We start from the raw sequence: 57,288 nt of genomic DNA on the forward strand, positions 1-57,288 counted from the left end.
TTTGGTCTGTGCGCCCACTCACTGCTGATTCGCTCCGCGGTGTGTGGGCGACTGTGTTGTTGCCGCTGAACGCGGACGACTCGATCGACTTCACCCGGCTGGAGTCTCAGGCTCAGGCTTTAGGTGAGACTTCCGTTGCCGGGGTGTACGCCCATGGGACGGCGGGGGAGTTCCAGACCCTCACCGAGGACGAGTTCGACCGGGTCAACGAGATGCTGGCGAGGATCGGCAAGCCGTTCCAGATCGGGGCGAGTCATCCGTCGGCGCAGGTGCAGCTGGACCGCGTCGGGCGGGCCGCGAAACTCGCGCCTGGAGCGATCCAGGTAATCGCCCCGGACTGGTTGCCTTTGAATCCCGCCGAGCTGCTGAGCTTCCTGCGGCGGGTGGCGGAGGTGGCGGGGGAGGTTCCGCTGGTGTTGTACAACCCGCCGCATGCGAAGACGGCCGTCACGCCGCAGCAGCTACGCGAGCTGGCCGAGGCGGTGCCTAGTCTGATCGGGCTGAAGACGGCCGGCGGCGACAAGGCCTGGTTCGACGAGGCGACGCGTTCCGGGCTGGCGATCTTCGTACCGGGTCACTTCCTGGCGAGTATGTCGTTACTCGGCGCGCACGGCAGCTACTCGAACGTGGCAGCGCTCTCCCCGGACGGCGCGGTCGGCACCGCGCACGACGTCGACGTCGAACGGCGGATCGCCGAGTTCTTCGCGGCCCACGTCGTACCGCTGCAACAGGCCGGGCTGTCGAACCCGGCGCTGGACAAGTTCCTCGCCGCGGTCGGCGGCTGGGCGGACGCCGGGACCCGGGTGCGGTGGCCGATGCAGGCGGCGACCGAGGCGCAGGTCGCGGCGGCGCGGCCGGCCGCCCGGAGCCTGCTGCCCGAACTCTTCCGCGATTCCTGGTAGCCTCGACTCTGCCGTTCACAGCACTCGGGAGAGACCCGTGTCATCGGGCGCCGAAGGGGCAATTCCTCCCCGGAACCTCTCAGGCCCACGGACCGAGTGTCACAGGCGACTCTGGAGCGTGCACGCGTGACAGAGGGGGAGGCCACCGGCAGCGACAGTCAGCATCGGAGCCTCTAGTGAACGACACCCCTCAGCTTTCCGCGACGTTCGCGGACCGGCACATCGGCCCGCGTCCGGACGAGATCACCCGGATGGTCCAGCTCCTCGGGTACGACGACGTCGACGCGCTCGTGGACGCGGCCGTCCCGGCGTCGATCCGCTCCACCGAGGCGCTGCACCTGCCGGAGCCCGCGTCCGAGGTGGACGCGCTGACCGAGCTCCGCCAGCTGGCCGGCCGGAACACGATCGCCACCTCGATGATCGGCCAGGGGTACTACGGCACGTTCACGCCGTCGGTGATCGTCCGCCGCCTGGTCGAGAACCCGGCCTGGTACACCGCGTACACGCCGTACCAGCCGGAGATCTCGCAGGGCCGCCTCGAGGCCCTGCTGAACTTCCAGACCGTGGTCTCCGACCTGACCGGTCTCCCGACCGCGAACGCGTCCCTCCTCGACGAGGGCACCGCCGCCGCCGAGGCGATGACGCTGGCGCACCGCTCCAACAAGAAGAGCAAGTCCGAGCGCTTCCTCGTCGACGCGGACACCTTCGCGCAGACGATCGCCGTGGTGAAGACCCGGGCCGAGGCGCTCGGCATCGAGGTCGTCGTCGCGGACACCACCGACGGCCTGCCCGAGGGCGACTTCTTCGGCGTCCTCGTGCAGTACCCAGGCTCGAACGGCGTGGTCCGCGACCTCGAGCCGCTGATCTCGGCGGCACACGAGCGTGACACGCTGGTCGCGGTCGCGTCCGACCTGCTCGCGCTGACGGTGCTCGAGGCGCCGGGCGAGGCGGGCGCGGACATCGTCATCGGTTCCTCGCAGCGCTTCGGCGTACCGCTGTTCTACGGCGGCCCGCACGCCGGCTTCATGTCCGTCCGTTCCGGCCTCGAGCGGTCGCTGCCCGGACGCCTGGTCGGCGTGTCCGTCGACGCGGACGGCGCACCGGCCTACCGGCTGGCGCTGCAGACGCGCGAGCAGCACATCCGCCGCGAGAAGGCGACGTCGAACATCTGTACCGCGCAGGTCCTGCTCGCGGTCGTCGCGTCGATGTACGCCGTCTACCACGGCCCGGAGGGGCTGCGCGCGATCGCCGAGCGGGTGCACGGGTACGCCGGCAAGCTCGCCTCCTCGCTGCGGGCCGGCGGGGTCGAGGTCGTGCACGACGACTTCTTCGACACCGTGCTCGCCCGCGTCCCGGGCCGCGCCGCCGACGTGGTGGACGCCGCCCGGCAGAACGGGATCTGGCTGCGGCTGGTCGACGCGGACCACGTCGGCATCTCCTGCGACGAGAAGACCGACGCCGCCACGCTGACCCGGGTCTGCCAGTCCTTCGGCGTGCAGTACGACGACACGCTCGGTGCGGCCGCCCTCGCCGTACCGCGGACCACCGGGTACCTGACGCATCCGGTCTTCAACACGCACCGGTCCGAGACCGCGATGCTGCGGTACCTGCGCAAGCTGTCCGACTACGACTACGCGCTGGACCGCGGGATGATCCCGCTCGGGTCCTGCACGATGAAGCTGAACGCGACCACCGAGATGGAGCCGGTCACCTGGCCGGAGTTCGCGGACCTGCACCCGTTCGCGCCGGTCGAGGACGCGGCCGGGTACGTGACGCTGATCGGGCAGCTGGAGCGCTGGCTGGCCGAGGTGACCGGGTACGCGAAGGTCTCGATCCAGCCGAACGCGGGTTCGCAGGGTGAGCTGGCCGGTCTGCTCGCGATCCGCGGGTACCACCGCGCGCAGGGCGACACCGACCGCAACGTCTGCCTGATCCCGGCGTCCGCGCACGGCACCAACGCCGCGTCCGCGGTGATGGCCGGCATGAAGGTTGTCGTTGTCAAGGGCAACGAGGACGGCACGATCAACCTGGACGACCTGCGCGCGAAGGCGTCCGAGCACGCTTCGAAGCTCGCCGCGATCATGATCACGTACCCGTCGACGCACGGTGTGTACGAGGAGAGCGTCCGCGAGGTCTGCCAGGTCGTCCACGACCACGGCGGCCAGGTGTACGTCGACGGCGCGAACCTGAACGCGCTGCTCGGGCTCGCGAAGCCGGGCGAGTTCGGCGGCGACGTCAGCCACCTGAACCTGCACAAGACGTTCTGCATCCCGCACGGCGGCGGCGGTCCGGGGGTCGGGCCGGTCGCGGTCGCGGCGCACCTCGCGCCGTACCTGCCGAACCACCCGCTGCTCGGCCAGGCCGGTCCGGAGTCGGGCGTCGGCCCGATCAGCGCGGCGCCGTTCGGCTCCGCGGGTGTGCTGGCGATCTCCTGGGCGTACATCCGGATGATGGGCGCCGAGGGCCTGACCGCGGCGACCAAGGCCGCCGTACTGACCGCGAACTACGTGGCGAAGCGGCTCGAGGGCGCGTTTCCGGTGCTCTACACCGGCGAGAACGGGCTGGTCGCGCACGAGTGCATCCTCGACCTGCGCCCGATGACCAAGGAGACCGGCATCACCGTCGACGACGTCGCGAAGCGGCTGATCGACTACGGTTTCCACGCGCCGACGATGTCGTTCCCGGTGGCCGGCACCCTGATGGTGGAGCCGACCGAATCCGAGGACCTGGGGGAACTCGACCGCTTCTGCGACGCGATGATCGCGATCCGGCACGAGATCGACCGGGTGGCCGCGGGCGAGTGGCCGGCCGCCGACAACCCGCTGGTGAACGCCCCGCACACCGCCGAGTCGGTGATCAACGACAAGTGGGAACACGCTTACACTCGCGAGGAGGCCGCGTTCCCGCGCTCGGTGGACCGCACCTCGAAGTACTGGCCGCCGGTCCGCCGCATCGACGGCGCGTACGGCGACCGCAACCTGATCTGCTCCTGCCCAGCCCCGGAGGCCTTCGAGTAATGTCCTTGCGCTCTGACACCGCCGCTGCCCTGTACGCCGAGGTGGCGGCGGCGCAGGGGGAGACGAAGGTGCCGACGGTGAACGCCGGGGTGGTGCGGGACGGGGCGCTGGAGTGGACCGGGTCCCGGGGGCGGTTCGCGACCGCGGACGGCGGGTTGCCGGGGGCGGACGTGCAGTACCGGATCGGGTCGATCACCAAGACGTTGACGGCGGTGCTGGTGATGCAGTGCCGCGACGACGGGCTGCTGTCGCTGAACGATGCCGTCGGCAAGCATCTGCCGGGGATCGCGTTCGGGGACCGGACGGTCCGGCACCTGCTCGCGCACAGCGGCGGGATGAACGCCGAACCCGAAGGGCCGTGGTGGGAGCGGAATCCGGGGGTCTCGTTCGACGAGCTGACCGCCGCGATGAACGACACGCAGGCGGCCGGCCCGGCGGATCGGCGGCACCACTACTCGAACCTCGGGTACGGGCTGCTCGGCGAGATCGTCGCCCGGCTCCGCGGGACGCCCTGGCTGGAGCTGGTGCAGCAGCGGATCCTCGGGCCGTTGGAGATGCGGCGTACGACGTACTTCCCGGAGGCGCCGGCCGCGCAGGGGTTCTCGGTGCACCCGTTCAGCGGGCAGCTGGACGCGGAGCCGGCGTACGACTCGGGGGCAATGGCGCCGGCGGGGCAGCTGTGGAGCACGATCGAGGACCTGGCCCGGTATGCCGCGTTCTGGATCGACCCGGTGCACGAGATCCTCAGCCGGGACACGGTCGAGGAGATGGCGACGCCGGTCGCGTCGGATCCGCGCGAGGCGCTGACCGCGTCGTACGGGCTCGGGCTGCGGCTGATCGCGGACGATCCGCAGCTGCTGATCGGGCACACCGGGTCGATGCCGGGCTTCCTCGCCGGGCTGTTCGTGGACCGGGTCCGCCGGGTCGGCGCGGTCACGCTCGGCAACGGGACGTACGGCCGGGTGGCGTCGCTGGCGCCGGACCTGATCCGGATCCTGGCGAAGTACGAGCCGCCGGTCACGCAGGAGTGGGTGCCCGAGCCGGCGCTTGCCCAGGGCACCGAGCTGCTGGGCCACTGGTACTGGGGAAACACCCCGCTGACGATGTCGGTCTGCGCCGGCATCCTGCAACTGTCCGGCGGCCTCACCACCCGCCTCGCACCGCTCACCGCCGACCGCTACCAGGGCCGCGACGGCTACCTCGCCGGCGAAACCCTCCGCGTCCACCGCACCGGCGATTCCATCGACCACCTGACCATCGCCACGTTCGTCCTCACGAGAACGCCGTACGGCCGCACGTAGCTGTCAGGTGGGTGTCAGGGTGGTGTCAGCACGCTCCGTGATGGTGGATGCATGACGAACTCCATCACTCTCACCGACAACGACAAGACCACGCTCGCCGTCGCCGCGCACGGCGCGATCGCGCTCATCACCGCCGCCGGCGTGAAGTCCGCCGGGAAGATCGCCGTCGCGGGGTCGCTCGCGCTGGCCTCCGCGACCGGGGTGGTCGGGCATGCGCTCGACGAGAAGCAGAAGGGCCTGAAGCTCGAGGGCAAGTCGACGGCCCAGCTCGCCGACCAGGTGTTCCCGGCGCTGACCGCGTCGATGCGTCTGCTGAAGGAGCAGGACCAGGCCGCCGCCGACGACTTCCGCAGTACCGTCCTCACGGCCCTCGAGGCCGGCGCACGGGCCGAACGCGGCGGTACCGGACCGGCGATGACCGAGATGATCCGCAAGATCACCGACGCGCTCGACGCCTGAGGCTCGGCGTTTGTCCTTACCAGAAACCCTTACGGACGGTAGTCTGTAGCGCACCGCATGGAGTAGATCAGGGGTAGATCGCCCGGCTACTACCGGGAGGGCGCAGGTTCGAGTCCTGCCTCCATGTCTGAGCGCTGTCCGACGGACGGGGATTCGGCATGGGGTATGCGACGGATCGGTTGCATCGCGCGCTGGAACGAGCGCTCGCGGCGGAGGATCCCGCGGCACGGCGGCAGGCGGCGGTGCGGGTGGATGCGTGGCGCGGCGTGCTGGACGAGCTGGCGCGGGTGCCCGCCGACGAGCCGCGGGATCGGGAGCGGTCGAACCTCTGGTACCTCGGTGACGAGGGGCTCGCGGAGCTCGGGCAGGCGTTGCGGACCGGCTGCTACCGCATCGACGTACCGGAACAGGCCGCGATGCTGGTGGTCGCCTGGCTGCTGGAACACGACCACCACGCGGCGGCGCTCGACCTGGTCGCGGCACTCCGTCCACTGATGCACCGGTTGCGGTTCACGCCGTCGTACAGTCCGGCGCCGTCCGGGGCGGTGGTACGCCGGAACACGGTGGGCGACGTACGCGCTCAGTTGCGGCAGGCAACGGTACGGCGGCCGATCGCCGCGATGCGGGAGACGCTGCAGGTATGGAACCCGCTGTACGACCAGCTGGTCGCGCTCTGGTGCGACACGGTCGACGGCGACCTGCCCCACCTGGTCGACGGCGTGGTCGGCGGCGGCTGGCCGTGCCGGGTGTGGCCGGACGACTGGGCGGAACGGCGGCGGCGGTGGCAGGACGACTACAAGCTGGCGACCGAGCTGCACCAGCCGCGGCCGTGGAAGAGCAACTTCACCCGTCTGCGGGTGGCGCTGGACCTCTGCCCGGACGACAGCTCGGCGCTCGACGGGCGTGCGGTCGGCTGGATCCGCCGCGCGCTGGCGAACACGATCAGCGCCCACGGTACGCCGGGATCCGCCGAGCGCGAGGCCTTGCGCCAGAGACAACGCGAGGTGGCGGCGCAACCGGCGTACGCGACGCTGGCGCACGTGCTGAGCGCGCGGCTCGACGCGTTCCCGCGCGAGGGCGGGCTGCCGGCGCTCGAGCCGGTCGCGGGGCTGGTCGACTGTACGGAGGCGCCGGCGGCGGCCGGTGCGGCGATTCCCGAACACCTGCTGGCGAAGGCGGCGCGGGCCCTGGAGGCGCCGATCGGTGAGCTGGTGGCGCGCGGCGTGATCGGGTCCGGCGAGGTGCTGGCCGAGGTGGTTCCGCAGCTCGCGGCGCAGTTGCTGGCGGCAAATATCGCGGATCCGGCGCTGGCGATGGTCTACGCGCAGACCTGTGCGGCGTTCCGGCGGAGGCCGCAGTTGGTGCGGTTCGGGGAACTGCCGTGGGTCGACGCGGTCGCGCCGTACCGCGATCGGAGCGAGCAGGCTCGGCGGGCCGCCGGACAGGCGTTCCGCGAGGCGACGACCGTGGCGCTGGAGGCGTTCCCGCAGTCGGTCCTGCCGAATGCGCTGGTGCGGGAGTTCGAGGCGCTGGCGGCGCGGGCCGGGCTCGACTTGCCCCTGGTGCAGAACGGGCAGTGTCGGGAGGCGGCAGTCGTCGCGAGCCGGGTGCTGGCCGGTTCGTTGTACGCCCGGTACTACGACCTGCCGGACGGTTGGCCGACGTCGCGGATCCATTGGCGCCGGGACGACTTCGCCGCGGTCTGCCGCGCGCGCGGGGCCGCGCTCGAGCAGAGCCAGATCCTCACCACGCACAATCTCGCCGTACTGGTCGACGCCCTCGACCTGACCGACTGGCTGCGCGAGGCGGCGCCGGATCTCGCGGATCGCGCGTTCGCCTGGGCGCTCCGGCAACCTGCGTGGCGGGACGCGGCGGCCGCCTGGCGCCAGGGAATCTTCTACCTGAGCTACTGCGATCCAGACCGGACGCTGCGCGGTCTGCCGCGGCCGGCGCACTTCGAACCGGCCGTGACCGGTCTGCTCGACGTGGCCGCCGGCCGGCGCTTCGACCGCGACGGGCGCACCCCGAACGGCGGGCGCCGGCTGCTGGGAGCGTGAGGATCGCCACTCCCGCGGGTAGGTGAGTTGACACCGTCTGTACTCCCGACGAAAGTTAGGGCTGCCTTAGTAAGGGTTGCCTTACTCGACAACTTCCCGGGAGAACTGGATGTCGCAGCCCGCGCGGCTGACCGCCGTGACAGCACTTGTTCGCGATCCTTCGGCCGGCCGTTGGCCGCTGGCCTCGACGGTGGCCGACCGCGACCGTGGACCGTTGCCGCACGGCTCTCCGGGAACGGTACTGCGGCGCGCCGCCGAGGTGCTCGGTGAACCGCGTGTCCCGTCGACCGGCGTGGGGGAGTCCGCGGCCCTCGACCTGATCGCGGGCCTGCTCGACGAGCACGGCATCGACCTCAGCCACCCGCACGCGGCCGCACACCTGCAGCCGCCGGTCCTCCAGGTCGCGGTCGACGCGGACGCGTTGGCCTCCGCGTCGAACGCCTCGCTGGACACGTACGACTCCGGCCCCGCGACGCTCGCCATCGAGCAGTGGGTGGTCCGGGCGCTGGCCACGCTGGCCGGCTTCGGCCCCCAGGCCGACGGCGTACTGACGCCCGGCGGCTCGATCTCGAACCTGCTCGCGGTGCTGATCGCCCGCGACAGCGCCGCCGCCGCGGCCGGTGTCGACGTACGGCGGAACGGTCTGCGGGGGCTCGACCGTCCGGTGGTGTTCTGTTCCGAACTCGCGCACTTCTCCGTTCAGCGAGCCTGTGCCGCCCTCGGGCTCGGTGAGGAGGCCGCGATCACGATCGCCGCCGACGAGAACTTCCGGATGCGTGCCGACGTCCTGGCCGCCGAACTGGCCACGCCCGGCCGTACGCCGGTGGCCGTGATAGCGACCGCCGGAACGACGGACTTCGGCTCGGTCGATCCGATCGCGCCGATCGCTGCACTGGCGCGGGAGTACGGCGCGTGGCTGCACGTGGACGCGGCGTACGGGTTCGGCGCGCTGTTCTCCGACCGGCTCGCGCCGCTGCTCGCGGACGTGGCGCTGGCGGACTCGGTGACGCTGGACCTGCACAAGATCGGCTGGCAGCCGGCCGCGACCAGCGTGCTGCTGGTGGCGGACCGGGACCGGTTCGCGGCGTTCGACCGTTCGGTGGACTACCTGAACCCGGCGGACGACGTCGACTCCGGACTCGACGGGCTGCTCGGCCGGAGCCTGCAGACCACGCGCCGGCCGGATGCGGTGAAGGTCGCGACCACGCTGACGGCGTACGGGCGAGCCGGGCTGGGTGCGATGCTGGACGCCTGCCACGAGCTGGCGCACGCGGCGGCGGCGCGGATTGTTGCTGACAGCAACCTTGAGCTGCTCGCGCCGGTGACGTTGACGACCGTGCTCTTCCGGTTCGCCGGTGCGTCCGACGAGCTGCAGGGCGAGGTACGCCGTCGGCTGCTGACGTCGGGACGGGTGCTGATCGGCCGCACCAAGCTGCCCGGATCCGGTGCGGTCGCGCTGAAGCTGACGTTGCTGAACCCGAACGCCACCGCGACGGACATCGAGGACCTGCTCGACCAGGTCGTGGCCACCGGCCTCGACGTCCTGACCGGCGAAGGAGCCGCGTGAGTACTGCCGTTGCCGCACACCTGAACGCGATCCTGCGGTGCTACACGCGGGAGTCGTCCGTACCGGTCGCCGTAGGATTGTTGACAATCGACATCGGGCAGTCGACCGTGACGGCGCGCGTCGAGCACGCGTCGCGGACCGGGCTGCACCAGTTCACCGACGTACTGCTGGACGGCGTACCGCCGGCGCCCGAGGAACTGGTGCGGGTGCTGTCGGCGGACGCGGATCCAGCGGAGGTCGACGACCTGGCGGCGCGTACGGCGGAGTCGGTGCGGAACGTCGCGCTGTTCGTGGACCAGGCCGACGGCGAACGCGGGCCGGGACGCTTCCTCGAGACCGAGCAGGCGTTGCTGTTCGGGCACCTGAACCACCCGGCGCCGAAGAGCCGGGACGGACTGAGCGGCGACGAGCTGGCGGCGTACTCGCCGGAGCTCGGTGGCCGTTTCGCAGTGCACTGGTTCGAAGCCGACGCCGAGCTGGTGTCGTCGGACCAGGTGGCCGGCGCGCCCTCGCTGCAGGGACTGGACGCTGTGCAGCTGATGGGCGCGCTGGCCGGTATCACCCCGTCGCCCGGCCGAGTCTTGATCCCAGCGCACCCGTGGCAGGCGGCCGCGGTGCTGGAGCGGCCTCGGGTTGCTTCATTGATCAGCGCGGGCCGGGTGAAACCGTTGGGCCCGCACGGCGCGCAGTGGTACCCGACGTCGAGTCTGCGGACCGTCTTCCACCCGGATCTGCCGGTGATGCTCAAACTGTCGCTCGGGCTGCGGATCACGAACTCGCGGCGCGAGTCGACGCCGACCGAGCTGCGCCGCGGCCTCGAGGTCAACCGGCTGCTGGACGCGGCGTACGACGCGGGGACGGCGACCGCGCACCCGCGGTTCAGCATCGTCCGCGACCCGGCGTGGGTCGCGCTCGACGAAGGCGGACCGACGCTCACCGGTCTCGACGTCGCGGTCCGGGAGGTGCCCGCGGACGTCAACAGCTACGCCTGCCTCGCGGGCCTGGTCGCGCCGCGCCCGGGGGGCGTCAGCCGGCTGAGCGCCTTCGCCGCCGAGGACCCGGCGGGCTGGACGGCGTCGTACATCGACAACGTGCTGGTGCCGATGCTGCACCTGTACGCCGAGACCGGCATCGGGCTGGAGGCGCACCAGCAGAACACGCTGGTCCGGCTGGACGGCGCCGGGCGGATCAAGGGCGGCGCATATCGCGACAACCAGGGCTACTACCTGGCCTCGTCGTACCTGCGTGGTCTGCTCGCAGTGACCGGGCTGCGGGACTCGACGCTGGCGGTTGTCGACGATCCGATTGTCGACGATCGACTGACCTACTACCTGCTGCACAACCAGGCGCTCGCCGTCGTCGGGTGCCTGGCCGCCGACAGGATCGCCGACGAGGCTTCGCTTTTGTCTGTTGTCCGCGATCGGCTGACGTACGCGCTGCCGCTGCTGAAGTCCGCCGGCCCGGACGGTGACCGCCTCGCGCGCCGATGGCTCGAAGCGGAAACCCTTCCGTGCAAGGCGAACATGCTGACCCGGCTGCGCGGTATCGACGAGGTCGTCGCCCCGCTCGACGCGCAGTCGGTGTACCTCGACATCCCGAACCCGCTGCGGTGACGTCGTTCGAACTGCGCCCGGCTGACCCGTCCGACGCCCCACGGATCGCCCTGTGGATGGCGCAGCCGCACGTGCGGCGCTGGTGGCACCAGGGCTGGTCCGTGGAGCGTTGGGCGCAGGAGATCGAGCAACAGGCCGCGGGGGAGCACTCCCGGCCGTGTGTGGTGACGCTGGACGCGGAGGAGTTCGCGTACGTCGAGCTGTACCGCGTCCGGCACGACCGGCTGGCCGACTATTACCCGCACGACGTCGAGGACTGGGGCGTCCATGTCGCGATCGGCGACGGCACGCGGGTCGGACGCGGTCTCGGACGGCTGCTGCTCCGGGAGGTTGCGGACACGGTGCTGCGGTCCGAGCCGTCGTGCCCGCGGGTCGTCGCCGAGCCGGACATCGAGAACACGCCCTCCGTCCGCGCGTTCGCGGCCGCGGGGTTCGTCCAGTCAGGGGAGCTACAGCTGCCCGAGAAGACCGCAGTACTGATGGTCCGGACCCGGGCCGTGCAGGAGGCATGAGATGTACGACGTGATCGCGATCGGCTGCGGGCCGTTCAACCTCGGGCTCGCCGCGCTGGCGGACGGCGTGGACGACGTACGGCTGGCTGTCCTGGACAGTCGGCCGGAGTTCACCTGGCACCGGGGGCTGATGTTCGAGGACGCGATGCTTCAGGTGTCGTTCCTGGCGGACCTGGTCAGCCTGGTGGAGCCGGCGCACCACCTGTCGTTCCTGTCCTATTTGAAGGACAACGACCGGCTGTACCAGTTCTACGTGCGGGAGAAGTTCCATCCGACGCGGCGCGAGTACGAGGCGTACCTGCGGTGGTGTGCGGCGCAGCTGGACTCGTTGCACTTCGGCCACCACGTACGGTCGGCGGAGTGGAACGGGCAGGCCTTTGAGCTCACCGTTGAGCGTGGTGATGCTTTAGAGCACTACGAAGCGCGTCACCTCGTGGTTGGCGTCGGAACGGAGCCCTTCGTACCCGCAGCGCTGGCAGGGCTTCCTGCTGAGCGGTTCTTGCACTCTGCGGACTACCTGTTCCGTCGGGAGGACCTACTGCGTGCAGGACGCGTAACGGTCGTCGGCTCCGGCCAGTCGGGTGCTGAGTGCGCCCTGGACCTCCTGCGCGCTGACGGTCCTGCCGTGGCGTGGCTGACCCGTACGCCGTCGTTCGCGCCGCTGGACTACTCCAAGCTGGTGCTGGAGATGACGACGCCGTCGTACGTCGACTACTTCCACGCCCTGGACGAACCCGTGCGTGACCGGCTGGTGAAGGAGCAGTGGCGGCACTACAAGGGCATCTCGTCGGAGACCCTGGACGACATCCACGACGTCTTGTACACAAGGGATCTCGGGGCAGAGCTCTTGTGTGGTGTGGCCGTCGTATCGGCCGTGGCTCGTGCGGACGGGCTGGAGCTGACCATGCTGCACGCTGACAGCGGGAAGACGTTCCAGCACACCACGGACGCTGTGGTGGCGGCTACTGGCTACCGGAACCGTCCGCTGCCGTTCATGGACTCATTGCAGGACAAGTTCGACCACGACGCTGCCGGCCGCTGGATGATCAACCGCGACCACAGCGTGCGTGGTGCGTTGGACGGGCGCGTTTTTGTGGCCAACGCGGACCTGCACAGCCACGGTGTTGCCGCACCGGACCTCGGCATCGGTGCCGTCCGTAACGCGGGCATCCTGAACAGCGTTGCCGGTCGTGAGGTGTTCCGGCTGCCCAAGTCCACCGCGTACACGACGTTTGCGATCCCTGGATGAGTACCTGGACGCAGTGCTCGTCGGAGCTGCTGGCCAAGCTCATCTCGCAGTTCTGCACGGAGGGGCTGCTGGAACCGGTCGAGAACCGCCTGTCGTTCGGTGCGGTGACGTACGCGTTCGAGGCGACCCGTGGCGGTTTCGGGAGCTGGCGGGTCGATCCGGCGTCGATCCGCCGTACCACGGCCGGCATCCTCGGGAACGACGAGAGTGAGCCGGCTACTGACCCGATCCAGTTCTTCGTCGACGCTGCCGACGTACTGGGCGTAGACGGGTCCACGGTGGCCGGGTACGTCGCTGAGCTCACCAGCACGCTCGCGGCCGACGTACGGATGGCGTCTACCGCAGTACCGGCTGCTGAGCTGCTAGAGCTGCACCACAGCCGTCTGGAAGGCCATTTGACCGGACACCCGCTCCTGGTCGCCAACAAGGGCCGGCTGGGCTTCTCCGCCGCCGACAGCGAGCAGTACGCCCCAGAGGCCCGTACTCCGCTGCACCTGGTCTGGCTGGCCGTACGACGCGGCCTGGCCGAGTTCCGCGGTACGCCGGACCTCTCGGAGCACGCCGTACTGGAACGGGAGCTGGACCCGGACACGCTGGCGGCGTTCCGTGCGCGGCTGGACGACCCGGACGCATACGTGTGGCTGCCGTGCCACCCGTGGCAGCTGGACCACGTCGTACGGACGCAGTGGGCGCGGGAGCTCGCAACGGGCGAGATCGTCGTACTAGGGGAGAGCCCTGACGACTACCTGCCCACACAGTCGATCCGCACGATGGTGAACATCAGCCGGCCTGATCGCTACCAGGTCAAGCTGCCCCTGAGGATCCTCAACACCTCGGTCTACCGCGGCATCCCCGAGCACTGCACCCTGGCCGCCCCGATGATCACCCAGTGGCTCCGCGGTCTGTGGTCCCGCGACGACGTGTTCCGCACCCTCGGCACCGAACTCCTCGGCGAGGTCGCCTCGGTCACCGTCCCGCACCCGCAACTCTCCACCCACCCCGGCATCCCGTACCAGTGGACCGAAACCCTCGGCTGCATCTGGCGCGACCCCGTCGACCCCCGCCTCCGCGACGGCGAAACCGTCTGGCCCCTGGCCGCCGTACTCCATCCCGGCTTCACCGAGGCCGCCATCACCCGCGCCGGCACCGACCCGCGGACCTGGCTCGCCCACCTGATCGCCACCCTCCTCCGCCCCCTGCTCCACCTCCTCCACCACTACGGCATCACCGTCAACCCGCACGGCGAGAACCTCGCCGTCATCTGCACCCCCGAAGGCCTCCCCACCCGCCTGGTCATCAAGGACCTCGTCGACGACATCAACCTCTCCACCACCCCCATCGTTGCCCGCGGCCCCGAACCCGACTCCCACACCCGCGTCCTCCCCAGAAAACCCTGGCCCGTCCTCCGCCAGTACGTCGTCGACGCCCTCCTCCTAGGCGTCCTCAACCCCCTCACCACCCACTCCCAACTCCCCACCGAAACCTTCTGGGGCCTCGTCCGCGGGGAGGTACACCGGTACACCGAGGAACACCCTGAATACACCGACAGGCTGTCCGCGACCGCTTTCACCGCTCCCGAATTCCTGCGCTATCCGCTGAACGGCTACCGCCTGAAACTCGGCTACACCGACCTGGACACACGTCCACCGATACCGGTGACCGGCAGCATTCCCAATCCACTGCACACTGTCGCCCCGGTGTATTTAGAAAGGATCTTGCCAAGCTAATCGAGATACGCAGACAATGCCCAATGACCTTGCTACCGCCGCGCGGGGGCGCGACGGACGAGCGCATTGGAGACCACCATGCCGCAGTTCAGCCCGGCTCCAGACGGGGTCGACGGCTCGCCGGACCTCGTCCGGTCCCCTCGATCGGGGCCGGACCACCCACAGTCATTTCGCGAAAATAGTAATTCGAGTGCAATTTGCGAATTGACATTCGATGTTGCCGGCAATTCTTCGGCGTCGATTCCGATCTATTCTGTGCCACTTGGCATCAAGGCCGTGCCAACCCGCCAAAAGAAGTTCGCCGGCAGGGTTGTGCTAATCGCTCAAGCGGCCGCTAACATCCAGTTCATGTCGACGACAACCACCGTCGAGGACACCCCTCGGGATGCTGGACAGCCGCGCCCGGATTCCCATCGCGGGGCTCTGGCCGGTGTCTTCCGGACTGGCCGGGGATCCCGGAGCCACCTGCTCCGGCTGAGTTGGCTCTGGCGCGTGGATCGGCGTGAACTCGCCGTTCGTAGCCGCTTGCACCTTCCGGCGTACGCGGCATCGGACAGGATGCCGAGCTATCGGTCGGCCGTTCGTGTCGTGATCGACAACGCTGCCCGGCTGCGCAAGGATCGGCGGTCTGTGCGCGACCTGCTGCCGCGTGGCCGATACGAGCTCGCCGACCTCGAGTTCCGGCAGATCGGCGACACCGCGGATCGAGTCTTCGGAAGTCTGCACTACCTGCGCAACGCCCGCCAAGGATCATCGAGCTTCGCCCTGGTCGACCAGCAGACTGGGAAGCCGCTGACCCTGTGCTGTGTGTCCCCGCTCGAATGGACGCGCGTGGCGGACCAGTTGACGCGGCAGTTCGGCGTTCGCCAGGCGGCGGTGCGGGACGTCTCACGGGTCTACTCGTTCGACGGTGCGCCACCGAACGCGGTGTCGTACCTCCTGGCCCGGGTGCGCAAGCACCTCCGGCAACAAGGAGGTGTCGACCTGCTGACCACCGTCGTCGACCCGAACCTGGGTTTCACGGGGTCGAGCTACCTGGCGTCGAACTGGCAGCAGTGGATGACGGTACAAGCCCGGCCGTACCTCTACTACAAGCGTGAGTACATGAGCCTGCGCCAGATGCGGGCCGAGTTTCCCGGGGTCCGGAGTATCGACGAGCTGTGCGCGCGGGAACCTGACGCGACGCGGAGCTGGATCGAGCTCGACGACTCACTGATCTTCTGCTGCCGCGTCCGAGGTGCGACGGAGCGCCTGGAACCTGAGAATCAGAGTCGAATCCTCCGATAGCGCACTGATGGGCTTGCCAACGATTCGGTCCGCACTGGTAGTCTCGCCGGGTGACTCTGGGTGATGGTTCTATTACCACGGCTTTCGTGTCCGGCGTGGGGGTGGCCGACTGGCGTGCCGAGCTCGCGTCGTACCGGCAGTTGGTCGCGAGCGGGTGGACCCCCAAGACCGTTCACCGGCGGTTCGCAGATGCCGACCAGAGTCCATCGGCCGGGCAGTGCGGCGTCACCTCGGCCTGGTTGATGGCTGTCCTGCGGTATCGCCACTCGGTCCCGGCCGTCTACTGCTACGGCGACGTGCGGGCGGTTCGGGAGTCTGCGGAGGACCTGCTGGATCACTGCTGGTTGGAGATCGGCGACGAGCACGATCCGGACAGGACGGTCGTCGACCTGACCTGCGACCAGGCGGCCGCGTTCGCCGACGACAAGGTCCTGTGTTCGTCCCACAGGAGTATCCGATCGGTCTACGGCATGTCGTACGACGCGGCACTCCGGCGGGAGCCCGCGGAACTCGAAGACGACGAGGTTCAGGATCGGCTGGGAATGCTGGTCAGGGAGCTCGGGCCTGACCAGCTTCCGGTGGTGCCTCCGCGACTCAGGAGATTCTTCTGACGCCTACTGCTGGATCCCTTCCAGCAGGTCGTCGATCCGGCGTCGCGTGGGGAGTGAATTACGCCGCGGGAAGTCGGAGGCGGCGCAGGACATGGCGGCGGTCGCCCAGCGGCCGACGTCCTCGGAGAACGTGTTCTCGGTGTCGATGAGCTGGGCCGCGAGCGCCGCGCAGAAGGCGTCGCGGGCGACCGAGGACTCCTTGTAGATCGCCGGCGGGGCAGCGATCCGCAGTACGTCGCGCATCGGGCGCGAGTACGCGTTGCAGCCGCCTCGCATCAGCAGGCACAGCGTTTTGACGCCGTACGCGAGCAGCGTGCGGGCCACGGAGTCCGGGTCGAACGGGACGTCCTGCCGCGCAAACGACTCCAGCTCCCAGGCGTGGGCGACCAGGTAGTCGATCTGCGCGAGCGTCTCCGCCGAGACCTCGTCGTCGTTGTACGGCTGCCCCGGCGTGACGATCACGACCGGCCGACGGGTCGTGCCGTCGTGGACCAGCGCGAGGGTGTCCTCCAAGGTGTCGCGAGGCACCTCGAAGGTCATCAGCAGCGCGTCACTGTCCAGCAGTTCGTCGCGATGTGGTGCGACGTCGCCCGACTCGAGGTGGATCTGCTTCTCGTTGCGCCAGTTCACTGCGATGCTGTCGCCGAGCTGCTGCTGGAAGACGCCGGTGAACGGGGTCTCCGCATGGGGAACTCGCTTCAGCAGCGACGTGTCCACGTGTTCGTTCTCGAGGTACTCGACGATCTGGTCGCCGAAACGATCGTTCGCGACCGCGGCGATCAACGAGGTCCGCAGGCCCAGCCGGGCCGCCGCCACGGCCTGCGTGAGCCCTTTGCCACCGGGGGAGAGGCTGAAACCGAGCGCCTCGATCGACGTCTCCGGCGCCGGCAGGTGCTTGGTCCGGAAGATCGCGTCCATGACGGCTCCGCCGATCACCACGACGCGGCCGGGGGACGGCTCGTCCGAGGGCGGCACGGCATCGGTCCTGGCGACGTTCTTCGCGCCGACGGAGTACGTGTCACGGCGGGTGAGTTGATAGGCGAGCTCCCGCAGTACGGCGAGTTCCGTCGTACCGCGGAGGTAGCGGTCGCTCGGGGCGGCGATCGGGTTTACGGCCAAGGCCGCATGCAGCGGGTGCCAGTGGTCCAGCAGAGTCTCGCGACGGCGGCCCAGCGCCAGGTTGTAGAGCGCCCTGGTGATGTGCGCGTCGATGCCGGCGCTGATCAGGTTCTGGCCGAGTACGCCGAGAGCGAGGACGGCGTCCGCGACGATCTGCTGGGAGGCGTAGAGGTCCTCGCGGACGCAGTCGCGGACCAGGGCGACTGCCGCGTCAGGCAGGTCGAGCTCGTGGACGTTCGCGTAGCGACGGGTCGCGGCCAGGGACAGCAGCGGTGCGGACACTCCGGTCCGGTCCGCGCGGAGACGGTCGGCGGTCAGCCCGCCGTGCGTCCGAAGCTTCTCGAGCGCGTTGGCGAGCACCCGCACCTTTTCCGACTGCTTGTCGCTTCCGTCCAGCATCGGGCCTCACCAGTCCACTCGGTGGTGCCGCGGCCGGTGACCGCGGCACCAGGTGAGGGTCAGTGTGTCAGCGTCCGTGCTGTGCAGTCGACTGCGCTGTCGGTGCTGCGGTAGCGCCGGCCTGTACGCCGGCCGGGTCCACGTCGCTGTGGACGATGTCCGCGCCGCGGACCGTTTCGACGATCGAATAGACGCCGAAGCCGGCCACGGTCATGGCCACTGCACCGAGGAACACGAGTACTTTCCTCCAGTGCTTGGCGATCGCGAATGACAAGCCGAAGATGAGCGTGAGTGCGAGTACCTGGTTGGTGGCCATGGTGTCCTCGATCCTCGATCTCGCGCGGCCGGGGAGCTCCGGGCTCGGATCTCTACCGGCTCCGCTGAAGGCGCTGGTGGAGCCTTTCTTCGATCGTGGCAGGCACGATTGAGACCGCCAGCCCGACTTTTGCCGCGTGGCTGCTCTGCGATTGGCAACGCGGTTGCCAATCGGCAGTCAGTGGCCGGCTTGCCGCATCGTGCTGAACTGGCTCTCGATCTTGTCTCGGGTCGGGTGTGCGGTGGGATCCTCGCGGTAGCTCTCGGCGAAGCTCGCCATAGAGGCCGCGGCCCACAGGTAGGTGTTGTCGGTGCGAGTGTGGTCTTCGATGAGGCGGGCCGCCAGGGCGGCGCAGAACGCGTCCCGGCTGATCGCGGCTTCCGCGATGGCGCGGTGCGGTCGGGGGAGTTGTGCCGGTGCCTTGCCCCGTTCGTAGATGCTGCCGCCGTCGGGTACGAGTAGGCACAAGGAGCGCAGGCCGCGGCTCAGGAGGTCGTCGCTGAGCAACTCCGGGTCGTACTTCGCCTCCTCGGTGAACGCGAAGCGCTCGAGCTCCCACTGGTGAGCGACGAGATAGTCCATCTGTTTGAGCAACGGGCTGACCAGCCGCGTGTCGGATTTGCCGTAGGGCTGGCCCGGAGTGACGATGACGACGGGCGGATCGTCCGCGCCGGCGATGAGGTCGAGTACGCGTTTCAGGACCGGCTGTGGCAGTTCGAAGGTCACCAGCACCACGTCGCATGCGGCCAGGGTGTCCGCGTGCTGCTCGACCGCCGCAGTGTCCAGTTCGATGCCGTCGCGCCATACGGCAGCTGAGCTGTCGCCGTACGGAAGCTCGAAGATGCCGGTCACCGGCGTTCGTGCACCGGGCCTCTCGACCCGGTGCAGCAGTGAGGTGTCGACGCCCTCGCTGTCGAGGTGTGCCACGATCTCGCGGCCGTCCTCGTCGGTCGCGACCGCGGCGATCAGCGAGACATCGAGGTCCAGATGGGCGGCCGCGACGGCCTGGCTCACGCCCTTGCCGCCGGGGGTACGGGTGAAGGTCATCGCCCTCTCCGAGGTGCCGGCGGCGGGGGTGGAGCCGATCCGCCAGGTGTGGTCGATCGCGGCGCCGCCGACCACGATCACCTTTCCGGCGGCTGCGGCGTCGACAGTCTGCGCCCTCGACCTACGGAGCGGCGGGGCGGTCGCGGCCGGCTCGGCGCCGGACCGGGGATTGACCAGAAGGGCACTCAATCGCTCGAATACCTGCCGCTCCAGCCGCGCCCGCAGGGTGTGTTCGCCAGGCGACGGACCCGCGGGCGGCTCCTCCGCCAGGGCCTCGTGCAGCTTGGTCCAGTGGTTCACGAGGGCGAGTCGCCGGGTGCCGACCTTGCTGTGGGCGAGATTGCTCACCGCGAGAGCCGGGACCCGCTTCGCCTTGTACCGGTCGAGATAGATGCCGAGCCGGAGGATGCCGTCGGCGATGATGCGGTCGGTCGGGGAGTCGAGCTCGGCGACTTGCTCGATGATCACGCTGACTGCTGCTTCGGCCGGCTTCTGCCCGGTGCGGATCGCCTTGTTCTGGACGATCGGGAGCCGCAGCAACTCCTGGGCGTCATCGAGATTGGCGACCCGCTTGGCAGTGAGCCCGTCGTTCTTACGGAGCAGGTTGAAGACCGGCACCAGATAGGAGCCGTTGGACGGCCCTTGGATGACGAGATCGGACATGCGTACCCCAACGCAGTGAGCCAACCCCTCCATTCTGCGGTGGTTGTCTCCTCGGGGCGTGGTTGTCAGCGCGTCGCCGAGCCTCGGACCTGTGTGGTTGCACCGGGCGACCAGGTCGCCAGATGAGTTCGCGTACGCGGTGTTGTGACGTAGGCTGGCGCGGTCTGTCGATCGGCCAGGTCGGTGGGACGACCACGGGGAGCACCACGATGCACAACGGGAATTCTGGGAATGTCGAGCTTGCGAGGGCTCAGCAGGAGCGGTGGGACGCGGCGTACGCGCGGACGGCGGAGTTGCACGGGGTGGAACCGTCGGCGGCGGTGCGGCGGGCGGTGGAGTTGTTCGGGGCGGCGGGGATCGTCGACGTGCTGGAGCTGGGGGCGGGGCACGGGCGGGACGCGCTCTTTCTTGCCCGGCACGGGTTCAGCGTGCATGCGACCGACTTCAGCGAGACGGCGCTCGACCAGCTGCGGCACGCGGCGCAGCGGGAGGGGCTGGACGACCGGGTGACGGCCGCGCTGCACGACGTACGGGATCCGTTGCCGCCGGCTGACGCGACCGTGAACGCGGTGTTCGCGAATCTGCTGCTGAACATGGCGTTCTCGCCGTCCGAGCTGCGGGCGCTGGTCGCAGAGATCCACCGGGTGCTCTGCCCGGGCGGGGTTTTCGTGTACGCCGTCTGGTCCGCGGACGACCCGTGCGCGCAGCACTGGCCGCGGCTGGAGGACGGGCTGTCGGGGCACGACGGGTTCGTCGGGCGGTTCTTCGACAAGGAACTGGTCGGTGAACTCGCGGAGAACTGGAGCCTCGACGAGGTCACGCCGTACGAGGAGGGGCAGCGGCTGATGCTGCGCGTGACGATGACGAAAGCCGCGCCCGAAAGCTGAAGCCGGCTCTAGGTCTCAGATTGCAGTGTGATCACCAAAGCGAAAAGCCGGATTGACGTTCCCGGCAGGTTCCGACAGGCTTCTGACCCGCGTGTCACCTTCGACCATCGGAGATAGCAATGCAGTGGTACATCGACGTCCTCAAGAAGTACACCGTGTTCGACGGGCGCGCCCGTCGCAAGGAGTACTGGATGTTCGTGCTGTTCAACGTGATCGCTTCGATCATCCTGTCGATCCTGGACCGGATCCTCGGTCTGGACTTCGGCGGCAAGGGCACCTCGTCGGGCTGGTTGTCGACGATCTACAGCCTGGCGGTCCTGCTGCCGTCGATTGCCGTGGCGATCCGGCGGATGCACGACACCGACCGTTCGGGCTGGTGGATCCTGATCAACCTGATCCCGTGTGTCGGGTTCATCTGGTTCATCGTGCTGGCCGCGGGCGAGGGCACTGCGGGACAGAACCAGTACGGACCGGACCCGAAGGCGGCCGAGCGGTTCGGCGGTCCGGGGCAGGCGGGTCCGGCGGAGCCGGGCTACCCGACGGTCTGAACGCAGCACGACAGAACGCCCCGCCGGCCGGCGGGGCGTTCGTCGTTCTAGCTGGCCTGGCTGACGCTGGACATGTTGTAGTCCGGGATCAGCAGCGGCGGTGTCGCGGTCCGGGAGAAGTAGTCGCCCCATTCGCGGGAGAACGACGGCACGGTCGCGCCGGCCGCGGTGAAGCGGGCCAGCAGGTCGACCGGGCTTTCGTTGAAGCGGAAGTTGTTGACCGCGCCGGTGACCTCGCCGTTCTCGACCAGGTAGACGCCGTCGCGGGTCAGGCCGGTGAGCAGCAGTGTCTGCGGCTCGACGACCCGGATGTACCACAGGCAGGTCAGCAGCAGGCCGTGGTCGAGGCCGGCCACCAGGTCGTCGGTGGTCCCGCTCGCGCCGTCCACCGAGAGGACGTAGTTGTCGACGCCGGGCGTGGCCGTCGGTACGTCGATCAGGTCCGCGGTGTAGCGGCTGGTCATCAGGTGCTCGAGCTTCCCGCCGCGGATCCAGTCGGTGGCGGCCAGCGTGAGGCCGTTGTCGAACACGCTCGACGAGCCGCCCGACGACCGGGCCACCGCGAACGCGAACGCCTCGAGCCCCGCGAGGGCCGGGTCCGAGTGCAGGTTCACCGGCTGCGACGACAGCGGGTCGCCGATCCGGGTCCCGCCGCCGGACTTCGAGAACACGGTCTGGCCCTCGAACGCGTCCCGGCCGTCGAGCTGCCAGTACAGGTACGTCATCAGGTCCGCGACCGCGGCCGGCGGCAGGATCGTCGGGTGCCTTCCGGCGTCCACCGACACGGTCCGGCCGGCCCAGCCGAGGCGGCGGGTCAGCTCGGTGTCCAGCGCGAGCGCGTCGACGTCGCTGAAGTCACGGGTCGCCGTACCGACCCAGGCCGAATGGGTACCGACCTTGCCGGTCGAGGACACGTACCCGCGGGGGAGGGCCTGGCGCAACCGCAGCCCGGTGGAGGATCCGACGTACAGCGTGACGACCTCGTGGTTCGCGAACCCGTACAGCCGGCGGTCCTCCGCGGCGGCCCGCTTCAGCGACTCCCCGAGCGACGGCGCGAACTTCTCGTAGACGCCGACCGTGGTCTCCTCCGGCTCGAGGTCCCAATCCGCCGACGCCGCACCGTCGACGAGCGGCCGCGCGTCCTCGGCGGGACCCGCGGCGCGGGCGGTGGCGATCGCGGCGGAGACGATCTCGCGGAGCGTGTCCTCGGTGACGGACGAGCGGCCGACGACGCCGGCCGCCGTACCTTCTCCGGAGCCGACCGTGGCGATCACGGTCACGCTCGATCCGCGCATCGCGCCGTTCGTGGTCAGGGTGTTGTTCGCCCAGCGCAGGTTGGTGCTGGAGGTCTCGGCGACGAGTACGACGCAGCCGTCGGCGCCCTCGGCCGCCGCCAGGGCCAGGCCCCGCTCGACGGTGTCCTGCGGGGTGAGCTGTACGGCGGTCACCGGCCGGCCTCCTGGGTGGTGTTGAGAATGCGGACTCCGCGGAACAGGGCGGACGGGCAGCCGTGGCTGACCGCGCCGGACTGGGAGGGCTCGGCCTTGCCGCAGTTCAGCGCGCCGCCGAGGACGTACGTCTGCGGGCCGCCGACGGCCTCCATCGAGCCCCAGAAGTCGGTCGTGGTCGCCTGGTACGCGACGTCGCGGAGCTGACCGTCGAGCTTGCCGTCGGTGATCTTGTAGAACCGCTGGCCGGTGAACTGGAAGTTGTACCGCTGCATGTCGATCGACCAGGACTTGTCGCCGACGATGTAGATCCCGTTCCGGACCCGGCTGATCAGCTCCTCGGTGGACGGGCCGTCCGCGGCGGGCTGCAGCGAGACGTTCGCCATCCGCTGGATGGGGATGTGGCCGGAGGAGTCGGCGTACGCGCAGCCGTTGGAGCGCGGCGTACCGAGGACGTCCTCGTTCTTCTTCGCCATCCGGCGGTCCACCTGGTACCCGACCAGGATGCCGTCCTTGACCAGGTCCCACTGCTGGCCGGCGACGCCCTCGTCGTCGTACCCGACGGTGGACAGGCCGTTCTCCGCGGTGCGGTCGCCGGTGACGTGCATGACCGGCGAGCCGTACTTCAGTGCGCCGAGCTGGTCGAGGGTGGCGAAGCTGGTGCCGGCGTAGTTCGCTTCGTAGCCGAGGGCGCGATCGAGCTCGGTCGCGTGGCCGATCGACTCGTGGATCGTCAGCCACAGGTTGGACGGGTCGACGACCACGTCGTACGTCCCGGCCTCGACGCTCGGCGCGGCCAGCTTCTCGGCCAGCCAGCCGGGGATCTGGGCGAGCTCGTCGTCCCAGTTCCACCCGGTGCCGGTCATGTACTCCCAGCCGCGGCCGGCCGGCGGGGCGGTCGAGGACATCGAGTCGAAGCGGTCCTCGGCGACGCCGTGCGCGGTGATGTGCGGGCCGATCCGGACCCGTTGCTGGGTGTACGACGTGCCGGCCGTGTTCGCGTAGTACTTGCACTCGTGGATCGTGGCGACGTGGACGCTGACGTGCGCGACACCGTCGGCCTTCAGCAGCCGGTCGCTGTAGTCGGTGAGCAGCGCGACCTTGTCCGCCCGCGGCACCGTGAACGGGTCGATCTCGTACGACGAGATCCAGGTGACGTCGTCGTACACCGGCTCGTCCGCGAGCTCGATCGTCTCCGCGTTGATCGGGCGCGACACCTGCGCCATGTTCACGGCCTGCTCCGCGACCACCACGGCCTCGTCGACCGTGAGCGCGACGCCCGCCGCGAACCCCCAGGTCCCGTCGTGGATCACCCGCACCGCAAGACCGAGATCCTCGTCGTCCTTGGCGCTCTCCAGCACGCTGTCGCGCAAGGAGATGGACTCCGACCGGATCCGCTCCAGCCGGAACTCGGCGAAGGACGCGCCCAGATCGCGGGCACGGTGCAGGGCGGCCGCGGCCAGCTCCTGCCGGGGAAGAGCGAGGAACGCTGCGTCGATGTCAGGCACGGAACCGACCTTATACAGGGACCCCGACAATCTCTTGCGGAGTCGGCCCGGCTAGATCTCGGCAACCAGTTCGAACCCGGCGAACAGCCGCCCACCGTGCCCAGCAAGGATCCTGTCCACCACATCCACCAACCGCGAGTCATCAGCCCGCACACCGTCCAGCAAAGCGACCGCAAAGTCGGTGCCATGCGCACTGTCGTAAGCCGCCACCTCCCGCAGCAGCCCTTTGCTGGTACCAGCCCAATGGCCTGAGCCTGTCAGCAGCAGACGGGCCGCCTCCTGCCACAGCACGGTCGCAACTGCCAGCCGCACATCACCCACCGCACCTGCGAAGTCCTCCAGCAGGTCGGTGATCGTGTAGCGCAACAGACCGAGCTCATCCGCCGACAATGGCGTCGGCCCCGCCGCAACCTCGGCCAGGTACTCCTTCTGCAGGCGCGCACCGGTCCCATCGGTGTCCACCAGTACGACGGACTCGCCGACGAGCCGCATCATCGTCGGCTGGCGGCGGCCCTGGTCCTTGTCGGCGAAGTACCGCAGCGACTTCTCGGTGTGGACGAACAGCTCGACCGGCCACCCGCCGTACTCGATCGACTTCCGCAGCACCGGGCCGTCCCGCAGGACCGTGATGTCCAGGTCGGACGTCGGGCTCGCGTCGCCTCGCACCACACTGCCGCCGAGCCAGGCGGCGCGGGCGTCGGGGTACAGTTCGAGTACGAGTTCACGCGCGATGTCCATCAGGACAGTGTCAGCCACCTGAGCAGTTCACGGTACGCATTTGCCGGCGGGATGTGGCCGCCGACGTAGCACCGGCGTTCGGCGCCAGGGATCGCGGCCATGAGGTGGTCGGCGTACTTGCCCGCCCGGTCGTCGGCCGAGCCGTGCCACACGCTCACGGGGACAGCGATGTCGCCGAGATCGAAGCCCCACGGCTTGGCGAACGCGATCAGGTCGTCCTCCCAACCGTCATGGCTGGTCACGAACGTGGCGGCCAGCCGCGCCATCGCGGCCGAGTCCTCACGAGCCGGCGGCCCGGGCTCCGCACCCGGATCCGGCGGGAGCTCAGGCCCGCCCGCCTCGACCGCATCCATGATCGAGCGAGCGGTCTCCTCCATGCCGGGCCGCAGGTCGCCGTGGAGCGCCTTCCACGAGGTGCGGTTGCGGCGCGGGTCGGCCGCTTCCTCCTCCTCGGTCGGCTCCGGACCGTCCACGAGCGGCGGCGCGATGCTTCCGGTCACCGCACACCGCGTGACCCGATCCGGTAGCAGCGCGGCACACGCCAGCGCATGCGGCCCGCCTCCAGACCCGCCGGTCACCGCGAACCGTGACCACCCGAGCTCGTCCGCCAGCGCCACCACATCCGGTACGACGGACGCGACCGTACGCCCGCGCTGCCGCGTCGACCCGCCGTACCCGGGCCGGTCCGCCTGCACCAGCCGCACACCGGAGGCATCGATGACCTCGACCGCGTCCGGCCGCTTCCACCGGGTACTCGGCGAACCGCCGAACGAGATCACGGGCAGCCCGCCCTCCGTGCCGTACAGGTTGTAGAGCACGATCCGGTCATCGACCCGCAGCATCCCGTCCACGCAGCGGAGCGTAACCGCTGGGCAGCACCTAACCGAAGCCACAGTTTCCGACTCGACATTCTCGGGATTCGAGATGCGGTGATCGTGGTGGGAGGATGCGGCCTAGGTTTTGTCGGCTGTAACTATCTGACCTGTCGGGAGTGCTTGTGAGTACCTCGGTGGCCGGGGCCGTATCGCCCACCCGGCAAGCGATGCGCCGGGCGCGGCGCGACCGGAGCGCGCGGGTCGGGTTCGCCCTGGTGCTGCTGCTGATCCTGATCGCCGCCGCCGCGCCGTTGCTGGTCCGGCTGGCCGGTCAGGACGCGACGACGTACCACATCGACCTGCTCGACCCGGCCCGTGGCAACGCGCCGCGGGGTGCGGCCGGCGGGATGAGCGGGACGCACTGGTTCGGGGTCGAGCCGCTGACCGGCCGGGACCTGTTCTCGATCGTGGTGCTCGGCCTGCGGACGTCGCTGGTGATCGCGATCACGGTCACGCTGATCACGACCGTGGCCGGCACCCTGCTCGGGATCAGCGCGGCCTACTTCGGCGGCTGGTACGACGCGATCGTGTCCCGGCTGCTGGACTTCCTGTTCGGCTTCCCGCAGCTCGTCTTCATGATTGCCCTGGGCATCATTGTGCCGGCGAAGGTGTCCCGCACCCTGCTGCTGATCGGCGTGCTCAGCGTTTTCGGCTGGGCCGGTCTGGCGCGGCTGATCCGGAACCAGGCCCGCTCGCTGGTCACCCGCGAGTTCGTCGAGGCGGCCCGCAGCGTCGGCTCGACCGGCTGGATGGTGATCACCCGCGAACTGCTGCCGAACCTGCTCGGCCCGGTGCTGGTGATCGCCACGCTGGCGATTCCCGGGTACGTCGGTGCGGAGGCGGCGCTGTCCTTCCTGGGCGTCGGCGTACCACCTCCGACACCGAGTCTCGGCCGATCGATCTCGGACTCGATCGCCTGGGTGTACACCGGCGCGGATCCGTGGTTCCTGTTGTTCCCGGGCGCGATGCTGTTCCTCGCGGTGCTCGGCTTCACGTTGCTCGGTGACGGTGTCCGGGACGCGTTCGACGTGCGGCTGCGGAGGACGAACTGATGCCCGGTCTCCTCTGGTTCGTCGTCCGTCGGCTGTTCGCGGCGCTGCTCGTGATGCTGGCGCTCAGCCTGGCCGTCTACCTGGTCTTCTACGCGATCCCGGCCGATCCGGCGCACCTCGCCTGCGGCAAGCCCTGTACGCCGGACCGCCTGGCGCAGGCGCGGCACTTCATGCAGTTCGACCAGAGCACGCTGCAGCAGTACCTGAACTTCCTGAAGGGCATCTTCGCCGGTCGTACGTTCGGTGACGGCGCGGCCGCGGTGCACTGCAGCGCGCCGTGCTTCGGGTACTCGTTCCCGCTCGGTCGTCCGGTGACGACGCTGATCCTGGACCGGCTGCCGATCACCGCCTCGATCGCGCTCGGTGCCGCCGTACTGTGGCTGCTGCTCGGCGTCTCGCTGGGCGTGGTCGCCGCGCTGAACCGGGGCCGCATCCTCGACCGGCTGTCGGTCGGGGTCGCGCTGCTCGGGGTGTCGACGCCGTCGTTCCTGCTCGGTCTGCTGGCGATCCTGGTGTTCGGGTTCTGGCTGAACATGGTCCCGGTCAGCGGGTACGTCCCGCTCACCGAGAGCCCGGTCGACTGGGCGTGGCACATGGTGACGCCGTGGATCGTGCTCGCGATCCTGAACGCCGCGTCGTACATCCGGCTGACCCGGTCGCAGATGCTCGAGGAGCTGAACCTCGACTACATCACCACGGCCCGGGCGAAGGGCGCCGGCGAGGCGCGTGTGGTGATCACGCACGGTCTGCGCGGCGTCCTGGTACCGGTGATCACGCTGTTCGGCCTCGATCTCGGCGGCCTGCTGGGCGGTGCGATCCTGACCGAGAAGGTGTTCAGCATGCAGGGTCTCGGCGACCTGCTGATCAGCGCCGTCGGCCAGCTGGACGTGGCCGTGGTCGTCGGCGTCACGTTGTTCTCGGCGTTCCTGATCATCCTCGCGAACCTGGTGGTGGACATAGTGCACGGAGTGCTCGACCCGAGGGTGAGCCATGGCTGATCCGGTTCTGGAAGTACACGACCTGCACGTCACGTTCGCGACCGAGAACGGTCCCGTCCCCGCCGTCGACGGCATCGACTTCGCCGTTGCGCCGGGCGAGACGCTGGCGATCGTGGGGGAGTCGGGCTCGGGGAAGAGCGTCAGCTCGGCCGCGGTCATGGGCTTGCTGCCGTCGAACGCCGACGTCACCGGCGAGGTGCTGCTCGACGGCCGCGAGCTGACCGGCCTGCCGAACGACGACCTGCGCAAGATCCGCGGCAACGACATCGCGATGGTCTTCCAGGACGCCCTCTCCGCCTTGAACCCGTACTACAGCGTCGGCTGGCAGGTCGCCGAGGCGTACCGGCTGCACCACGACGTCTCGAAGAAGGTCGCCCGGGTCCGGGCCGTCGAAATGCTCGACAAGGTCGGCATCCCGGACGCGGCGCGCCGGGCGGAGAGCTACCCGCACGAGTTCTCCGGGGGAATGCGGCAGCGGGTCGTGATCGCTATGGCTCTGGTGAACGACCCGAGAGTGCTGATCGCGGACGAGCCGACGACCGCACTCGACGTCACCGTGCAGGCACAGATCATGCGCCTGCTCGACGACGTCCAGGAGGAGTTCGGTACGGCGCTGGTGCTGATCTCGCACGACCTGGGCGTGGTCGCGGAGGTCGCGGACGACGTGCTCGTGATGTACGCCGGTCGCGCGGCCGAGCGCGGCACCGTCCGGGACCTGTTCTTCCGGGCGGCGCACCCGTACAGCATCGGGTTGCTCGGCGCGATGCCGCGGGTCGACGTACCGCCGAAGCCGCGGTTGACCACGATCCCCGGGAGCCCGCCGACGCCCGGGTCGATCACGACCGGCTGCCCGTTCCAGCCGCGCTGCGCGTACACGCACTTGGTGGGGGAGCGGTGCATCACCGAGCGCCCCGAGCTGACGCCCCGCCCGGGTGAGGGCGACCACGAGGCCGCGTGCCACCTGGGCCGTCGTCCCGAGGTGATCGCATGACCGAGCTGCTCAACCTCAAGGACGTCAGGAAGTACTTCGGACTCCGCGGCGTGCCGTGGCAGAAGGCGCAGGCCGTCCGCGCGGTCGACGGGGTGAACCTCGTCGTACGCAAGGGCGAGACCGTCGGCCTGGTCGGCGAGTCCGGCTCCGGCAAGTCCACGCTCGCCCGGGTCGCGACCCGGCTGCTCGACCCGACCGCCGGCCGGGTGGAGATCGGCGGCAAGGACGTCACCCGGGTCAAGGGCCGTCGGCTGCGGCCGATCCGCCGGCAGATCCAGATGGTGTTCCAGGACCCGCAGGCCTCGCTGAACCCGCGGCAGTCGGTCGGCACGATCCTCAGTACGCCGTTCCGCGCGCAGGGGATCCGCCCGTCGCGGACCCAGCTGGTCGAACTGCTCGAGCAGGTCGGGCTGTCCGAGCAGCACCTCGAGCGGTACCCGCACGAGTTCTCCGGCGGGCAACGGCAGCGGATCGGGATCGCCCGGGCGCTGTCGGTGCAGCCCGATCTGCTGGTCTGCGACGAGCCGGTGTCCGCGCTCGACGTGTCCGTACAGGCGCAGGTGCTGAACCTGCTCGCGGACCTGCGCGACGAGCTCGGCCTGTCGTACGTGCTGGTCGCCCACGACTTGGCCGTCGTACGGCAGGTGGCCGACCGGATCGCGGTCATGTACCTCGGCACGATCGTCGAGGAAGGTCCCGCGGCGGAGGTGTACCGGTCGCCGGCGCACCCGTACACGAAGGCGTTGCTGTCCGCCGTACCGGTGCCGGAGCCCGGTGTGGTGCGGGACCGGATCGTGCTGACCGGCGACGTACCGACGCCCATCGACCCGCCGTCCGGGTGTCCGTTCCGGACCCGCTGTTACAAGGCCGAGGACGTCTGCGCGACGAAACGACCGGTGCTCGAGCCAGTCGAGGGCTCCGCCGAACACCGGGCCGCCTGCTACTTCCCTGAACCCCCATCCCTTGAGAGGACCCCATGAAACGCATATCCCGTGCAGTGGCAGTAGCCGCTGTACTGGCGCTGGCGGCCGCGGCCTGCAACGCCAACAACAAGTCGGCTCCGGCCGGTGGCAGTACGGCCGCCGCGGAGCCCGGCGGCACCTTCCACATCCTCAGCACCAGCAAGGAGATCAGCTACGACCCGGCCAAGAGCCAGAACCTGGGGATCAGCGGCATCCACCTGGTGCTGCGTGGCCTGACGTCGTGGAAGACGGACCCGAACAAGGCCACCGAACTGGTGCCGGACCTGGCCACCGACACCGGTCAGGTGAGCGACGACGGCAAGACCTGGACCTACAAGCTGAAGCCCGGCCTCAAGTACTCCGACGGCTCGCCGATCGTTGCCGCCGACATCAAGTACGGCGTGGAGCGGTCGTTCGCGCCGGAGCTGTCCGGCGGCCTCGGGTACCACAAGTCGCTGCTGGTCGGCGGCGACAAGTACACCGGCCCGTACAAGGGGGGCGACCTGGCCTCCATCGAGACGCCCGACGACAGCACGATCGTCTTCAAGCTGAACAAGCCGTACGGCGACTGGCCGTGGATCGTCAGCATGCCGGCGTTCGCGCCGGTCCCGAAGAAGGCCGACACCGACCCGGCGCACTACGGCGAGAAGCCCGTCGCCAGCGGGCCCTACCAGGTGCAGTCGTACACGCCCGGCTCGAAGCTGGTGCTGACCCGGAACCCGAACTGGGACAAGTCGACCGACCAGGCGCGGACCGGTCTGCCGGACTCGATCGTCACCGACATGGGCCTGCAGCCGGACGTCGTGAACCAGCGCCTGATCGCCGACGCCGGCGACGACAAGTTCGCCGCCACCACCGGTACGTCGGTCCCGGCCGCGCTGATCCCGACGATCAACGGCAACCCCGCGGTCAAGTCTCGCGTCGCCACCTCGCCGTCCGGTGCGCTGGCGTACCTGGCGATGAACACGAAGCGCCCCGCGCTGGCGAATCCCGCCGTCCGCAAGGCGATCGAGTACGCCGTCGACAAGCAGGCCGTGCAGGTCGCTGTCGGTGGACCGGACTACGGCGGGGAGATCGCGTCGACGCTGATCACGCCGGGCATGGACGGCTACACCAAGTACGACCTGTACCAGGCGCCGCCGGCCGGTGATCCCGACAAGGCCAAGCAGATGCTGCAGGCCGCGGGCGTCAGCAACCTGAACCTCGTGCTGGCTGCCGACAACACGTCGAGCGGCGTGATCGGCGTGGGCGTCGCGCAGGCGATCCAGCAGGGGCTGAAGCGGGCCGGGATCAACGTCACGATCAAGCCGATGGACAACACCCCGCTGACCGACCTGATCACCGGGAACAAGGCCGACTTCGACCTGACTGTGTCCAGTTGGCTGCCGGACTTCCCGTCCGCGATCGGCAACATCCAGCCGCTGTTCGCCTCCTCGGAGATCGGTAACGGCGGATACAACATCTCCCGCTACTCGAACCCTGCCGTCGACTCCGCGATCGCCGCTGCTACCGCCGAGTCGGACCGGACGAAGGCAGCCGGGATGTGGAGCGCGGTCGACAAGCAGATCATGCAGGACGCACCGATCGTTCCGTTGATCTACGCTCGTAACGCGTTCCTGCACGGCTCGAAGGTGCAGAACTTCTACCTGTCGTCGTACCCGCCGTACGCGAACACCTTGATCATCGGGCTGAGCAAGTAGCTCAGGTACGTCCTTCGGACTCTTGAGCGTCGAAGAGGGTCGGCTGGGACTCGGGATCGAGTCCCCAGTCGGCCCTCAGTACTGTGTAGCCGGCCTTCTTCGCGGCCGCGATCACCTTGACGTCGTCGTCGACCAGAACCGCGACCGGGCGCTGCTCGGCCAGGCGTTTCAGCCGGCCGAGCTTCATCAGCATCGACGGACGGCGGTCGGTGTTGCCGCGCATGTAGACCTTGCCGTCCGGGAAGCCGTTGTCCTTCAGCCACTTCTCGGTGTCGCGCCGGATCCGCTCCGGGCGGCCGGTCAGGTAGACGATCACGTGGTCCGCCGCGAGCGTCGTCGCGACCGCGAGCCCTTCGTCGAGCACCGCGTCGTCCTTCGCGCGCTCGAAGAACGAGTCCCAGTCCTTCGGTTTCTGCTCGATGAAGTGGATCCGCTTGCTGGTGTCGGACAACGTCGCGTCGATGTCGAGGACGGCGTACGGGCGATCATCCATGCTGTCCAGCTTCCCAGGTCGCGCGGTCGACGGAGTACAGCACCTCGCCGAACTCGGTGCCGGGCAGCGGGTCGTCGAAGTGCACGTGGAAGATCTTCTCGAAGCGGAGACCGGAGCGGCGCATCACGTTGCGCGAGCGGTGGTTGACAGCCATCGTGTCCGCCTCGACGCGCGTCATCCCGAGGTGAGTGAACGCGTGGGCGATCAGCGCCTTCGTACCCTCGGTCGCGTACCCCTTGCCCCAGGCGGTCCGCAGCAGCCGGTACCCCACACCGACGGTGGCCGGATCCGCCGTCGGCTGCATCCCGAACCACCCGACGAACCCGTCGGCGTCCTCGGCCTCGAAGGTCCCGAGCTGCGGATGCGCGGCGTACACCTTCAGAATCTCCGGCAGTACGACGTTCTCGACCTCGTCGCGCGGCGTCGGCGCGCCGGTCAGGAACCGCATCACCTCCGGATCCGCATCGAGCTCCACCAGCAGTTCGACGTCCGCGGGCGTGAACCGCCGCAGCCGCAGCCGCTCGGTCTCCAGGTAGGCAGTCACCCCTGGATCGTAGTGTCCGGAGTGTGGGCGGTGTGGGGCGATCCTGTGTGTTGACTGTGCGACTGTCGGTGGCTCGGGTTAGCGTTCTACCCGCAATGGACTCGCTCACGTTTCTGCACAGCTCGGACTGGCAGCTCGGCATGATGCGCCGGTTCCTGGGGCCGGACGGCCAGGCCCGGTGGGGTCAGGCGCGGCTGGATGCTGTCGCACGGATCGGCGAGGTGGCTGAACGGACCGGCGCGGCGTTCGTGGTCGTCACCGGGGACGTGTTCGAGCACAACCAGGTCGAGCGCCAGACCATCCTGCGCGCCTGCGAGGCCCTCAAGCGGATCCCGGTCCCGGTCGTCCTCCTCCCGGGCAACCACGACGCCCTCGAGCCCGGCTCCCTGTGGACGTCGAGCCAGTGGCTCGCCCACGCCCCGGACCACGTCACGGTACTGACCGAAACGACGCCGTTCCCGATCCTCCCGGGCGTGGAGATCGTCGGCGCCCCGTGGCGTTCCCGCCGCCCGCTCTCCGACCCCGCCGCCCCCGCATACGCCGACCTCGCACCGGACCCCGGCACCCTCCGGATCCTGCTCGCCCACGGCCAGCTGACAAGCCTCTCCGGCGGGATGTCCGAAGTACCGCCGATCGACCAGACGGCGCTGGAAGCCGCGGTCGCCGACGGCCGCCTGCAGTACGTCGGCCTCGGCGACCGGCACTCGACGACGCGCGTGACGGACCGGATCTGGTTCTCCGGCACGCAGGAGGTCACGTCCCCGGAAGAGGACGCGCCTGGCAACGTGCTGAAGGTCACGATCGGCGACACCATCGAGGTCGAGCCGATCCGCGTCGGCGCCTGGCACATGGTCGACCACCGCGTCGAGCTGTTCGACGAGGAGTCGATCACCGCCCTCGAGGACTGGTTCGCGGAGCTGCCGGACAAGGAGCGGACGTACGTACGCCTCGCCGGCGACGGCTCGTTGTCGCTGCCGCTGCTGGCCCGGCTCGACAGCATCATCGACGCCCAGGGCGAGGTGTTCGCGAGCGTCGAGCGGTGGGTGAAGTTCTGGACGGTCCGGCCCGCGCCGGACGCCGCGGACCTGGAGTCGCTGCAGCTGAGCGGCCCGGCCCGCGCCGCGATGGAGGAGCTGCGGCAGGCCCTGGCCGGCGGTGACGAGGGCGCCGGTGCCGCGCTCTCGCTGATGCACCGATTGGCGCGGGACGCGGGATGAGATTACACAGCTTGGCGCTACGGGACTTCCGTGGCGTCAAGGACCGCCTTGTCCGGTTCCGCGCGCTCGGCACCACCGTCGTGGTCGGCGACAACGAGGTCGGGAAGTCCAGCCTGGTCGAGGCTTTCGGACTCGTCTTCGACCTGCCCGACGACTCGAAGTCGACCCGGATCCGGGACATCCAGCCCGCCGGCCAGGACGTCGGCCCGGAGGTGACCGTCGAGCTGAGCCTCGGCGGCCGCGAGCTGACGTACGCCAAGCGCTGGCTGAAGAACCGCTCCACCGAGCTCACCATGGTCGAGCCCGACGGCCGCCGCCGGTCCTGGACTGGCCGCGAGGCGCACAACGAGGCCGAGCGGCTGTTCCACGAGAACGTCGACCCGGTGCTCTGGCAGACGTTGATGGTCAGCCAGGGCCAGTCGTTGGTGCTGCCAACACCGGCCGACGCCGAGCCGCTGATCACCGCGGTGACGGCCGAATCCGGCACGCCGGTCGACGGCGCGTCGATGCCGCTGGTGTCCGCGGTCGAGCACGAGTACCTGCGCTACTGGACGCCGCGCGGCAAGCCGACCGGCGACTTCGCCCGCTCCGCGAAGGCGGTCGCGGCCGCCGAACTCGCGGCCAGGCAGGCGCTGCAGGCGATGGACGAGGTGCAGTCGGACATCCGCCGCGCCGAGCACCTCAACCTCGACCTGGAGGACGTGTCGAGCCGGCTGACCGACCACCTGACCGGCGTCGAGGCACTGCGCGAACGCAAACAGGCGACCGACGAGATCCTGCTCCGCCGCGACTCGGTCAGGTCCCGCGCCGAGACCGCGCGGGCCCGGCTGGAGAACCACACCCGCACCCGCCTCGACCGCGAGCGCCTGCTCGAAGAGGTCGAGCGGTTCACCAAGTTCGAGGCCGAGCACGCCGCGCGCCGGGCCGACGCGGAGCTGGTCGCGAAGACGGCGGCCGAGCTGGTGCAGGCCGCGGAGGCCGCCCTCGCGGACGTGGTGGAGCTCAAGGACGTACGCCGTACCGAGGTCCAGGCGGCCGAGCGCCGGGTCTCGGAGCTGATGGACCGGGCCGAGCTGGACCGGCTGATCGGGCAGCAGACCGAGCTGGTCGACGTCCGCGCGCGGATCGCCGCGGCCGGCACGATCCTGGACCGGATCAAGGTCGACGACGCGCTGGTGGCCGCGCTCGAGGACGCCCGGGCGGCGGTCGTCGAGGCGCGCGCGGCGCTCGCGGCCGGCGTCCCCGAGGTGACCGTACGGCGGCTCGGCGCGGAGCCGGTCGAGCTGTCCGGGACCGGCCTGGAGGGCGACGTACCGTCCGGCCTCGGTTTCGACGAGTCGACCGAGCTGCTGGTGTCCGGCGAGCTGGTGGTCGGTGTACCGGGGCAGGTCGAGGTGACCGTCCGGGCCGGCGGCGAGGCGGCCACGCTGCGCTCACGGGTCGATGACGCCGTACGCCGGGAGAAGGACCTGCTGAAGAAGGCCGGCGTGAAGGACGTCGCCGCGGCGCGCGAGCTGCTGCGGAAGGCGGACACGGCCGCGGCCGAGCTGCACGAGGCGCGCCGGACCGAGAAGTCGCTGACGGCGGGAGGCGACCCGGGCGAGCGGATCGCCGTACTGACGGCGCGGCTGGGGACGGACGACGAAGAGTCCGGCGGCAAGCCGCCCGCGGTCGAGGGTGTGCCCGGGCAGATGTCGCTGTTCGAGGAGTTCGCCTCGCCGCACGACACGCTGTTCGACATCGACATCGACATCGACGAGCCAGAGCCGGAGCCGGACGATCTCGCAGGTGCGCAGCGAGCGCTGGAGACCGCCCGCGACGGACTCGCCGAGGCAGAGCGCCTACTTGCCGATGCGGAGTTCGCGGCGGCCCAAGCGCGGAAGGCCGCGGACGAGGACCGCTCCGAGGCGCAGAACGCGCGTGCCCGGTCGGAGCTTGCCGCCGAGCGCCTGGCGGCAGCGCTCGAATCGCTGGAAGGCGCGAGGGCCGTGCTCGACGACGAGGCCGTCGGCACAGCGGAAACCGAGGCGACGGCCGAGGTCGAGGCAGTGCTCGAAGAACTGACCGCCGTCCAGGAGCAGGCCGACGCCGCCGGCGCCGACCAGGTAGCCGACGAGCTGGCGGCCGCACTCGACTTCGCGAAGCGGCTGCAGGACGAGCGCGACCGGCTGCGCGACGCCCTGCGTACGACGGAAGGCCGCCTGGAGCAGTCCGGCCGGGACGGGCTGGCGACCCGCCGCGACCTGGCCGAGCTGGAGCTGGCCGCCGTACGCACCGAGCACGAGAGCCTGCTCCGCCGGGCCGATGCGGCGAGCCGGGTGTACGAGACGCTGAGCCGGCACCGGGCCGCGGCGCAGACGAAGTACTCCGAGCCGCTGCAGAGCCGGATCGAGGCGCTCGGGCGGAGCGTGTACGGGCCGTCGTTCCGGGTCTGGCTGGACGACGACCTGGCGGTCGCGGAGCGCGAGCTGGACGGTGTACGGCTGCCTGTCGAGGCGTTGTCGACGGGCGCTCAGGAGCAGCTGGCGATCATCACACGGCTCGCGATCAGCCACCTGGTGAGCACCGGTGACGGCAGTGTGCCGGTGATCTTCGACGATGCGCTCGGCTGGTCCGACAAGGCCCGGCTGCGGGACATGGGCGCGCTGCTCGGCCGCGCCGGCGACCACGGCCAGGTGATCATCCTGACCTGCATGCCGGACCGCTACGAGTACGTCCCGAAGGCGACGTTCATCACGCTGGACGGATGATCCGCTCCGGGGCCGAGTAGACGACGCAGCGCTCGCCGCGGGCGAACCCGGCCAGCGTGATCCCGAACCGGCGGGCCAGGTCGACGGCCAGGCTGGACGGCGCACCGACCGCGACGATCATGCCGAGCCCGGCCGCGACCGCCTTCTGCACGATCTCGTACCCGGCGCGGCCGCTGACCGCGAGCACCAGGCCCTTGCGGGAGCGCTGGTTCAGGACGGTCCAGCCGACCACCTTGTCGACGGCGTTGTGCCGGCCGATGTCTTCCTTCACCACGACCTTCCGGCCGTCGGCGGTGAACAGGCCCGCGGCGTGCAGCCCGCCGGTCCGGTTGAACATCGGCTGTCCCTCCCGGAGCAGGTCGGGCAGCCGCCGTACGACGTCCAGCGGCACCTCGACCGGGTCGACCGGGTCGTACTCGCGTTCGGCGAGTTCGTCGAGGCTCTGCTGCCCGCACACTCCGCAGGCCGCCGACGTGACGCCGTACCGCTGCGGAGGTTCGCGGTCCGGGGGACCGTCGAAGCTGACCGTGACCGTGTTGAACTGCTGCTCGCGGGTCAGCGTGACATCGGTGCAGTAGGCAACGGTCCGGATCGCGTCCGGGCGCACCGCGAACCCCTCGCCGAGACAGAACCCGGCGGCCAGCTCGAAGTCCGACCCCGGGGTCCGCATCGTCACCACCAGCGGCTCGGGCGGCCGGCCCGGCCATTCCAGCCGCAGCTCGAGCGGCTCCTCGGTGCTGACGACGTCCTCACGGCGCGACGTACGGTCGCCGTCGAGCACTTCGACCTTGAACCTGCTGGTGGGCGCCTTGGTCATACGTCTACGGTAGGCCACCCGCGCCGGACGGCGAGCCAGTCGAGGAACGTCCACGCGTACAGCCGCTGGTGCTCGCGCAACGCCGGCGTGCACCCGGGCGGCGGCGGAGCGTCCGTGTTCTTCATCATGTACGCCGCGATGACGGCCACGAAACAGTCGAGGTGATCGTCCGGCACGCCGGCCGTGAGCGGACTGCGGGCGAGCGCGCCGAACGTGTCGATGCCCTGGTACTGCGCGACCGGCAGCAGGCCGACCCAGTCCACCCAGCGCGGGCCGAGCGTCAGCCAGTTCCAATCGATCGTCCAGCAGGTGCCGGAGTTGTCGATCAGCAGGTTGTCGGGCCGCAGGTCGGAGTGCGCCGCGGTGTCACCGACCAGCGCCTGGGGCAAGAGCTGAACCAGCTCGACCAGCTCGGGCAACACCTGAGGCAGCCACGGAGGCAATCCCGACGGCAACGCCCGCTCACCAGCCAGCACCTGCGCCGGAACGCCCACGTCGTCCCCGACCAGGTCGGCAAAACTGTCCAGCCCTGTCAACGGACTCGGCCGCATCGCCTCGGCCGTCGCCTCACAGGCAGCAGTCACCAGTTCGAAGTCGGCCTCCGTCCACGGCGCCCCAGGCATCCGCCCGTCCACCCACTCGGCTGCCACCGCGAACCACCGGTCCGCGAGAGCCGTCCCGACAACAGCCGGCGCACGCACCACAGCGGGAAGCTGCGGAACCACCTCGGCCTCGCGCTGGTAAGCGCCGTACGCATGCAATTCCTCAGGCGCCGCCTTGATGAACACCCGCCGCCCGTCCGCCAGCTGAGCCCGCGCCGCGAAGCCCCCGGTGAACCCGGACGACACCGGCGGAGCCACGTCGACGATCCGCTGCCCGAGTGTTTCGGCAAGCGCCTCGTGCAACGCCGACGGCAGCGAGCCCCACTCAGGGCGGGCAGATGTGGTGGAGTAGTCGACCTCCGGGGCACGGTTCATGTACACAGTGTGGTTTAGCGTTCGGCTCATGGTGTTGCATGTGCTCGACCTGGTCGGGATCTTCGTGTTCGGGATCACCGGCGCACTGGTCGGCGTACGGAAGAAGCTGGACGTCTTCGGCATCCAGGTCCTCGCGCTCGTCACCGGTCTGGGCGGCGGCTTCATCCGCGACGTACTGATCGGCCAGACGCCCCCCGCGGCGCTCCGCGACTGGCGGTACCTGGTCGTGCCGATCGTGGCCGGCCTGATCACGTTCTTCCTCCATCCTGGGATCGGCCGCGTCGAGCGGCTGGTGAACATCTTCGACGCGGCAGGGCTTGCCCTGTTCTGTGTCACCGGTGCGCTGAAGGCGATCGACTTCGGCCTGTCGCCGATCTCGGCCGCCCTGCTCGGCATGCTGTCCGGCATCGGCGGGGGAGTACTCCGCGACGTGCTCAGCGGCCGCGTCCCCGTCGTACTCCGGTCCGAGATCTACGCCACGCCCGCCCTGCTCGGCGCGGGCATCGTCGTCATCGCGGCGTGGCTCGAGTACCACGCGTTGTGGGTCCCGATCTTCGCCGCGCTGACCTGCTTCGGGATCCGGCTGCTCGCCATCCGCCGCGGCTGGAACGCACCGCTACCCCGTAATCCGTAACGGCGGCGCCCACTCGTTGATCACGGCAACCAACTCGATGTAGCGGTCCCAGCGCTGGTCGACGTGCCGGCGGAGCGCGATCAGGCTGCTGCGGTACTCCGGATCGGGGCGTAACGGGTCGTCGCCGGCCAGTGCGTGGTAACCGCTCGCGAGGTTGCGGATCGTCGTCCGGAAGCCCTCGTCGGCGATCAGCGCGGTCAGCTCGAGCCAGGCGGACACCTGCTCAGGAGTGGCGTCGTCCGGTAGGACGGGCGTGAGGTTCGCGTGGACGGCGGGTTCGACGCCGTGCAGCGTCGCCTCGAGGAACTCGGTGATCAGGGCGCGGCGGTCCTGCGCGGTTTGCTCGGTCATCAGGTGAAGGTCCTCCAGGTGCGGGTGCTGGGCCAGGACCGTCAGCAGTGCGTGCTGGCGTTGCAGCGTGCGGAGCTGGATCGCGAGCGCGTCCGCGTGGGTGGCGGCGACCTCGGCGATCGAGCGCTCCTGCCGGAGCACCGCGCTGATCGTCGGCAGGTCGAGGTCCAGCGCACGCAGCGTCCGGATCAGGCGCAGCCGGGCGACGGCGGTCTCGTCGTACCGCCGGTGGCCCGCCGAGGTCCGGTAGGACGCGAGCAGGCCGAGCTCGGAGTAGTGCCGCACGGTCTTCACCGAGACACCCCCGAGCCGGGCCAGCGCACCGATCGAATGGTCCATGCCCGACACTCAAACACCTCCCCTAACAGGAGATGCAAGCCTAGTTGTGGGCGAATCGTTCTTTCGGCCGGGCGAAGGTGATCGAGACGCCCGCGACGATCGCACAGGCGATGCCGACCCCGAACGGGACCCAGTACGCGTTCGACGGACCCCAGACGTCGACCGCGTGCCCGGCGGCCGCGTTGCCCGGCGCGACGCCGAGCAGGATGCCGGTGACGGTCCAGGTGATCGCCTCGGTCAGCCGCTCCGGTGGCACCCACTCCTCGACGCACGCGGTGACCGCGACCATGGTCGGCGCGATCGTCATCCCGCAGCAGAACAGCACGACGCCGAGCAGCGGGATGCTGTTGACCCAGGGGAGCGGCGCCAGCGTGATCGCCAGCGCGATCGTGCCGAGCAGCAGCCGCCGTTCGACCGGGGCGCGCCAGTGCACCGAGCCGTACCAGAGTCCCGCCAGCAGACTGCCGAACGCCCAGATCGCCAGGACGACACCGGCCAGGCCGGCCCTGCCCTTCTCGGTGGTGAACGCGACCGTGATCACCTCCGCGCCGCCGAGCGTCGCGCCGAGCCCGAGCCCGATCAGGCTGAGCAGCATGATCGACAGCCAGGGGAGCGGTGCCTGTTCGGCGCCGTTCGCCTTGCCGCGGCCGGGCGGGTCGGACGCGCGCAGCATCGCCAGCCAGATCCCGCCCGCCAGCCCCAGTACGCCGGCCGCGGACAAGGCGGCGTACGGGCTGACCTGGGTCGCGAGCGTGGTGACCAGGACCGGGCCGACGATGAAGACGACCTCGTCACCCACCGCCTCGAGCGCGAACGCGGTCTGCAGCGCCCGCCCGCGGCCGAGCAGATGCGTCCAGCGCGCCCGCACGAACGATCCGACCTGCGGACGGGTGCCGCCGGCAACGAACGACAGCACGTACAGCACCCAGGTAGCCGCACCGGCACGGACGGCGACGAGCAGTCCGGCGAGACCGACCGTACAGGCGACCGACCCGATCAGGATCAGCCCGCGCTGACCGAACCGGTCGACCAGCCGGCCCTGGATCGGGCCGGTCAGCGCGCCGGCAATCACGGCCACGCCCGACACCGCGCCGGCGAGACCGTACGAGCCGCTCTCCTGGGCGATCAGGATGACGATTCCGAGGCCGATCATCGAGATCGGCATCCGCCCGAGGATGCCGGCCGCGGAGAACGCGCCAGCGCCGGGACGGCGCATGAGATGGATGTAAGGCTTGAGCATGAGAGACCGGGAGCAGCTTAGGTCATCCGCGTCTGAGAAGCTTGGAATATGTCGCCAGCTGCACCCCCGTACGACGCCGTCCTGCTGCTCTCCTTCGGCGGGCCCGAGAAGCCCGAGGACGTGCTCCCCTTCCTGCAGAACGTGACCCGCGGCCGCGGGATCCCGGACGAGCGGTTGAAGGAGGTCGGCGAGCACTACTACGCATTCGGCGGGAAGAGCCCGATCAATGACCAGAACCGGGCCCTGCTGAAGGCGCTGCGGGAGTCGTTCGACGAGGTCGGGCTGGACCTGCCGATCTACTGGGGCAACCGCAACTGGGCGCCGTACCTGACCGGCACGATGCGCGAGATGGCGGCCGATGGCGTACGCCGGGCCGTGGTGATCGTCACGTCCGCGTACCCGTCGTACTCCGGCTGCCGGCAGTACCGGGAGAACCTGGAGGACGCCGCCCGGGACATCCCGGACGCGCCGCGGATCGACAAGCTCCGGCACTACGCGAACCACCCGGGCTTCGTCGGCGCGTTCGTGGAGTCCACCGCCGAGGCGCTGAGCAAGCTCCCGGACGGTTCGGCGATCGCGTACGTGACGCACTCGATCCCGACCGCGATGAACGCCACCAGCGGCCCGGACGGCGACGGGTACGTCGACTGGCACAACGACGTCGCCGCCTCGATCACGGCGGAGCTGGAACGCCGGACCGGTCAGCAGCGCCGTACCGATCTGGTCTATTGCTCGCGGTCCGGGCCGCCGCAGGTGCCGTGGCTGGAGCCGGACGTCAACGACCACCTCGAGGTGCTCGCCGCCGAGGGGCAGCCCGGCGTGGCCGTCGTACCGATCGGGTTCGTCAGCGACCACATGGAGGTCATCTACGACCTCGACACCGAGGCCGCGAAGACCGCCGCGAAGCTCGGCCTGCCGATGGCCCGGGCCGCGACCCCGGGGACCGATGAGAAGTTCGTCACCATGCTCCGCGACCTGGTGGTCGAACGGGCCGCCGCCGAACGCGGCGAGGAACCCGACCGCCCGTGCGTCGGCAAGCTCGGCCCGGCCTGGGACGACTGCCGCCACGACTGCTGCCCAGCCCTGCGCCGACCTGTAAGCCGACCGAAGGACCACGCATGACCTCCCCCGAAGAGTTGCTGAAGCTCGCTGTCGACGTGGCGGAGGAGGCGGCGCGGCTGATCGTCGAGCGCCGCCGCGGCACGATCACCGTCGCCGACACGAAGAGCACGGTCACCGACGTGGTGACCGCGGTCGACCGCGAGTCCGAGGAGCTGATCCGCGCCCGGGTGCTGAAGGCCCGGCCGGACGACTCGTTCCTCGGCGAGGAGGGCGACGACGTGGTCGGCACCAGCGGCGTGCGCTGGGTCGTCGACCCGATCGACGGCACGGTCAACTACCTGTACGACCTCCCGACGTACGCCGTCTCGATCGCGGTCGAGCAGGACGGGAAGACGGTCGCGGGCGTGGTGGTGGACGCGCCGAAGGGCGAGGTGTTCACCGCGACGCTCGGTGGCGGTGCGTACGCCGACGGCAAGCCGATCCAGGTGTCCGGCGAGACCGACCTGGCGAAGGCGCTGGTCGGCACCGGCTTCGGGTACGACCCGGCGCGCCGGCAGGTGCAGGCCGAGGTGATCCAGCACCTGATCACCAAGGTCCGCGACATCCGCCGGATCGGGGTCGGCGCGATCGACCTCTGCTACGTGGCGTGCGGCCGGCTGGACGTGGTGTTCGAACGCGGGCTGAACCCGTGGGACTACGGAGCGGGTGCGCTGATCGCGGCCGAGGCCGGGGCGGCCGTCGGCGGTCTCAACGGCGCTCCGGTGTCGCCCGAGATGTCGATCGCGGCCAGCCCGGCGCTCTTCGGGCCGTTCCACGACCTGCTGGCCGGAGCGGACCCGTTGCGTGCTTAGAGTCGCCTGAGTGTTCGTTTCTGCGCAGTATCGCGCATTAACGAGCATTCGTGTGTTCGGTCCTGACATTTGTGGCGACACGCGGGTCACACCATGGACCCAGTCGTGCATTGCGGACCTTTATAGGGCACAATCCCGTCCTCGGGAACGGTGATTGCCGGTCCCGGCCTGGCTGTCAAGGGTTTCGGGGGACGAAAGTTCAGCGCGGTGCTCCGACGCGGAATTTCTCGGCCGCTCCACCCGTTCAAGGGCTCAGCAGGCAACACCACGGGTACGAAGAGGGCAGGGAAACACCATGGCGACTGATTACGACGCCCCGCGCAAGACGGACGAGGACGCTTCCGAAGAGTCGATCGAGGAGCTCAAGACTCGGCGTCACGACAAGAACTCCGGCAAGGTCGACGAGGACGAGGCCGAGGCGGCGGAGAGCTTCGAGCTGCCCGGCGCGGACCTGAGCCACGAGGAGCTGGCGGTCCGGGTCCTCCCGCGCCAGGCCGACGAGTTCACCTGTTCGAGCTGCTTCCTGGTTCACCACCGCAGCCAGCTCGCCGAAACGAAGAACGGGCAGCTGATCTGCCGCGACTGCGCTGCCTGAGCGGAAGCCCTTCTTCGTCTGCAAAGACCAGCGGGACCGTCCCACGATCGTGGAACGGTCCCGCTGTGCTGTCTTGTTACGCCTCGTCGTCCTTCGTGATGCTCTTCCGCAGGGTGTCCTCGTCGTAGCCGGGCGGGGCGTAGCCGGTGGACTTCAGCCAGTACGCCGCCGCCCGCCGCTCGGCGAACAACCGGGCTGCCGCCGCGGCTCCGGCGCTGACGGCCGCCCAGGTCGCGACCTCGGCGTACCCGCCCTGCCCGTTCTTCGGCGGCTTGCCGCCGGATCCCAGCTTCCAGGCCGTGCTGACCGCCTTGCTCGCGGCCAGGCCCACCACGATCGTGAACGCGGCTTGCACCAGCTTCCAGCCGATCTTCGCTCCGACCACTGCAAACCCTCCTCGTACGACTGCTGACAGTCAGGATCTTCCCACGCTGTGCCCACTCAGCGCGGCAGCAAGCCGATCGGGGTGCCGCGTGGCGATCAGCCAGTACGGCGCCGGGTCGCCCGGGTCGGTGATCCGCACCCGGACGGCGCCCGGGATGTAGCTGCGCAGCACCAGGTACGCCTTCGGGTCGCAGTCCCGCCCGAACGCTGTCCGCACCGCGTCCCCGGTCAGCGCCTCGACGTCTCCGAGGTACGACCGGTCGATCTCGGCCCGCCCGGCGCGAAGCTTCTGCGCGTCGACCTCGACGCGCGCGCCGCCGTACCGCAGGAACAACGTCAGCAGCAGGACCGCCGCGAGGCCGCCGACGATCACCCCGGCGGGCGTTCCGGCCGGCACGGCGACGATGACGAACAGAGTGATCACGGTGGCGGCGGCGATGATCCACCACGACACCGGCACCCGCAGACTCTCGCGATAAGTTCCCACGGGGACAAGGATAGGGTCGCCTCTTGTGACCGAGGTACTCATCCAGCGACTCGACCCCGACCTCCCGCTGCCCTCCTACGCGCATCCCGGCGACGCCGGCGCGGACCTGGTGGCGGCCGCCGACCTGACCCTGAAGCCGGGGGAGCGCGGCCTGGTCGGCACCGGCATCGCGATCGCCCTGCAGGACGGGTACGCCGCGTTCGTGCACCCGCGCTCCGGGCTGGCCGCCAAACACGGCGTCTCGATCGTCAACGCCCCCGGCACCGTGGACGCCGGCTACCGCGGGGAGATCAAGGTCAACCTGATCAACCTCGACCCGGCCGCCGAGGTGACGGTACGGCGCGGCGACCGGATCGCCCAGCTGATCGTCCAGCAGGTCTCGAAGGCGCGGTTCGTCGAGGTGACCTCGCTGCCGGGGTCCGCGCGCGGCGACCAGGGGCACGGGTCGACCGGTGGTTTCGGAGATGTGACACGCTGATCAGGTGCAGCCGTTGACCTGTCGGATGCGCGAGACTACGGCGCGGTGCCAGCGCCCGTACCAACATCGAGGAAGTAGGCAAGAGCTGTGATCTTCCGCCGTAAGGGCAAGAACGAGCCCGAGACGAGCGAGACCGTCGAGGAGACGCCGGACGTCCGCGCCGCGGGCCCGTTCGACTCGACCGAGGTCGAGGAGGCCGACCTGGAGTCCGGCGAGCGGATCGACCTGGGCGCGCTGCAGGTCACCGGGATGCCCGGCATGGAGCTTGGGCTGCAGGTCGACGAGCAGAGCGGCGTCGTACAGGCCGTGCTGCTGATGCTGGACGACTCCGCGCTCGAGCTGCGGGCGTTCGCGGCGCCGAAGACCAGCGGCATCTGGGACGAGGTACGCCAGGAGATCATGGACGAGGCCGCCCGGATGGGCGGTACCGCGACCGAGACCGACGGCCCGTTCGGCACCGAGCTGGTGCTGGTCGTGCCGGTCGAGGACCCCGAAGGACAGGTCTTCAGCCAGACGTCCCGGGTGATCGGCGTCGACGGCCCGCGCTGGCTGCTCCGCGGTACCGTCCTGGGCCGCGCCGCCGTCGAACCGGACGCCGCGACACCGATGGAGGAGACCCTGCGGAACGTCGTCGTGGTCCGCGGGAACGAGCCGATGGCGGTGCGCGAGTCGCTGCCGCTGCGGCTGCCCGAGGGCGCTCAGCCGAACGACACCGAGCAGGCCTGACCGGACTACACTCGACGTCATGGGCAGCAACAAACCCGAGGGGCTGTGGAAGCGCGCCTTCCGCGGCCTGGCCGGGGACCGCGACCAGCAGGACGCGGAAGTCCTCCAGGACTTCGCGCAGGACTGTGGTGCGCGCTCCATCACCGGCTGCCACGACCGGGAGCTCGTCACGCTGTACGGGACATTGCGCACCATCACGTTCAGCCCGCGCGGCGGCGTACCGGCACTGGAGGGTGAGTTGTACGACGGAACCGGCACGGTCAAGCTGATCTGGCTCGGCCGCCGCAAGATCGGCGGCATCCACGCCGGCTCGGAGCTGATCGCCTCCGGCCGGATCGGCGTCGTCGACGGCGACCGGGTGATGTTCAACCCGCGCTACGAGCTCCGGCCCCAAGAAGCCCATGGCTGAGCCGGCCGCGCCGTCCGCGGCACCGAAGGGCATCGGCAGCTGGGTCGGGATGATGGTCGACGTCGGCCTGCCCTGGATCGCGTTCACCCTCGTCTACGGCTTCAGCGACCACAACCTGAAGCTCGCGCTGATCGTCGCGATCTCGGCCGCCGCCGTCGTCGCGCTGTACCGGCTCGTCCGCCGCAAGCCGATCGCCAGCGTGATCGCGGGCTTCATCGGCGTACTGATCTCCGCCTGGACCGCGCACCACACCGGCCAGGCCCAGGACGCCTTCCTCCCCGGCATCCTGCTGAACGCCGGCTACGGCGTGCTGTACCTGGTGACGATCCTGTCCCGCTACCCGCTCTTCGGGTTGCTGTACGGCGTGATCACCCAGACGTGGCTCGGCTGGCGCAACGACCCCGACCTGTTCCGCGGCCTGAACCGGGTCACCATCGTCTTCGCCAGCCAGGTCGGCATCCGCCTGGTGATCATGGTCCCGCTCTACCTCGCCCACAACGTCAACGCCCTGGGCATCGCGAAGATCGGCCTCGGCCTCCCGTTCTACGCCGTCACCCTGTGGGCCGCGTACGCCGTACTCCGCGCGTCGATGCCGCCGGAGAAATGGGACGAGGTCAAGGACAACTTCACCCACCTGCTCCGCGGCACCAAACCCGAGACCAAGCCAGAAGAACGCGCCTGACCCGCGCGTGCGGGTTTACTCGCCGCGCTGGTGGTGCGGGGAGAGCATGACTTCCAGTTGTTCTTCGGTTTCGTCGGCGGCTACGAAGAGGAGTTCGTCGTTGAGCTCCAGGGTGCCTTCGGGGTCGGGGCGGAGGACGCGGCCTTCGCGGAGGATGACCACCAGGGCGGTGTCGAGGGGCCAGTCGACGTCGCCGACGCGTTGACCGATCATCGGGGAGTCTTCGGGCAGGGTGAGCTCGACCAGGTTCGCGTCGCCCTGGCGGAAGGTGAACAGGCGGACCAGGTCGCCGACCGAGACGGCTTCCTCGACCAGCGCGGACATGATGCGTGGGGTGGACACCGAGACGTCGACGCCCCAGGCCTCGTTGAACATCCACTCGTTGCGCGGATGGTTGACCCGGGCAACGGTCCGGGGTACGCCGAACTCGGTCTTGGCGAGCAGCGACACGACCAGGTTGACCTTGTCGTCGCCGGTGCTGGCGATCGCGACCTGGCAGCGCTGCAGTGCGGCCTCCTCGAGCGAGGAGAGTTCGCAGGCGTCGGCGAGCAGCCATTCGGCCCGCGGTACGGACTCGGCCTTGATCGCGCGCGGGTCCTTGTCGATCAGCAGCACCTCGTGGCCGTTCTCCAGGAGTTCGCCGGCGATCGAACGACCGACGTTCCCGGCTCCGGCGATGGCGACCCGCATCACAGCTCCTCAGGCTTGGTGCCGAGTTGGGACTCGATCGTCGCGGCGTCCCGTTCCAGCATCACGACGTGGACAAGGTCACCTTCTTGGATGACGGTGTCGGCCTTGGGCAGCAGGCCCTCGCCGAGCCGGGTCAGGAACGCGACGCGCGCGCCGGTGGCCTTCTCGATGTCGAGGGCGACCCGGCCGATCCAGTCGGCGTGGACGTGCACCTCGGCGAGCCGGACCGTGCCGGAAGGGTCTCGCCACTCGGGCTCGGAGCCTTCCGGGAGCAGCCGGCGCATCATCTGTTCGACGGTCCAGCGGACGGTGCCGACGGTGGGGATGCCGAGCCGCTGGTACACCTCGGCGCGGCCCGGGTCGTAGATCCGGGCGACCACGTTCCCGATCCCGAACGTCTCGCGCGCCACCCGGGCGGCCAGGATGTTCGAGTTGTCGCCGTTCGAGACCGCCGCGAACGCCTCGGCGTCCTCGATCCCGGCCTCGATCAGGATCTCCCGGTCGAAGCCCATCCCGACGATGGTCCGGCCGGTGAAGGCGGGGCTCAGGCGCCGGAACGCGTCGGCCGACTGGTCGATGATCGCGACCGTGTGACCGCGTTTCTCCAGACCGCGCGCGAGCATCGACCCGACGCGGCCGCAGCCCATGATGACAACGTGCACGTGGTGATCACTCCTTGCCCCGGGAAGGGGCCGCTGGCTCGGTTCGGCAGGGATAGACGCTACACCGGAACTGGTGGCCCTCTAACATCACCGGTGTGACTCCCGCTCTCGGCGATATCGGCAAACGGCTGCTGCTCGGACGCAAACTGCGCAGCACCCAGCTGGGTGAGACCCTGCTGCCGAAGCGCATCGCCCTCCCGGTGTTCGCGAGCGACGCGCTGTCGTCGGTCGCTTACGCCCCCGACGAGGTCTTCCTGACGCTGTCGATCGCCGGTCTGGCGGCGTACAGCTTCTCCTGGAAGATCGGCCTGCTGGTCGCGTTCGTGATGCTCGTCGTGGTGGCGTCGTACCGGCAGAACGTGCACGCCTACCCGTCCGGCGGCGGTGACTACGAGGTGGCGACGGTCAACATCGGCCCGACCGCGGGCCTGACCGTGGCGAGCGCGCTGATGGTCGACTACGTGCTGACGGTCGCGGTGTCGATCTCGTCCGGTGTCCAGAACGCGAAGTCGGCGCTGCCGTTCCTGGAGGGTCACGAGGTACCGCTCGCGGTCGGGCTGGTGCTGTTGCTCACCGCGATGAACCTGCGCGGCGTCCGCGAGTCCGGGGGCGTGTTCGCGGTGCCGACGTACATCTTCATGTTCTCGATCATCGGGATGGCGATCTGGGGACTGGTCCGGCTCGCCGCCGGCAACCTCCCGCCGGCCGAGAGCGCCGGCTTCGAGGTCCGGCCGGAGGGCGGGCACGAACTGTTCAGCGGGCTCGCCGCGGTGTTCCTCCTGGCGAGGGCGTTCTCGTCCGGGTGTGCGGCGCTGACCGGTGTCGAGGCGATCAGCAACGGCGTACCGGCGTTCCGCAAGCCGAAGAGCAAGAATGCCGCGACCACGCTGTTGCTGCTCGGCACGATCGCGGTGACGATGCTGATGAGCATCCTGTTCCTGGCCAGCAAGATCGGTCTCCGGTACGCCGAGAACCCCGCCACCCAGCTGTACCGGAACGGGCAGCCCGTCGGTGACGGCTACACCCAGAAGACCGTGATCGGCCAGATCGGCGACTCGGTGTTCTCGAACTTCCAGCCGGCCTTCTACGTGGTGATCGGCGCGACGATGCTGATCCTGGTGCTGGCCGCGAACACCGCGTTCAACGGGTTCCCGGTGCTCGGCTCGATCCTGGCCCGCGACGGATACCTGCCGCGCCAGCTGCACACCCGCGGCGACCGGCTCGCCTACAGCAACGGCATCGTCCTGCTGGCGCTCTTCGCGATGGCGCTGATCATCGCGTTCGACGCCCAGGTCACCAAGCTGATCCAGCTGTACATCGTGGGCGTGTTCGTCAGCTTCACGCTCAGCCAGTTCGGGATGATCCGGCACTGGACACGGCACCTGAAGACCGAGACCGACCCGGCGAAGCGGCGGCACATGTTCCGCTCCCGGATCATCAACACGGTCGGCCTGACGATGACCGGCGTGGTGCTGGTGATCGTGCTGCTGACCAAGTTCACCCACGGCGCCTACATCGCGATCATCGCGATGGCCGTGCTGTTCGTGCTGATGAAGGGCATCCACCGGCACTACGAGACGGTCCGCCGGCAGATGTCCGCCGAGGACGACGAGCCGCTGATGCTGCCGTCCCGGGTGCACTCGATCATCCTGGTCTCCAAGCTGCACCGGCCGACGCTGCGGGCGCTGGCGTTCGCCAAGGCGGCCCGCCCGTACACGCTGGAGGCCGTCACCGTCGACGTCGACCGCGACGAGTCCGACGCGCTGCAGGCCGAGTGGGACGCTCGTGGCATCCCGGTTCCGCTCAAGCGGCTGGCCTCGCCGTACCGGGAGATCACCCGGCCGATCCTGCAGTACGTCCGCGACATCCGGAGGCAGTCGCCGCGCGACGTGGTGATGGTCTACATCCCCGAATACGTGGTCGGGCACTGGTGGGAACACCTGCTCCACAACCAGAGCGCACTGCGGCTCAAGGGGCGGCTCTTGTTCACACCTGGTGTGATGGTTACGTCCGTTCCTTACCAACTGCTCTCGTCGCAGGGGGCCGAGGAGCGGCAGGACCGGGTGGAACGGGTGGCCGGCCAGGTACGGCGCGGTGCCCGCAAGGCGTCAGGAGATCGGTGACAGACGAGAACGACAGTCTGGTCGGAACGGTAGTCGAGCTGGAGGTAGGTCCAGTCGCGCACGGGGGGCACTGCGTCGCCCGGCACGAGGGGCAGGTGGTGTTCGTCCGGCACGCACTTCCGGGCGAGCTGGTGCACGCCCGGATCACCGAGCAGACCGCGAAGTACCTGCGGGCCGACGCGGTGTCGGTGCTGACACCGTCGCCGCAGCGGATCGAGCCGCCGTGCCCGTACGCCGGGCCCGGCCTGTGCGGCGGCTGTGACTTCCAGCACGCGAACATCGTGGAGCAACGCCGGCTGAAGGCGACCGTGGTGTCGGACACGCTGCGCCGGATCGGGGGCATCGAGCGGACCGTGGTGATGGAGTCGCCCGGTGACGACGGGCTGGGCTGGCGGACGCGGATGCGGTACGCCGTCGTGGACGAGCGGCCCGGGATGTACGCGCACCGCTCGCACGACCTGATCCCGATCGACCGGTGCCTGATCGCGCATCCGGGGACCCCCGACGTACTGGAATCACGGTGGCCGGGCGTGTCGTCGGTGCAGGCCGTGGTGTCGTCGGAGGGCAAGACCGCCGTACAGACGGATCTGGACCCGGGGGAGCGGCTCGTCGAGGTCGTCCGCGACCGGCGGTTCCTGGTGGAGGCCGGTGGGTTCTGGCAGGTGCATCCGGCGGCGCCGGAGACGCTGGTGGACGCCGTACTGAGTGGGCTGGAGCCTGCTGAGGGTGAGACCGCGCTTGACCTCTACTCAGGGGTCGGGCTGTTCGCGGCGTTCCTGGCCGAGGCAGGGTGTGCGGTCTTGGCCATTGAGGGCGACAAGGACGCCGTACGGAACGCTCGGCGCAACCTGCACGACCTGGACGGGGTCACGCTGGAGAACGGCGACGTCGACCGGGTGCTGAACGCGGCCGCCGGACAAGGCCTGGAGCATGTCGACCTGGTCGTCCTCGATCCGCCGCGGACCGGGGCCGGGAAAGACGTCGTACGGCGGATCGCCGCGCTCGGGCCGCGCCGGGTGGCGTACGTGGCGTGCGATCCGGCGGCGCTGGCGCGGGACCTGAAGACGTTCGGGCGGCTCGGGTACGGGATCGCGTCGCTGCGCGCGTTCGACCTGTTCGGGATGACCCACCACATCGAGTGCGTCGCAGTACTGGAGCCTGTGGACAGCTGAGTGGTCAGCGGGGGAGGCCTCGGGTAGCGTCTGGGGCTGGATTCCAAATGCGCTTGGAGACCTGATGCCGCTCGTTGACCTGGACGACCCGGAGGAGTTGCGCGCCCGCTGGTCCGCACTCGCCGCGGTCTCCCATGCCACGGGCTTCGACCGGCGCTGGTACGCCGACGCCGACGGGTACCACCACCAGGACGAGACCGCGTCCGTGCTGCGGATGGCCCGGCTCGCGGACGGGCGGGCCGTGCTGTGGGGGTTCCACACGCAGCACAGCCGGACGGCCGGGGAGGACCTGCTCGCCGGTTCGCCGGACTGGATCGGGCAGCCGGAGGTGCGGCAGCGGCAGGCGGCGGGCGAGCTCGGGTTCGTGTACGGCGCGTTCAACTCGACCTGGGCGCGGGCGTCGTACCCGGGGGATCCGTGGCAGCCGGTGGACGACGGGTTCGCGCCGATCGGGCAGTGGATCACCTCCGACGAGGCCGCCGCGGACGAGATGATCGAATGGGTCGCGGAGTGGGCCGATTATCTCGGTGGGCTGGACGAGTTGCGGCCTTTCGGGGTCGCGCTGATCCAGGCTGGGGTGTCGGCGGAGTCGCTGGGGGACTTCTTCGGGCATTTCGAGATCGATCCGCGGTCGCCGTTGCAGCCGGATCTGCCTGCCGGGCTCGCGGCGGCAGAGGATTTCGCCCGGAACTTTGCAGAACCGGCAAGTTTCACCGCAGCCCCTGACACAGCCGAGGTCTCGGTCGTTGAACCACCCGTGACTGGAGACACCCCGCTGGCGGACGAGGACGAGTCGTACGTCGTACCGCCCGGCATCAGCCCCTTCACCGGGCAACCACTCCCCGCCGCACTCCCCGCCGCACCGCCGGCGGAGGCCGCGCCTGACGATCCGGCGTCCGGGAAGCGGCAGGGCTGGCTCCGGCGGCGCAAGCACGATGCGCCGGTGGACGAGCCGGTGGACGGGGAGCAGCCGCCGTACGACCCGGCGGCTCCGGGGACCTACATTCCGGACGACACGCCCAGCTCCGGGCTGCCCATCCGTCATCCGGCGCCGGGCGGCTACACCCTCCCGTCGTCCGAGCCTCCTCGGGTAGGCGGCGGCCAGTACGAAGGCGAGGACTTCTACAACAGCCTCTTCGCCGACGCCCCCGCCGCGGCCGCCCCCGCACCCGACCAGGACTGGGAAACCGCCGAACAACCGTCCTGGCCCGACCAGCAGGCGACCAGCGCCTACACCCCCTTCACCGACGACACCCCCGCCCCGGAGTGGACCGGCCCCCGCTGGGTCAACGGCGAATGGATAGAAAACCCACCCGCCCCACCAGCGAGCACTCCGTCCCCCGCCACACCCCCCACAGCCGACGCCCCTCCCACCTCCCCGTTCGCCCCGTCGTCCTTCACCCACCCCCCGACGCCCAGCGCACCCCATGCGCCCACCAACCCTGCGGACGACACCCCCACCGGCTCGCCATTCACCTCACCGGCAGGTGCGCCGCGCGGTGGCCCCCATTCTTCGGACGACGTGCCAACCGGCTCCCGGTTCGCACCGCCACCCCCAACCGCCGGCCAATCTGCGGCAGGACACCCCGGGCCGTCGCTGAACCGCCCGCCGTCGGACGACGAAGTCCCCACCGGCTCGCCGTTCGCCCCGTCAGCCTTCGCCCAGGCCCCGGCGCCTGGCGTACCCCACGCGCCCACCGACCCCGCAGACGACACCCCCGCAGGCTCCCCGTTCGCGTCGCAGGCTGGCGCGTCGCGCCGTCATGCCGACTCTGCGGACGAGGTGCCCACGGGTTCGCCGTTCGCCCCGTCGACCTTCACACGCCCCCCGGCATCTGGCGCATCTCCTGCGCCCACCGACCCCGCGGACGACACCCCCACCGGTTCCCCGTTCGCGTCGCGGGCTGGTGCGCTGCTCCGTCACGCCGACTCTGCGGACGAGGTGCCTACCGGTTCGCCGTTCGCTTCGTCGGCCTTCGGACAGGCCCCGGCTCCTGGTGCGGGCCATGCGCCCACCGGCCCCGCGGATGAGGTGCCAGCAGGCTCTCCGTTTGCGCCGGGGGTTGGTTCGGTTGCTGGGGTGGGTGCGGATCTTGAGGACGATGACGCGCCTACAGCTGAGATCGCGGCGGTTCTCGACGAGGGGCCTGTGGACGCGGGTGAGGAGGAGCTCGCTTCGTTTACCGGGCCGTCTCCGTTTGCGCCCGTGTCTGGTAGGCCTGCGGACGCGGCAGTGGATGTGGCCCATGAGCCGGCTGAGCAGTTCACCGGCGGGCAGCTCGCGGCTGGGCGTGACCGGGGGGACGACGTACTGCGGGCTGGAGGTGGGTCGTACGTCGGCGGGGAGGCGTCCGCGTCGGGTTCCGCCGGCTCGGAGCTGGATCCGGATGATCAGACCGCGGAGATTCCTGCCGTGCAGGTCGACGCGGATGCCCGTGATGCTGCGGGGGGCGGAGTACCTGCGGGCGAGCGGTACGAGGTTGAAGGTCAGGTAGAGCCTTACCCTCAACCGCAGCCGTGGCCGCAACCTCACCCCGAGCCCTGGCCCCAGCCGGAACCACACCCGGCCCCCTGGCCCGAGCCCACCCCACCAGTACCCGGCCCGACACCTGGCCCAAGCCCGGAGCCCGTCCCCGGCCCAGGCCCGAGCCCGGTACCAGGACCGGAGCCCGTCCCGGGTCCCGAGCCGATCCCAGGACCCGAGCCCGTGCCTGGGCCGGAGCCTGTTCCTGGGCCTGAGCCTGTCCCGGAGCCTGAGCCTGTCCCGGAGCCATTCCCGGATCCTGAGCCCGACCCGGTGCCGCAGCCGGGGCCCGAGCCTCTGCCGGAGCCGTTCCCGGATCCTGAACCTGATCCCGCCCCGTCACCGGAGTCCGAGCCGTACCCGCGACCCGAGCCTGCCCCGGAGCATCAGCCCGAGGTGCAGCCGGTGGCCGGCGCGGAGAGCGCGCCGCACGGCGACACACGGCGGGCGTACGAGGACGCACGGACGTACGCCGACGCATCGGATGCGGCGTACGACAGTGCGCAGGCCCATGGCGACCAAGCGCGTCCTGCGCACGGCGATGGACCGGCGTCCGGCGACGCGGTGGGTGCTGGGGACCGTCATGTGCGGGCGTACGGCGATCCAGCGGGTGCGGCGTACGGGGATGGACCGGCGTACGGCGACGCGGCGGGCGTTGGCGACCGTGATGTGCGGGTGTATGGCGATGCAGTGGGTGGGGCGTACGGCGATGGAGCGGCGTACGGGGACATGGCGGGTGCTGGGGACCGCGGTGCGCGGGCGTACGGCGATCCAGCGGGTGCGGCGTACGGCGATGGACCGGCGTACGGGGACGCGGTGGGTGCTGGGGACCGTGATGTGCGGGTGTATGGCGACCCCGTGGGTGCTGGGGATCGTGGTGCGGGGCGGGTGTTGGGCGAGGGGCGTCGGGGCGATGGTGACCTCGGGGATGCGGCGTACGAGGGTGCGGACCGTGACGACCTGAGGCGGGGGGACGGTGCGCTTGCTGGTGGGGTGGTGGCGTGGGGTGGTGGGGACTCGGAGGATGACACGCCTACCGGGGCGTTGCCTGTAGTCGACGGGTTTGAGGCGCAGGGGAGTGACGGCCGGGAGCTGAACGGGCACTCGGCGGAGGTGCGCGCGGGGGATGGCGACGGCTCGGGTGGTGCTGTGGCGGCGATGGTGGTGCCTGGGCTGGGGTTGCTGGGGGGTGGTGGGCCTCGGGTTGTGCCGGAGACGGGGTCGATCGAGGAGGCTATGCGGGCCGAGGTGGAGCGGCCTCGGCCTCGGCCGGGGGAGTCGGAGGCGATGGAGGCGTTGCGGGCCTGGTGCCGGGCTCGGACGGCGGTTGTGCCGTCGGGGTTCACGATCCAGGTGCAGGTGCTCGATCCGAACGCTCCGTCGTACCGGTTCGATCTGGAGCCGCCGGAGGTGGACGATCCGGAGTTCGCGGCCGACCGGCTCAGCGGGCTGCTGGGGGACCTGTGGCTGACCGAGGCGCGGAGTGAGCAGGGTGGCTGGTTGTTCGCGCGGATCGACGCGGCGGGGCGGACGGTGCGGATCGACCGGTGGTACGACCAGGTGCCGGACTGGTGGGACAACCCGGTCGAGGAGCGGCTCGACGTGAACGGGCTGGTCCGCCGGCTGTACGACCGCGGCCCGGAATGGCAGCCGTCGTACCTGGAGAAGCTGTACACGAGCGCGCGATAGCGTTGGCGCCATGCTTCTCAGGATCTTCACCGAACCTCAGCAGGGCGCGTCGTACGACGACCTTCTCGCCGTCGCGCGCAAGACGGAGGAGAACGGGTTCGACGCCTTCTTCCGTTCCGACCACTATCTCGTGATGGGCGACGGCGACGGTCTTCCGGGGCCGTCCGACTCGTGGATCACGCTCGCGGGGCTGGCCCGCGAGACGCAGCGGATCAAGCTCGGCACGCTGGTCAGTTCGGCCACGTTCCGCAACCCCGGCGTACTGGCGATCTCGGTCGCGCAGGTCGACCAGATGAGCGGCGGCCGCGTCGAGCTCGGGCTGGGCGCCGGCTGGTACGAGGCCGAGCACAAGGCGTACGGGCTGGACTTCCCGGACACCCCCGGGCGGTTCGACATCCTGACCGAGCAGCTCGAGCTGATCACCGGGCTGTGGGACACACCGGTCGGGGAGAAGTACAACTTCGACGGCGAGCACTACCAGATCTCCGACTCGCCGGCGCTGCCGAAGCCGGTGCAGCAGCCGCACCCGCCGATCATCATCGGCGGCGCCGGCAAGAAGCGGACGCCCGCGCTGGCCGCGAAGTACGCCGCGGAGTTCAACGCCGGCTTCCGCAGCGTCGAGGAGACCGCGACGTTGTTCAAGCGCGTCCAAACGGCCTGCACCGAGGCCGGCCGCGACCCGAAGACCCTCGCCCTGTCCACCGCACATACCGTGATCGTCGGCAAGGACGACGCCGAGGTGAAGCAGCGCGCCCAGGCCATCGGCCGCGAGCCCCACCCCGAGAAGGACATCGCCGGTACGCCGGCCCAAGTCGTCGACCGCCTCGGCCAGTACGCCGCCGCGGGGTCGGACCGTCAGTACGTGCAGATCCTCGATCTGCAGGACCTGGAGCACCTCGACCTGATCGCGTCCGAGGTTCTTCCACAGGTTTCATAACGCATCACGAAGTTGGCTCGATGTCATGTATCTTGATATCGAGAGAGTTTACGGACTGGACAGAGGAGCAGGTTGATGGCGAGCGTCGACAGCTTCGGTGCCAAGGGGGCACTCGAGGTCAACGGGCAGTCGTACGAGATCTTCAGGTTGGCGGGCATCGAGGGTGCGGACACACTGCCGTACTCGCTGAAGGTCCTGCTCGAGAACCTGCTGCGCACCGAGGACGGCGCGAACATCACCGCCGAGCACATCAGCAAGCTCGGCCACTGGGACCAGAACGCGGCCCCGGACACCGAGATCCAGTTCACCCCGGCCCGGGTGATCATGCAGGACTTCACCGGCGTCCCGTGCGTGGTCGACCTGGCCACGATGCGCGAGGCTGTCGGTGAGCTCGGCGGCGACCCGACCAGGATCAACCCGCTGGCGCCGGCCGAGCTGGTCATCGACCACTCGGTGATCATCGACGTGTTCGGTACGCCGGACGCGTTCGAGCGCAACGTCGAGTTCGAGTACGGGCGGAACAAGGAGCGCTACCAGTTCCTCCGCTGGGGCCAGACCGCGTTCGACGAGTTCAAGGTCGTCCCGCCGGGCACCGGCATCGTGCACCAGGTGAACATCGAGCACCTGGCCCGTACGGTGATGGTCCGCGACGGGCAGGCGTACCCGGACACCTGCGTCGGCACCGACAGCCACACCACGATGGTGAACGGCCTCGGCGTGCTCGGCTGGGGCGTCGGCGGCATCGAGGCCGAGGCCGCGATGCTCGGCCAGCCGGTCAGCATGCTGATCCCGAAGGTCGTCGGCTTCAAGCTGACCGGGGCCGTCCCGGCCGGCGCGACCGCGACCGACGTGGTGCTGACGATCACCCAGATGCTGCGCAAGCACGGCGTGGTCGGCAAGTT

51 protein-coding genes, 1 tRNA gene and 1 riboswitch (1 of these 53 running past the window's edge) are annotated in these 57,288 nt (G+C 69.8%); of the genes, 35 read left to right on the plus strand and 17 right to left on the minus strand.

Annotation, left to right across the window (positions count from 1 at the left end):
- The first annotated feature begins 41 nt into the window (after positions 1-41).
- The 13 genes from ACFV9C_RS21525 to ACFV9C_RS21585 all read left to right on the plus strand — a co-directional run bounded on the left by ACFV9C_RS21525 (position 42) and on the right by ACFV9C_RS21585 (position 16,302).
- On the plus strand, positions 42-902 hold the full coding sequence (locus tag ACFV9C_RS21525) for a dihydrodipicolinate synthase family protein (protein WP_380196032.1): 861 nt from the start codon (positions 42-44) through the stop codon (positions 900-902).
- 15 nt (positions 903-917) lie between these two features.
- Positions 918-1,007, plus strand: a riboswitch (glycine riboswitch).
- A 71-nt stretch (positions 1,008-1,078) separates the two neighbouring features.
- The gene (gene gcvP, locus ACFV9C_RS21530) at positions 1,079-3,919 is read left to right on the plus strand and encodes an aminomethyl-transferring glycine dehydrogenase (protein WP_380196034.1); all 2,841 of its coding nucleotides are present in this window, start codon (positions 1,079-1,081) and stop codon (positions 3,917-3,919) included.
- Positions 3,919-5,220, plus strand: a complete 1,302-nt coding sequence (locus ACFV9C_RS21535; RefSeq protein ID WP_380196036.1) for a serine hydrolase domain-containing protein — start codon at positions 3,919-3,921, stop codon at positions 5,218-5,220. Before gcvP ends, ACFV9C_RS21535 begins: the two co-directional genes overlap by 1 nt.
- 51 nt (positions 5,221-5,271) lie before the next feature.
- Positions 5,272-5,679, plus strand: a complete 408-nt coding sequence (locus ACFV9C_RS21540) for a hypothetical protein (protein WP_380196038.1) — start codon at positions 5,272-5,274, stop codon at positions 5,677-5,679.
- Between the two features lie 56 nt (positions 5,680-5,735).
- Positions 5,736-5,806, plus strand: a tRNA-OTHER gene (locus ACFV9C_RS21545).
- 31 nt (positions 5,807-5,837) lie between these two features.
- Positions 5,838-7,736: a hypothetical protein gene (locus ACFV9C_RS21550; RefSeq protein WP_380196040.1), complete on the plus strand. Its 1,899-nt coding sequence runs from the start codon at positions 5,838-5,840 to the stop codon at positions 7,734-7,736.
- 109 nt (positions 7,737-7,845) lie between these two features.
- Positions 7,846-9,303 carry a pyridoxal phosphate-dependent decarboxylase family protein gene (locus ACFV9C_RS21555; protein WP_380196041.1) on the plus strand — a complete coding sequence of 486 codons (1,458 nt, stop codon included), beginning with the start codon at positions 7,846-7,848 and terminating at the stop codon, positions 9,301-9,303.
- Positions 9,300-10,916 carry an IucA/IucC family protein gene (locus tag ACFV9C_RS21560; RefSeq protein WP_380196043.1) on the plus strand — a complete coding sequence of 539 codons (1,617 nt, stop codon included), beginning with the start codon at positions 9,300-9,302 and terminating at the stop codon, positions 10,914-10,916. Before ACFV9C_RS21555 ends, ACFV9C_RS21560 begins: the two co-directional genes overlap by 4 nt.
- A complete protein-coding gene (locus tag ACFV9C_RS21565) occupies positions 10,913-11,428 on the plus strand; it encodes a GNAT family N-acetyltransferase (protein ID WP_380196044.1) in 516 nt (171 codons plus the stop codon). Before ACFV9C_RS21560 ends, ACFV9C_RS21565 begins: the two co-directional genes overlap by 4 nt.
- Before the next feature lies 1 nt (position 11,429).
- Complete coding sequence (locus tag ACFV9C_RS21570; RefSeq protein ID WP_380196045.1) at positions 11,430-12,677, plus strand: lysine N(6)-hydroxylase/L-ornithine N(5)-oxygenase family protein; 1,248 nt, start codon at positions 11,430-11,432, stop codon at positions 12,675-12,677.
- On the plus strand, positions 12,674-14,404 hold the full coding sequence (locus ACFV9C_RS21575) for an IucA/IucC family protein (protein ID WP_380196047.1): 1,731 nt from the start codon (positions 12,674-12,676) through the stop codon (positions 14,402-14,404). The genes ACFV9C_RS21570 and ACFV9C_RS21575 overlap by 4 nt, the downstream gene beginning before the upstream one ends.
- Before the next feature lie 588 nt (positions 14,405-14,992).
- Positions 14,993-15,691 (plus strand): hypothetical protein, encoded by a 699-nt coding sequence (locus ACFV9C_RS21580; protein ID WP_380196049.1) that lies wholly within the window; start codon positions 14,993-14,995, stop codon positions 15,689-15,691.
- A 50-nt stretch (positions 15,692-15,741) separates the two neighbouring features.
- Entirely contained in the window at positions 15,742-16,302 is a 561-nt protein-coding gene (locus ACFV9C_RS21585; protein WP_380196051.1) for a hypothetical protein, read from the plus strand.
- Positions 16,303-16,305: 3 nt separating this feature from the next.
- Here the strand turns inward: ACFV9C_RS21585 and ACFV9C_RS21590 are convergent, their stop codons facing one another.
- The 3 genes from ACFV9C_RS21590 to ACFV9C_RS21600 form a co-directional block, all read right to left on the minus strand.
- Positions 16,306-17,820 carry a PfkB family carbohydrate kinase gene (locus ACFV9C_RS21590; protein WP_380196053.1) on the minus strand — a complete coding sequence of 505 codons (1,515 nt, stop codon included), beginning with the start codon at positions 17,818-17,820 and terminating at the stop codon, positions 16,306-16,308.
- 67 nt (positions 17,821-17,887) lie between these two features.
- Positions 17,888-18,136 carry a hypothetical protein gene (locus tag ACFV9C_RS21595; protein WP_380196055.1) on the minus strand — a complete coding sequence of 83 codons (249 nt, stop codon included), beginning with the start codon at positions 18,134-18,136 and terminating at the stop codon, positions 17,888-17,890.
- A 177-nt stretch (positions 18,137-18,313) separates the two neighbouring features.
- The gene (locus ACFV9C_RS21600) at positions 18,314-19,846 is read right to left on the minus strand and encodes a PfkB family carbohydrate kinase (RefSeq protein ID WP_380196056.1); all 1,533 of its coding nucleotides are present in this window, start codon (positions 19,844-19,846) and stop codon (positions 18,314-18,316) included.
- Between the two features lie 122 nt (positions 19,847-19,968).
- On the opposite strand from ACFV9C_RS21600, the gene ACFV9C_RS21605 reads away from it, so the two are divergent.
- Together ACFV9C_RS21605 and ACFV9C_RS21610 are read left to right on the plus strand one after the other, a co-directional pair.
- Positions 19,969-20,733 (plus strand): class I SAM-dependent methyltransferase, encoded by a 765-nt coding sequence (locus ACFV9C_RS21605; protein ID WP_380196058.1) that lies wholly within the window; start codon positions 19,969-19,971, stop codon positions 20,731-20,733.
- Positions 20,734-20,852: 119 nt separating this feature from the next.
- Complete coding sequence (locus ACFV9C_RS21610) at positions 20,853-21,281, plus strand: DUF805 domain-containing protein (RefSeq protein ID WP_380196060.1); 429 nt, start codon at positions 20,853-20,855, stop codon at positions 21,279-21,281.
- A gap of 47 nt (positions 21,282-21,328) precedes the next feature.
- Here the strand turns inward: ACFV9C_RS21610 and ACFV9C_RS21615 are convergent, their stop codons facing one another.
- From ACFV9C_RS21615 to ACFV9C_RS21630, 4 genes are read right to left on the minus strand one after another with little or no spacing between them, the layout of a single operon-like run.
- Positions 21,329-22,729 (minus strand): metallopeptidase TldD-related protein, encoded by a 1,401-nt coding sequence (locus ACFV9C_RS21615; RefSeq protein ID WP_380196062.1) that lies wholly within the window; start codon positions 22,727-22,729, stop codon positions 21,329-21,331.
- A complete protein-coding gene (locus tag ACFV9C_RS21620) occupies positions 22,726-24,237 on the minus strand; it encodes a TldD/PmbA family protein (RefSeq protein WP_380196064.1) in 1,512 nt (503 codons plus the stop codon). Before ACFV9C_RS21620 ends, ACFV9C_RS21615 begins: the two co-directional genes overlap by 4 nt.
- A 51-nt stretch (positions 24,238-24,288) precedes the next feature.
- Positions 24,289-24,975: a nucleotidyltransferase domain-containing protein gene (locus ACFV9C_RS21625; protein WP_380196066.1), complete on the minus strand. Its 687-nt coding sequence runs from the start codon at positions 24,973-24,975 to the stop codon at positions 24,289-24,291.
- Positions 24,975-25,817, minus strand: coding sequence for an alpha/beta fold hydrolase (locus ACFV9C_RS21630; protein ID WP_380196253.1), 843 nt, complete (start codon positions 25,815-25,817; stop codon positions 24,975-24,977). The genes ACFV9C_RS21625 and ACFV9C_RS21630 overlap by 1 nt, the downstream gene beginning before the upstream one ends.
- Positions 25,818-25,972: 155 nt before the next feature.
- Between ACFV9C_RS21630 and ACFV9C_RS21635 the strand changes: the two genes are divergently transcribed.
- The 5 genes from ACFV9C_RS21635 to ACFV9C_RS21655 are packed head-to-tail and all read left to right on the plus strand — an operon-like array spanning position 25,973 to position 31,553.
- Entirely contained in the window at positions 25,973-26,902 is a 930-nt protein-coding gene (locus ACFV9C_RS21635) for an ABC transporter permease (protein WP_380196067.1), read from the plus strand.
- Positions 26,902-27,900 (plus strand): ABC transporter permease, encoded by a 999-nt coding sequence (locus ACFV9C_RS21640; RefSeq protein ID WP_380196069.1) that lies wholly within the window; start codon positions 26,902-26,904, stop codon positions 27,898-27,900. The genes ACFV9C_RS21635 and ACFV9C_RS21640 overlap by 1 nt, the downstream gene beginning before the upstream one ends.
- On the plus strand, positions 27,893-28,891 hold the full coding sequence (locus tag ACFV9C_RS21645; RefSeq protein ID WP_380196070.1) for an ABC transporter ATP-binding protein: 999 nt from the start codon (positions 27,893-27,895) through the stop codon (positions 28,889-28,891). The genes ACFV9C_RS21640 and ACFV9C_RS21645 overlap by 8 nt, the downstream gene beginning before the upstream one ends.
- A complete protein-coding gene (locus ACFV9C_RS21650; protein WP_380196072.1) occupies positions 28,888-29,871 on the plus strand; it encodes an ABC transporter ATP-binding protein in 984 nt (327 codons plus the stop codon). The genes ACFV9C_RS21645 and ACFV9C_RS21650 overlap by 4 nt, the downstream gene beginning before the upstream one ends.
- A gap of 17 nt (positions 29,872-29,888) precedes the next feature.
- On the plus strand, positions 29,889-31,553 hold the full coding sequence (locus tag ACFV9C_RS21655) for an ABC transporter substrate-binding protein (RefSeq protein ID WP_380196073.1): 1,665 nt from the start codon (positions 29,889-29,891) through the stop codon (positions 31,551-31,553).
- 1 nt (position 31,554) lies between these two features.
- Here the strand turns inward: ACFV9C_RS21655 and ACFV9C_RS21660 are convergent, their stop codons facing one another.
- Positions 31,555-32,046 (minus strand): HAD family acid phosphatase, encoded by a 492-nt coding sequence (locus ACFV9C_RS21660; RefSeq protein ID WP_380196075.1) that lies wholly within the window; start codon positions 32,044-32,046, stop codon positions 31,555-31,557.
- The gene (locus tag ACFV9C_RS21665) at positions 32,039-32,590 is read right to left on the minus strand and encodes a GNAT family N-acetyltransferase (RefSeq protein WP_380196076.1); all 552 of its coding nucleotides are present in this window, start codon (positions 32,588-32,590) and stop codon (positions 32,039-32,041) included. Before ACFV9C_RS21665 ends, ACFV9C_RS21660 begins: the two co-directional genes overlap by 8 nt.
- A 95-nt stretch (positions 32,591-32,685) precedes the next feature.
- Between ACFV9C_RS21665 and ACFV9C_RS21670 the strand changes: the two genes are divergently transcribed.
- Positions 32,686-33,807 carry an exonuclease SbcCD subunit D gene (locus ACFV9C_RS21670; protein WP_380196078.1) on the plus strand — a complete coding sequence of 374 codons (1,122 nt, stop codon included), beginning with the start codon at positions 32,686-32,688 and terminating at the stop codon, positions 33,805-33,807.
- A gap of 11 nt (positions 33,808-33,818) precedes the next feature.
- Positions 33,819-36,557 carry a DNA repair ATPase gene (locus ACFV9C_RS21675; protein ID WP_380196080.1) on the plus strand — a complete coding sequence of 913 codons (2,739 nt, stop codon included), beginning with the start codon at positions 33,819-33,821 and terminating at the stop codon, positions 36,555-36,557.
- Here ACFV9C_RS21675 and fdhD read toward each other — a convergent pair.
- Positions 36,541-37,374 (minus strand): formate dehydrogenase accessory sulfurtransferase FdhD, encoded by an 834-nt coding sequence (gene fdhD, locus ACFV9C_RS21680; RefSeq protein WP_380196082.1) that lies wholly within the window; start codon positions 37,372-37,374, stop codon positions 36,541-36,543. The two genes, ACFV9C_RS21675 and fdhD, sit on opposite strands and share 17 nt — an antisense overlap.
- Positions 37,371-38,351 (minus strand): phosphotransferase, encoded by a 981-nt coding sequence (locus ACFV9C_RS21685; protein WP_380196084.1) that lies wholly within the window; start codon positions 38,349-38,351, stop codon positions 37,371-37,373. The genes fdhD and ACFV9C_RS21685 overlap by 4 nt, the downstream gene beginning before the upstream one ends.
- Before the next feature lie 28 nt (positions 38,352-38,379).
- Between ACFV9C_RS21685 and ACFV9C_RS21690 the strand changes: the two genes are divergently transcribed.
- Positions 38,380-38,985 carry a trimeric intracellular cation channel family protein gene (locus ACFV9C_RS21690; protein ID WP_380196086.1) on the plus strand — a complete coding sequence of 202 codons (606 nt, stop codon included), beginning with the start codon at positions 38,380-38,382 and terminating at the stop codon, positions 38,983-38,985.
- On the opposite strand, the gene ACFV9C_RS21695 is transcribed toward ACFV9C_RS21690, so the two are convergent.
- Both ACFV9C_RS21695 and ACFV9C_RS21700 read right to left on the minus strand, forming a co-directional pair.
- Positions 38,968-39,675 carry a MerR family transcriptional regulator gene (locus tag ACFV9C_RS21695; protein ID WP_380196088.1) on the minus strand — a complete coding sequence of 236 codons (708 nt, stop codon included), beginning with the start codon at positions 39,673-39,675 and terminating at the stop codon, positions 38,968-38,970. The genes ACFV9C_RS21690 and ACFV9C_RS21695 overlap by 18 nt on opposite strands.
- Positions 39,676-39,715: 40 nt before the next feature.
- Positions 39,716-40,891: an MFS transporter gene (locus tag ACFV9C_RS21700; RefSeq protein WP_380196090.1), complete on the minus strand. Its 1,176-nt coding sequence runs from the start codon at positions 40,889-40,891 to the stop codon at positions 39,716-39,718.
- Positions 40,892-40,963: 72 nt separating this feature from the next.
- On the opposite strand from ACFV9C_RS21700, the gene ACFV9C_RS21705 reads away from it, so the two are divergent.
- The 3 genes from ACFV9C_RS21705 (at position 40,964) to ACFV9C_RS21715 (ending at position 43,423) form a co-directional block, all read left to right on the plus strand.
- Positions 40,964-42,037 carry a ferrochelatase gene (locus ACFV9C_RS21705; RefSeq protein ID WP_380196092.1) on the plus strand — a complete coding sequence of 358 codons (1,074 nt, stop codon included), beginning with the start codon at positions 40,964-40,966 and terminating at the stop codon, positions 42,035-42,037.
- Complete coding sequence (locus tag ACFV9C_RS21710) at positions 42,034-42,828, plus strand: inositol monophosphatase family protein (protein ID WP_380196094.1); 795 nt, start codon at positions 42,034-42,036, stop codon at positions 42,826-42,828. Before ACFV9C_RS21705 ends, ACFV9C_RS21710 begins: the two co-directional genes overlap by 4 nt.
- A gap of 295 nt (positions 42,829-43,123) precedes the next feature.
- Complete coding sequence (locus ACFV9C_RS21715) at positions 43,124-43,423, plus strand: DUF4193 domain-containing protein (RefSeq protein WP_130379292.1); 300 nt, start codon at positions 43,124-43,126, stop codon at positions 43,421-43,423.
- A gap of 76 nt (positions 43,424-43,499) precedes the next feature.
- Here ACFV9C_RS21715 and ACFV9C_RS21720 read toward each other — a convergent pair whose 3' ends face one another.
- Both ACFV9C_RS21720 and ACFV9C_RS21725 read right to left on the minus strand, forming a co-directional pair.
- Positions 43,500-43,808, minus strand: coding sequence for a DUF4235 domain-containing protein (locus tag ACFV9C_RS21720; protein WP_380196095.1), 309 nt, complete (start codon positions 43,806-43,808; stop codon positions 43,500-43,502).
- Positions 43,809-43,838: 30 nt separating this feature from the next.
- Positions 43,839-44,294, minus strand: coding sequence for a DUF3093 domain-containing protein (locus ACFV9C_RS21725; protein WP_380196097.1), 456 nt, complete (start codon positions 44,292-44,294; stop codon positions 43,839-43,841).
- A gap of 25 nt (positions 44,295-44,319) precedes the next feature.
- Here ACFV9C_RS21725 and dut point away from each other — a divergent pair, with 25 nt between their 5' ends.
- The 4 genes from dut to ACFV9C_RS21745 all read left to right on the plus strand — a co-directional run bounded on the left by dut (position 44,320) and on the right by ACFV9C_RS21745 (position 46,589).
- Positions 44,320-44,772 carry a dUTP diphosphatase gene (gene dut / locus ACFV9C_RS21730; RefSeq protein ID WP_380196099.1) on the plus strand — a complete coding sequence of 151 codons (453 nt, stop codon included), beginning with the start codon at positions 44,320-44,322 and terminating at the stop codon, positions 44,770-44,772.
- 87 nt (positions 44,773-44,859) lie between these two features.
- On the plus strand, positions 44,860-45,498 hold the full coding sequence (locus ACFV9C_RS21735) for a DUF3710 domain-containing protein (protein WP_380196101.1): 639 nt from the start codon (positions 44,860-44,862) through the stop codon (positions 45,496-45,498).
- Positions 45,499-45,517: 19 nt separating this feature from the next.
- Entirely contained in the window at positions 45,518-45,907 is a 390-nt protein-coding gene (locus tag ACFV9C_RS21740; RefSeq protein WP_325035842.1) for an OB-fold nucleic acid binding domain-containing protein, read from the plus strand.
- Positions 45,900-46,589 carry a DUF3159 domain-containing protein gene (locus ACFV9C_RS21745; RefSeq protein WP_380196103.1) on the plus strand — a complete coding sequence of 230 codons (690 nt, stop codon included), beginning with the start codon at positions 45,900-45,902 and terminating at the stop codon, positions 46,587-46,589. The genes ACFV9C_RS21740 and ACFV9C_RS21745 overlap by 8 nt, the downstream gene beginning before the upstream one ends.
- A 15-nt stretch (positions 46,590-46,604) precedes the next feature.
- Here the strand turns inward: ACFV9C_RS21745 and ACFV9C_RS21750 are convergent, their stop codons facing one another.
- Positions 46,605-47,279: a potassium channel family protein gene (locus tag ACFV9C_RS21750; RefSeq protein ID WP_380196105.1), complete on the minus strand. Its 675-nt coding sequence runs from the start codon at positions 47,277-47,279 to the stop codon at positions 46,605-46,607.
- Positions 47,279-47,941 carry a potassium channel family protein gene (locus ACFV9C_RS21755; protein WP_380196106.1) on the minus strand — a complete coding sequence of 221 codons (663 nt, stop codon included), beginning with the start codon at positions 47,939-47,941 and terminating at the stop codon, positions 47,279-47,281. The genes ACFV9C_RS21750 and ACFV9C_RS21755 overlap by 1 nt, the downstream gene beginning before the upstream one ends.
- 95 nt (positions 47,942-48,036) lie before the next feature.
- Between ACFV9C_RS21755 and ACFV9C_RS21760 the strand changes: the two genes are divergently transcribed.
- The 5 genes from ACFV9C_RS21760 to acnA all read left to right on the plus strand — a co-directional run.
- On the plus strand, positions 48,037-50,064 hold the full coding sequence (locus ACFV9C_RS21760; RefSeq protein ID WP_380196108.1) for an APC family permease: 2,028 nt from the start codon (positions 48,037-48,039) through the stop codon (positions 50,062-50,064).
- Positions 50,061-51,236, plus strand: a complete 1,176-nt coding sequence (locus ACFV9C_RS21765; protein WP_380196110.1) for a class I SAM-dependent RNA methyltransferase — start codon at positions 50,061-50,063, stop codon at positions 51,234-51,236. Before ACFV9C_RS21760 ends, ACFV9C_RS21765 begins: the two co-directional genes overlap by 4 nt.
- A gap of 64 nt (positions 51,237-51,300) precedes the next feature.
- Entirely contained in the window at positions 51,301-55,449 is a 4,149-nt protein-coding gene (locus ACFV9C_RS21770; RefSeq protein ID WP_380196112.1) for a hypothetical protein, read from the plus strand.
- 10 nt (positions 55,450-55,459) lie between these two features.
- Positions 55,460-56,386: an LLM class F420-dependent oxidoreductase gene (locus ACFV9C_RS21775; protein WP_380196114.1), complete on the plus strand. Its 927-nt coding sequence runs from the start codon at positions 55,460-55,462 to the stop codon at positions 56,384-56,386.
- 75 nt (positions 56,387-56,461) lie between these two features.
- On the plus strand, positions 56,462-57,288 hold the start of the coding sequence (gene acnA / locus ACFV9C_RS21780) for an aconitate hydratase AcnA (protein WP_380196115.1). The gene runs 1,948 nt beyond the window's last position; 827 of the gene's 2,775 nt are visible here — the first part of the coding sequence; its start codon is at positions 56,462-56,464; its stop codon lies off the right edge, out of view.

The organism is Kribbella sp. NPDC059898 (assembly GCF_042730855.1).
In the GTDB taxonomy this organism is placed as follows: Bacteria; Actinomycetota; Actinomycetes; order Propionibacteriales; family Kribbellaceae; genus Kribbella.

Coding starts and splice junctions, on each gene's coding strand:
- ACFV9C_RS21535 (WP_380196036.1), top strand. CDS start 3,919: ATGTCCTTGCGCTCTGACACCGCCGCTGCCCTGTACGCCGAGGTGGCG.
- ACFV9C_RS21540 (WP_380196038.1), top strand. CDS start 5,272: ATGACGAACTCCATCACTCTCACCGACAACGACAAGACCACGCTCGCC.
- ACFV9C_RS21550 (WP_380196040.1), top strand. CDS start 5,838: ATGGGGTATGCGACGGATCGGTTGCATCGCGCGCTGGAACGAGCGCTC.
- ACFV9C_RS21555 (WP_380196041.1), top strand. CDS start 7,846: ATGTCGCAGCCCGCGCGGCTGACCGCCGTGACAGCACTTGTTCGCGAT.
- ACFV9C_RS21570 (WP_380196045.1), top strand. CDS start 11,430: ATGTACGACGTGATCGCGATCGGCTGCGGGCCGTTCAACCTCGGGCTC.
- ACFV9C_RS21575 (WP_380196047.1), top strand. CDS start 12,674: ATGAGTACCTGGACGCAGTGCTCGTCGGAGCTGCTGGCCAAGCTCATC.
- ACFV9C_RS21590 (WP_380196053.1), bottom strand. CDS start 17,820: ATGCTGGACGGAAGCGACAAGCAGTCGGAAAAGGTGCGGGTGCTCGCC.
- ACFV9C_RS21595 (WP_380196055.1), bottom strand. CDS start 18,136: ATGGCCACCAACCAGGTACTCGCACTCACGCTCATCTTCGGCTTGTCA.
- ACFV9C_RS21600 (WP_380196056.1), bottom strand. CDS start 19,846: ATGTCCGATCTCGTCATCCAAGGGCCGTCCAACGGCTCCTATCTGGTG.
- ACFV9C_RS21605 (WP_380196058.1), top strand. CDS start 19,969: ATGAGTTCGCGTACGCGGTGTTGTGACGTAGGCTGGCGCGGTCTGTCG.
- ACFV9C_RS21610 (WP_380196060.1), top strand. CDS start 20,853: ATGCAGTGGTACATCGACGTCCTCAAGAAGTACACCGTGTTCGACGGG.
- ACFV9C_RS21625 (WP_380196066.1), bottom strand. CDS start 24,975: ATGGACATCGCGCGTGAACTCGTACTCGAACTGTACCCCGACGCCCGC.
- ACFV9C_RS21630 (WP_380196253.1), bottom strand. CDS start 25,817: ATGCTGCGGGTCGATGACCGGATCGTGCTCTACAACCTGTACGGCACG.
- ACFV9C_RS21640 (WP_380196069.1), top strand. CDS start 26,902: ATGCCCGGTCTCCTCTGGTTCGTCGTCCGTCGGCTGTTCGCGGCGCTG.
- ACFV9C_RS21645 (WP_380196070.1), top strand. CDS start 27,893: ATGGCTGATCCGGTTCTGGAAGTACACGACCTGCACGTCACGTTCGCG.
- ACFV9C_RS21650 (WP_380196072.1), top strand. CDS start 28,888: ATGACCGAGCTGCTCAACCTCAAGGACGTCAGGAAGTACTTCGGACTC.
- ACFV9C_RS21660 (WP_380196075.1), bottom strand. CDS start 32,046: ATGGATGATCGCCCGTACGCCGTCCTCGACATCGACGCGACGTTGTCC.
- ACFV9C_RS21670 (WP_380196078.1), top strand. CDS start 32,686: ATGGACTCGCTCACGTTTCTGCACAGCTCGGACTGGCAGCTCGGCATG.
- fdhD (WP_380196082.1), bottom strand. CDS start 37,374: ATGACCAAGGCGCCCACCAGCAGGTTCAAGGTCGAAGTGCTCGACGGC.
- ACFV9C_RS21685 (WP_380196084.1), bottom strand. CDS start 38,351: ATGAACCGTGCCCCGGAGGTCGACTACTCCACCACATCTGCCCGCCCT.
- ACFV9C_RS21690 (WP_380196086.1), top strand. CDS start 38,380: ATGGTGTTGCATGTGCTCGACCTGGTCGGGATCTTCGTGTTCGGGATC.
- ACFV9C_RS21695 (WP_380196088.1), bottom strand. CDS start 39,675: ATGGACCATTCGATCGGTGCGCTGGCCCGGCTCGGGGGTGTCTCGGTG.
- ACFV9C_RS21700 (WP_380196090.1), bottom strand. CDS start 40,891: ATGCGCCGTCCCGGCGCTGGCGCGTTCTCCGCGGCCGGCATCCTCGGG.
- ACFV9C_RS21705 (WP_380196092.1), top strand. CDS start 40,964: ATGTCGCCAGCTGCACCCCCGTACGACGCCGTCCTGCTGCTCTCCTTC.
- ACFV9C_RS21710 (WP_380196094.1), top strand. CDS start 42,034: ATGACCTCCCCCGAAGAGTTGCTGAAGCTCGCTGTCGACGTGGCGGAG.
- ACFV9C_RS21715 (WP_130379292.1), top strand. CDS start 43,124: ATGGCGACTGATTACGACGCCCCGCGCAAGACGGACGAGGACGCTTCC.
- ACFV9C_RS21740 (WP_325035842.1), top strand. CDS start 45,518: ATGGGCAGCAACAAACCCGAGGGGCTGTGGAAGCGCGCCTTCCGCGGC.
- ACFV9C_RS21745 (WP_380196103.1), top strand. CDS start 45,900: ATGGCTGAGCCGGCCGCGCCGTCCGCGGCACCGAAGGGCATCGGCAGC.
- ACFV9C_RS21750 (WP_380196105.1), bottom strand. CDS start 47,279: ATGCGGGTCGCCATCGCCGGAGCCGGGAACGTCGGTCGTTCGATCGCC.
- ACFV9C_RS21770 (WP_380196112.1), top strand. CDS start 51,301: ATGCCGCTCGTTGACCTGGACGACCCGGAGGAGTTGCGCGCCCGCTGG.
- ACFV9C_RS21775 (WP_380196114.1), top strand. CDS start 55,460: ATGCTTCTCAGGATCTTCACCGAACCTCAGCAGGGCGCGTCGTACGAC.